Origin of the sequence: Aeromicrobium sp. WCS2018Hpa-31, from assembly GCF_031843905.1 — a bacterium.
Lineage (GTDB): Bacteria > Actinomycetota > Actinomycetes > Propionibacteriales > Nocardioidaceae > Aeromicrobium.
This window is the reverse complement of the sequence record NZ_JAVTJF010000013.1, coordinates 1-56,893: the sequence shown is the minus strand read 5'-3', so window position 1 is coordinate 56,893 and position 56,893 is coordinate 1. Positions and strand designations below refer to the sequence as shown.

53 protein-coding genes and 2 tRNA genes (1 of these 55 cut by a window edge) are annotated in these 56,893 nt (G+C 69.2%); 23 read left to right on the top strand and 32 right to left on the bottom strand.

The features are described from left to right. A protein-coding gene (locus tag RQG84_RS16370; RefSeq protein ID WP_311210890.1) for a nucleotide sugar dehydrogenase crosses the window boundary here: on the top strand, positions 1-449 show its final stretch. It extends 718 nt beyond the left edge of the window; 449 of the gene's 1,167 nt are visible here — the last part of the coding sequence; its start codon lies beyond the left edge, outside the window; the stop codon is at positions 447-449. 225 nt (positions 450-674) lie between these two features. Here RQG84_RS16370 and RQG84_RS16365 read toward each other — a convergent pair whose 3' ends face one another. The 4 genes from RQG84_RS16365 to RQG84_RS16350 form a co-directional block, all read right to left on the bottom strand. Then, on the bottom strand, positions 675-2,012 hold the full coding sequence (locus tag RQG84_RS16365; protein WP_311210889.1) for a DUF222 domain-containing protein: 1,338 nt from the start codon (positions 2,010-2,012) through the stop codon (positions 675-677). A gap of 148 nt (positions 2,013-2,160) precedes the next feature. Next, on the bottom strand, positions 2,161-2,457 hold the full coding sequence (locus tag RQG84_RS16360; protein ID WP_311210888.1) for a metalloregulator ArsR/SmtB family transcription factor: 297 nt from the start codon (positions 2,455-2,457) through the stop codon (positions 2,161-2,163). Positions 2,458-2,461: 4 nt separating this feature from the next. Beyond that, the gene (locus RQG84_RS16355; RefSeq protein ID WP_311210887.1) at positions 2,462-4,300 is read right to left on the bottom strand and encodes a phosphoenolpyruvate carboxykinase (GTP); all 1,839 of its coding nucleotides are present in this window, start codon (positions 4,298-4,300) and stop codon (positions 2,462-2,464) included. A 189-nt stretch (positions 4,301-4,489) separates the two neighbouring features. Next, the gene (locus tag RQG84_RS16350; RefSeq protein ID WP_311210886.1) at positions 4,490-4,723 is read right to left on the bottom strand and encodes a hypothetical protein; all 234 of its coding nucleotides are present in this window, start codon (positions 4,721-4,723) and stop codon (positions 4,490-4,492) included. A gap of 418 nt (positions 4,724-5,141) precedes the next feature. On the opposite strand from RQG84_RS16350, the gene RQG84_RS16345 reads away from it, so the two are divergent. Together RQG84_RS16345 and RQG84_RS16340 are read left to right on the top strand one after the other, a co-directional pair. Further along, on the top strand, positions 5,142-5,567 hold the full coding sequence (locus tag RQG84_RS16345) for an SRPBCC family protein (protein WP_311210885.1): 426 nt from the start codon (positions 5,142-5,144) through the stop codon (positions 5,565-5,567). A 58-nt stretch (positions 5,568-5,625) separates the two neighbouring features. Further along, entirely contained in the window at positions 5,626-5,946 is a 321-nt protein-coding gene (locus RQG84_RS16340; protein WP_311210884.1) for a hypothetical protein, read from the top strand. A gap of 179 nt (positions 5,947-6,125) precedes the next feature. Here the strand turns inward: RQG84_RS16340 and RQG84_RS16335 are convergent, their stop codons facing one another. Further along, entirely contained in the window at positions 6,126-6,830 is a 705-nt protein-coding gene (locus tag RQG84_RS16335; RefSeq protein ID WP_311210883.1) for a hypothetical protein, read from the bottom strand. A gap of 172 nt (positions 6,831-7,002) precedes the next feature. Between RQG84_RS16335 and RQG84_RS16330 the strand changes: the two genes are divergently transcribed. Then, entirely contained in the window at positions 7,003-8,694 is a 1,692-nt protein-coding gene (locus RQG84_RS16330) for a sigma-70 family RNA polymerase sigma factor (RefSeq protein WP_311210882.1), read from the top strand. Between the two features lie 164 nt (positions 8,695-8,858). On the opposite strand, the gene RQG84_RS16325 is transcribed toward RQG84_RS16330, so the two are convergent. Beyond that, positions 8,859-8,996: a hypothetical protein gene (locus RQG84_RS16325; protein WP_311210881.1), complete on the bottom strand. Its 138-nt coding sequence runs from the start codon at positions 8,994-8,996 to the stop codon at positions 8,859-8,861. 417 nt (positions 8,997-9,413) lie between these two features. On the opposite strand from RQG84_RS16325, the gene RQG84_RS16320 reads away from it, so the two are divergent. After that, positions 9,414-10,979 carry a sugar transferase gene (locus RQG84_RS16320; protein WP_311210880.1) on the top strand — a complete coding sequence of 522 codons (1,566 nt, stop codon included), beginning with the start codon at positions 9,414-9,416 and terminating at the stop codon, positions 10,977-10,979. Between the two features lie 200 nt (positions 10,980-11,179). Here the strand turns inward: RQG84_RS16320 and RQG84_RS16315 are convergent, their stop codons facing one another. The 7 genes from RQG84_RS16315 to rfbB form a co-directional block, all read right to left on the bottom strand. Further along, complete coding sequence (locus RQG84_RS16315; RefSeq protein WP_311210879.1) at positions 11,180-12,259, bottom strand: acyltransferase; 1,080 nt, start codon at positions 12,257-12,259, stop codon at positions 11,180-11,182. Beyond that, complete coding sequence (locus RQG84_RS16310) at positions 12,256-13,320, bottom strand: hypothetical protein (RefSeq protein WP_311210878.1); 1,065 nt, start codon at positions 13,318-13,320, stop codon at positions 12,256-12,258. Before RQG84_RS16310 ends, RQG84_RS16315 begins: the two co-directional genes overlap by 4 nt. Positions 13,321-13,571: 251 nt before the next feature. Beyond that, on the bottom strand, positions 13,572-14,834 hold the full coding sequence (locus tag RQG84_RS16305) for a hypothetical protein (RefSeq protein ID WP_311210877.1): 1,263 nt from the start codon (positions 14,832-14,834) through the stop codon (positions 13,572-13,574). A gap of 6 nt (positions 14,835-14,840) precedes the next feature. Further along, complete coding sequence (locus tag RQG84_RS16300) at positions 14,841-16,139, bottom strand: glycosyltransferase family 4 protein (RefSeq protein ID WP_311210876.1); 1,299 nt, start codon at positions 16,137-16,139, stop codon at positions 14,841-14,843. 9 nt (positions 16,140-16,148) lie between these two features. Continuing rightward, positions 16,149-17,420 carry a nucleotide sugar dehydrogenase gene (locus RQG84_RS16295; protein ID WP_311210875.1) on the bottom strand — a complete coding sequence of 424 codons (1,272 nt, stop codon included), beginning with the start codon at positions 17,418-17,420 and terminating at the stop codon, positions 16,149-16,151. 99 nt (positions 17,421-17,519) lie between these two features. Beyond that, a complete protein-coding gene (locus RQG84_RS16290; RefSeq protein ID WP_311210874.1) occupies positions 17,520-18,617 on the bottom strand; it encodes a heparinase II/III-family protein in 1,098 nt (365 codons plus the stop codon). A gap of 729 nt (positions 18,618-19,346) precedes the next feature. Next, the gene (gene rfbB, locus RQG84_RS16285; protein WP_311210873.1) at positions 19,347-20,345 is read right to left on the bottom strand and encodes a dTDP-glucose 4,6-dehydratase; all 999 of its coding nucleotides are present in this window, start codon (positions 20,343-20,345) and stop codon (positions 19,347-19,349) included. 79 nt (positions 20,346-20,424) lie between these two features. On the opposite strand from rfbB, the gene rfbA reads away from it, so the two are divergent. The 5 genes from rfbA to RQG84_RS16260 all read left to right on the top strand — a co-directional run bounded on the left by rfbA (position 20,425) and on the right by RQG84_RS16260 (position 26,325). Then, positions 20,425-21,291, top strand: a complete 867-nt coding sequence (gene rfbA, locus RQG84_RS16280) for a glucose-1-phosphate thymidylyltransferase RfbA (RefSeq protein WP_311210872.1) — start codon at positions 20,425-20,427, stop codon at positions 21,289-21,291. A gap of 117 nt (positions 21,292-21,408) precedes the next feature. Beyond that, positions 21,409-23,028: a polysaccharide biosynthesis tyrosine autokinase gene (locus RQG84_RS16275; RefSeq protein WP_311210871.1), complete on the top strand. Its 1,620-nt coding sequence runs from the start codon at positions 21,409-21,411 to the stop codon at positions 23,026-23,028. A 248-nt stretch (positions 23,029-23,276) separates the two neighbouring features. Continuing rightward, positions 23,277-23,834, top strand: a complete 558-nt coding sequence (locus RQG84_RS16270; protein WP_311210870.1) for an LPXTG cell wall anchor domain-containing protein — start codon at positions 23,277-23,279, stop codon at positions 23,832-23,834. A 130-nt stretch (positions 23,835-23,964) separates the two neighbouring features. Further along, on the top strand, positions 23,965-25,767 hold the full coding sequence (locus RQG84_RS16265; RefSeq protein WP_311210869.1) for a DUF4012 domain-containing protein: 1,803 nt from the start codon (positions 23,965-23,967) through the stop codon (positions 25,765-25,767). A 258-nt stretch (positions 25,768-26,025) separates the two neighbouring features. Continuing rightward, entirely contained in the window at positions 26,026-26,325 is a 300-nt protein-coding gene (locus tag RQG84_RS16260; protein ID WP_311210868.1) for a GIY-YIG nuclease family protein, read from the top strand. A 208-nt stretch (positions 26,326-26,533) separates the two neighbouring features. Here RQG84_RS16260 and RQG84_RS16255 read toward each other — a convergent pair whose 3' ends face one another. After that, positions 26,534-27,421: a hypothetical protein gene (locus tag RQG84_RS16255; protein ID WP_311210867.1), complete on the bottom strand. Its 888-nt coding sequence runs from the start codon at positions 27,419-27,421 to the stop codon at positions 26,534-26,536. 64 nt (positions 27,422-27,485) lie between these two features. Further along, complete coding sequence (gene tagD, locus RQG84_RS16250) at positions 27,486-27,953, bottom strand: glycerol-3-phosphate cytidylyltransferase (protein WP_311210866.1); 468 nt, start codon at positions 27,951-27,953, stop codon at positions 27,486-27,488. Positions 27,954-28,081: 128 nt separating this feature from the next. Here tagD and RQG84_RS16245 point away from each other — a divergent pair, with 128 nt between their 5' ends. Next, positions 28,082-29,494 (top strand): CDP-glycerol glycerophosphotransferase family protein, encoded by a 1,413-nt coding sequence (locus RQG84_RS16245; protein ID WP_311210865.1) that lies wholly within the window; start codon positions 28,082-28,084, stop codon positions 29,492-29,494. Here the strand turns inward: RQG84_RS16245 and RQG84_RS16240 are convergent. Beyond that, positions 29,470-29,766, bottom strand: coding sequence for a Dabb family protein (locus tag RQG84_RS16240; protein WP_311210864.1), 297 nt, complete (start codon positions 29,764-29,766; stop codon positions 29,470-29,472). The genes RQG84_RS16245 and RQG84_RS16240 overlap by 25 nt on opposite strands. Further along, entirely contained in the window at positions 29,766-30,623 is an 858-nt protein-coding gene (locus RQG84_RS16235) for an MBL fold metallo-hydrolase (RefSeq protein WP_311210863.1), read from the bottom strand. The genes RQG84_RS16240 and RQG84_RS16235 overlap by 1 nt, the downstream gene beginning before the upstream one ends. A gap of 17 nt (positions 30,624-30,640) precedes the next feature. Here RQG84_RS16235 and RQG84_RS16230 point away from each other — a divergent pair, with 17 nt between their 5' ends. Together RQG84_RS16230 and RQG84_RS16225 are read left to right on the top strand one after the other, a co-directional pair. Next, on the top strand, positions 30,641-31,075 hold the full coding sequence (locus RQG84_RS16230; protein WP_311210862.1) for a VanZ family protein: 435 nt from the start codon (positions 30,641-30,643) through the stop codon (positions 31,073-31,075). Positions 31,076-31,145: 70 nt separating this feature from the next. After that, a tRNA-Ser gene (locus RQG84_RS16225) sits at positions 31,146-31,232 on the top strand. A 476-nt stretch (positions 31,233-31,708) separates the two neighbouring features. Here RQG84_RS16225 and RQG84_RS16220 read toward each other — a convergent pair. From RQG84_RS16220 to RQG84_RS16180, 9 genes are all read right to left on the bottom strand, one after another. Further along, positions 31,709-32,383 carry a hypothetical protein gene (locus RQG84_RS16220; RefSeq protein ID WP_311210861.1) on the bottom strand — a complete coding sequence of 225 codons (675 nt, stop codon included), beginning with the start codon at positions 32,381-32,383 and terminating at the stop codon, positions 31,709-31,711. Positions 32,384-32,761: 378 nt separating this feature from the next. Then, on the bottom strand, positions 32,762-33,604 hold the full coding sequence (locus tag RQG84_RS16215) for a hypothetical protein (protein ID WP_311210860.1): 843 nt from the start codon (positions 33,602-33,604) through the stop codon (positions 32,762-32,764). Beyond that, complete coding sequence (locus RQG84_RS16210; protein WP_311210859.1) at positions 33,601-34,170, bottom strand: sigma-70 family RNA polymerase sigma factor; 570 nt, start codon at positions 34,168-34,170, stop codon at positions 33,601-33,603. The genes RQG84_RS16215 and RQG84_RS16210 overlap by 4 nt, the downstream gene beginning before the upstream one ends. Positions 34,171-34,419: 249 nt before the next feature. Next, a complete protein-coding gene (locus tag RQG84_RS16205; RefSeq protein ID WP_311210858.1) occupies positions 34,420-35,529 on the bottom strand; it encodes an acyl-CoA desaturase in 1,110 nt (369 codons plus the stop codon). 314 nt (positions 35,530-35,843) lie between these two features. Next, positions 35,844-36,248: a hypothetical protein gene (locus tag RQG84_RS16200; protein WP_311210857.1), complete on the bottom strand. Its 405-nt coding sequence runs from the start codon at positions 36,246-36,248 to the stop codon at positions 35,844-35,846. Positions 36,249-36,636: 388 nt separating this feature from the next. Further along, a tRNA-Ser gene (locus tag RQG84_RS16195) sits at positions 36,637-36,721 on the bottom strand. Between the two features lie 64 nt (positions 36,722-36,785). Beyond that, positions 36,786-37,865, bottom strand: coding sequence for a hypothetical protein (locus tag RQG84_RS16190; RefSeq protein WP_311210856.1), 1,080 nt, complete (start codon positions 37,863-37,865; stop codon positions 36,786-36,788). Beyond that, entirely contained in the window at positions 37,862-38,656 is a 795-nt protein-coding gene (locus RQG84_RS16185; RefSeq protein ID WP_311210855.1) for a carbon-nitrogen hydrolase family protein, read from the bottom strand. The genes RQG84_RS16190 and RQG84_RS16185 overlap by 4 nt, the downstream gene beginning before the upstream one ends. 76 nt (positions 38,657-38,732) lie before the next feature. After that, positions 38,733-40,205, bottom strand: a complete 1,473-nt coding sequence (locus RQG84_RS16180; RefSeq protein ID WP_311210854.1) for a cryptochrome/photolyase family protein — start codon at positions 40,203-40,205, stop codon at positions 38,733-38,735. 132 nt (positions 40,206-40,337) lie between these two features. Between RQG84_RS16180 and RQG84_RS16175 the strand changes: the two genes are divergently transcribed. Beyond that, a complete protein-coding gene (locus RQG84_RS16175; protein WP_311210853.1) occupies positions 40,338-41,309 on the top strand; it encodes an NAD(P)H-quinone oxidoreductase in 972 nt (323 codons plus the stop codon). 4 nt (positions 41,310-41,313) lie between these two features. On the opposite strand, the gene RQG84_RS16170 is transcribed toward RQG84_RS16175, so the two are convergent. Next, the gene (locus RQG84_RS16170) at positions 41,314-42,471 is read right to left on the bottom strand and encodes an acyltransferase family protein (protein ID WP_311210852.1); all 1,158 of its coding nucleotides are present in this window, start codon (positions 42,469-42,471) and stop codon (positions 41,314-41,316) included. Positions 42,472-42,550: 79 nt separating this feature from the next. Between RQG84_RS16170 and RQG84_RS16165 the strand changes: the two genes are divergently transcribed. Both RQG84_RS16165 and RQG84_RS16160 read left to right on the top strand, forming a co-directional pair. Next, a complete protein-coding gene (locus tag RQG84_RS16165) occupies positions 42,551-43,117 on the top strand; it encodes a bacterial proteasome activator family protein (RefSeq protein WP_311210851.1) in 567 nt (188 codons plus the stop codon). Positions 43,118-43,152: 35 nt separating this feature from the next. After that, on the top strand, positions 43,153-43,716 hold the full coding sequence (locus RQG84_RS16160; protein WP_311210850.1) for an HTH domain-containing protein: 564 nt from the start codon (positions 43,153-43,155) through the stop codon (positions 43,714-43,716). A 114-nt stretch (positions 43,717-43,830) separates the two neighbouring features. On the opposite strand, the gene RQG84_RS16155 is transcribed toward RQG84_RS16160, so the two are convergent. After that, positions 43,831-44,613, bottom strand: a complete 783-nt coding sequence (locus RQG84_RS16155) for an HAD family hydrolase (protein WP_055961666.1) — start codon at positions 44,611-44,613, stop codon at positions 43,831-43,833. After that, positions 44,610-45,881, bottom strand: a complete 1,272-nt coding sequence (gene serS / locus RQG84_RS16150; protein ID WP_311210849.1) for a serine--tRNA ligase — start codon at positions 45,879-45,881, stop codon at positions 44,610-44,612. The genes RQG84_RS16155 and serS overlap by 4 nt, the downstream gene beginning before the upstream one ends. Before the next feature lie 240 nt (positions 45,882-46,121). Here serS and RQG84_RS16145 point away from each other — a divergent pair, with 240 nt between their 5' ends. Beyond that, positions 46,122-47,099, top strand: coding sequence for a hypothetical protein (locus RQG84_RS16145; RefSeq protein ID WP_311210848.1), 978 nt, complete (start codon positions 46,122-46,124; stop codon positions 47,097-47,099). A gap of 33 nt (positions 47,100-47,132) precedes the next feature. On the opposite strand, the gene RQG84_RS16140 is transcribed toward RQG84_RS16145, so the two are convergent. Beyond that, on the bottom strand, positions 47,133-47,819 hold the full coding sequence (locus RQG84_RS16140; RefSeq protein WP_311210847.1) for a TetR/AcrR family transcriptional regulator: 687 nt from the start codon (positions 47,817-47,819) through the stop codon (positions 47,133-47,135). 107 nt (positions 47,820-47,926) lie between these two features. On the opposite strand from RQG84_RS16140, the gene RQG84_RS16135 reads away from it, so the two are divergent. From RQG84_RS16135 to RQG84_RS16110, 6 genes are all read left to right on the top strand, one after another. After that, the gene (locus RQG84_RS16135) at positions 47,927-48,706 is read left to right on the top strand and encodes an ABC transporter ATP-binding protein (RefSeq protein ID WP_055961676.1); all 780 of its coding nucleotides are present in this window, start codon (positions 47,927-47,929) and stop codon (positions 48,704-48,706) included. Continuing rightward, the gene (locus RQG84_RS16130) at positions 48,703-49,587 is read left to right on the top strand and encodes an ABC transporter ATP-binding protein (RefSeq protein WP_311210846.1); all 885 of its coding nucleotides are present in this window, start codon (positions 48,703-48,705) and stop codon (positions 49,585-49,587) included. Before RQG84_RS16135 ends, RQG84_RS16130 begins: the two co-directional genes overlap by 4 nt. Beyond that, positions 49,584-51,425 carry an AMP-binding protein gene (locus RQG84_RS16125; protein ID WP_311210845.1) on the top strand — a complete coding sequence of 614 codons (1,842 nt, stop codon included), beginning with the start codon at positions 49,584-49,586 and terminating at the stop codon, positions 51,423-51,425. The genes RQG84_RS16130 and RQG84_RS16125 overlap by 4 nt, the downstream gene beginning before the upstream one ends. After that, positions 51,422-52,318 (top strand): branched-chain amino acid ABC transporter permease, encoded by an 897-nt coding sequence (locus RQG84_RS16120; protein WP_311210844.1) that lies wholly within the window; start codon positions 51,422-51,424, stop codon positions 52,316-52,318. Before RQG84_RS16125 ends, RQG84_RS16120 begins: the two co-directional genes overlap by 4 nt. Next, complete coding sequence (locus RQG84_RS16115; protein WP_055961685.1) at positions 52,315-53,463, top strand: branched-chain amino acid ABC transporter permease; 1,149 nt, start codon at positions 52,315-52,317, stop codon at positions 53,461-53,463. Before RQG84_RS16120 ends, RQG84_RS16115 begins: the two co-directional genes overlap by 4 nt. 76 nt (positions 53,464-53,539) lie before the next feature. Continuing rightward, on the top strand, positions 53,540-54,826 hold the full coding sequence (locus tag RQG84_RS16110; RefSeq protein WP_311210843.1) for an ABC transporter substrate-binding protein: 1,287 nt from the start codon (positions 53,540-53,542) through the stop codon (positions 54,824-54,826). Positions 54,827-54,994: 168 nt separating this feature from the next. Here the strand turns inward: RQG84_RS16110 and RQG84_RS16105 are convergent, their stop codons facing one another. Together RQG84_RS16105 and RQG84_RS16100 are read right to left on the bottom strand one after the other, a co-directional pair. Next, positions 54,995-55,672, bottom strand: coding sequence for a hypothetical protein (locus RQG84_RS16105; protein WP_311210842.1), 678 nt, complete (start codon positions 55,670-55,672; stop codon positions 54,995-54,997). Positions 55,673-55,771: 99 nt separating this feature from the next. Beyond that, the gene (locus RQG84_RS16100; protein ID WP_055961694.1) at positions 55,772-56,716 is read right to left on the bottom strand and encodes a DUF808 domain-containing protein; all 945 of its coding nucleotides are present in this window, start codon (positions 56,714-56,716) and stop codon (positions 55,772-55,774) included. Positions 56,717-56,893 lie beyond the last annotated feature (177 nt).

Sequence of the window (56,893 nt, the reverse complement as noted above, 5' to 3'; positions counted from 1 at the left end):
GCCACTACAACAACCCGTCGTTCGGATACGGCGGCTACTGCCTGCCGAAGGACACCCGGCAGCTGCGGGCCAACTACGAGTCGGTGCCGCAGAACCTGATCGGCGCGATCGTGGACGCCAACACGACCCGCAAGGACTTCGTGGCCGAGGACATCCTGCGCCGCGGACCGCGGACGGTGGGCATCTTCCGGCTGGTCATGAAGGCCGGCTCGGACAACTTCCGCGCCTCCAGCATCCAAGGCGTGATGAAGCGCCTGAAGGCCAAGGGCACCGAGGTGATCGTCTTCGAGCCCCTGCTCCCCGACGAGCCCTTCTTCGGCTCCGAGGTCCTGCGCGACCTTGACGAGTTCAAGCGCCGCAGCGACGTGATCGTGGTGAACCGCCGTACCGACGAGCTCGCCGACGTGGCCGACAAGGTCTACACCCGCGACCTCTTCGGCAACGACTGACCCCCTTCCCGCGCCCCACTCGGTGGTCGAGTGCGGGTCACGCCCGGCGGTCCAGCACTCGGTGGTCGAGCGCGGGTCACGCCCGGCGGTCCAGCCTTCGGTGGTCGAGTGCCTCCACGAGCGCCAGCGAGGGGAGGTGTATCGAGACCACCCTGAGCGGTTCAGCGTTGGTCGGGCAGCACGACTGCCCCGACCGATGGGTCGGGGTGTCGTGGTGGTCGAGTGTCAGGGTCGCCAACGTTGGTTGCGTTGCCAGGTGTCGGAGCCGGGGAGCTTCCACTCGACGTGGCCGTCGTCGGGGTGGATCCGTCCGATCCAGCCTTGGTCGTGGGCGCGGTGGTGGTGGAACGGGCACAGGAGTGCGCCGTCGCGGATGTCGGTGGTCTTGGAGATGGCGTAGGGGTTGAGGTGGTGGGCCTCGGTCCACCTGGCGTCTCGGTCGCAGTTGTCGGGTGCGGTGCAGCCGCGGTCGCGCTTCTCCATCGCCCGGCGGGATGCCTGGTTGAAGTACCGGTTCGCACTCCCGAGGTCGAGGGGGAGCGGCTTCCCGTTCAACACCATGGGCACGATCTGCGCGGAGCAGGCGAGCCGTCGTGCTTCTCCGGCGCTGATGCGGGTGCCGTCCGACAGCCCGGCGGCCTTGATGCCGCCCATGAGGGTGTCGAGATCGAGGTTCACAGTCACGACAGCGGAGACGCCGCCGTTGGACGGGAGCTGGTCGGCGGGCAGGTGCTCGACCAGGGTGGCGAACGCGTGTCCGAGGCGCTGGGGGTAGGACTGCCCGAACCCCACCTCGTCGTGCTCGCCGGTCGCAGCGTTCACGGTCCCGACCTTCTGGTGCGGGGCCGCGAGGGCATCCAGCGCGGTCTTGAGCATCGCGCCCTGTGCTTCGGGGAGGGTGAACCGGCCGGTGACCGTGCCGTCGTTGTTGTCCCACATGGAGAACGACGTCTTCGCCCGCGCGGCCTCTTCCTTCTTCCGGAGGATCTCGTCCTCGTCGGCGTCGACATCGTCGGTCGTCTTACGGTAGGTCTCGGTGATCCGGGCGGCCCTGCGGCGAAGGTCCTTCAGAGTCAGCCGCTGCGCGTCCTTCAGCAAGGTCTCTTCGCATTGATCACGCTGTTCTGCGGTCACGTCGTCGGGAAGCTTGGCCAACGCGCGGGAGATCAGGTCGGCCTGCTTGGTGCTGATCACTCCGGCGGCGAGCGCGTTCTCGGTGAGGGTGGTCTGCTCCTCGATCCGCTGCGCCGTGTTCACCAGGGCATCGGCCCCGCCGCGGTCCCCACCGAAGTCGAACGAGATCGTCGCGCCGGTCGAGGTGCCCGCCCCGGGGCGTGGTCCGTCGCCGTTCGCCGCGGCCTTGCGGGCCTTCTCCAGCACACGCGCCGCGGCCATCTTGTGGGCCGACAGGCGTGCTTCGGCACGGCCGATCTCGGCGAGGAGTCGTCGGACCTCGGTGGGGTCGAGACCGTCCCACGCGCTGGTGGGGACCGTGTCGAGCAGGGCGTGGAGTCCGTGCACGCACGACGGCACCGGGTGGGTGTCGAGTGCGGCGACGCTCATGCTTCCTCCTGCTGATCTACTCCCATCGTAGAGGCAGAATCAGGTAGGAAGCAAGCACCTGTTCGAATACGTGACCAAGGTACCAGCCCTCCACAGACCTTCGGCCCCACTCGAGACGAGAGGGGCCGAAGGACAGGACGAGCAGGGGTCAGTCGAGCGCACCCAGCAGCGCTCGACCGGCGTGCAGCAGGTCCGCCACCCGGTCAGTCGCCAGTGCGTACTCGACGGTGCCGCCCTGCCGGGTGGAGGTCACGAGCCCGACGCGACGCAGCACTGCCAGCTGCTGCGACAGCGACGACGACTCGACGTCAATGTCGGCGAGCAGCTCGCGCACGGCCATGGGCCTGGCCTCCAGCAGCTCGAGCACCCGGATGCGGACCGGGTGCCCGAGCGTGCGGAAGAGCTCGGCCTTGCTGTGGTGCAGTGGTGCGCTGGTGTCGCCCACCAGCTCAGGCGTCGTCGGCTGCAGCGGCCTCGAGTGCGGCAGCGACGCGGCGGTGCGCCTCCCAGATCTCCTCGGGCAGGTCGCGGAACTGCTCCAGGTGCACCTGGCGGTGCCCGATCTCCTCGCGCCAGCGCGTGACGTCGATCGTGAGGATCGTGTCGAGGTCGGCGAGCGCCTGGTCGTCCAGGCCCTCGAGCAGCAGCTCGTCGCGGGTCGGGATGACGCCGACGGGCGTGCGCTGACCCTCGACCTCGCCGTTCATGTACTGCATGAGCCACACGAGGGGGCGCAGGTTCTCGCGGTAGCCCGGCCACAGGAAGCGCCCGTCGTCGCCGCGCTGGAACCAGTTGACGTGCGCGAACACGGGCTTCTTCGTGGTGCGGCTGAAGACCTCGAGCCAGTGCGCGGCGTAGTCGCCCTCGCCGTAGGACATGAACGGACGCATCGACATCGGGTCGTAGCGCAGCACGCCCTCGAGGCCGTCGGCCGCGGCCGTGGCCTCGGCACCGAGCGTCAGACCGTCGTAGACACCCTCGGCGACGTCGTCGATGGCGCGGATGAGCGGCTCACGGTCACGGGTGCGGCCACCGAAGATGACGCCGTGGATCTCGACGCCCTTCGGGTCCTCGAAGTCCGCGGCCACGTTGGGCACGTTCTCCAGCGTGGTGGTGAAGCGGCTGTTGGGGTGGGCCCAGGGGGCGTCGACCTCGTCGCCCGTGCGGTCGGCGATCACGTCGCCCTTCCAGTCCTCCCAGCCGTCGAGATCGGTGGGCTTGTCGCCCTTGCCCTCCCACCAGACCTCCTGGGTCTTGGTGTTGTAGGCGACGTTCGTGAAGATGGCGCCGGTGCCCTCGACGATGGAGTCGACGGCGCCGGGGTTGGTCTTGGAGTTGGTGTCCTTCGCGACGCCGAACACACCGTTCTCGGGGTTCATGCCGTAGAGCTTGCCGTCGTCGCCGACCCACAACCACGCGATGTCGTCGCCGTAGAACTCGACGTAGTAGCGGTCGCCGAGGGCGTCGGGCGCGAGCGTCATGGCCAGGTTCGTCTTGCCCGACGCGGACGGGAAGCCGCCACAGATGTGGTACTTCTTGCCGGTCTCCTTGTCGACGATGCCGAGCAGCATGAACTGCTCCACGAGGAAGCCGTTCTTCCAGCCGTCGTAGGAGCCCTGGCGCAGGCCGTGGGCGATCTTGCCGAGCAGCGCGTTTCCGCCGTAGGACGAGCCGAAGTGCAGGATGGTGCGCTCGTCGGCGACGGTGACGAAGTAGCGCTTGTCGTCGGGGGTGCCCTGGCCGAGGTTCTCGAGGTCGCCGGTCACGTGGACGGCGCGCACGAAGGAGTCACCGAGGTCGTTCACGTACTCCGAGCCGACCCGGGCCATGCGGATCATCTGCATGACGACGTTGCGGTTGTCGGTGAGCTCGACGCCGGCGGCGTACTCCGACAGGGGCGAGCCCTTCGGTGCCATGAGGTAGGGGATGACGTACATGGTCTTGCCCTCGGACGCGCCGGTCATGAGGCCGACCAGCTTGTCCTTCATCTCCGAGGACGGACGCCAGTTGTTGTAGATGCCCTTGTCGTTCTCGTCGCTGGTGGCGACGATGGTGCGCTCCTCGGCGCGGGCGGTGTCCTTGAAGTAGGACCGCGAGTAGTAGCGACCCTCGCCGGCGGGGAGAAGCTCCCCGGCCTCGAGCGCCTCCTCGATCAGGCGGGCGTCGTCAGCGGCCGAGACGACCTCGACCCGCGCGGCACCCGTCACCCCCGCCCAGTGCTGCACGTACTCGCGCACGTGCTCGTTGGTGAGTCCAGCCTGGTCGAGCGCTGCCGCCACGTCTGCCATCGTGTCGTTTCCTCTCGTTGCCCCGTACGGGGACACGTTCTGGCGGGTCTGCCCCGCCATGGGTTGCAGCGACCGTACCGGAGTTGAAGAACTTTTCATCTACCGGGATGTAACAAGTGGGAAATGTCACCCGCGCGCTGGCGTTGCAGGCAATTTGTGGTTCCGAACGCGAAATGTGGAACGGGTCCGTCATCCACGAGAACTCGCGATGCTGCGCAGAAGGACCGGATTGCGGAGGCTCAAAAGGCCGCTGCCCTCATGCTGCGTGAGCAACGGGTGGGACGTGCTCATGACGTAGACGTAGATTCGCAGAACCACCGCCATCCGCTTGGTCTTGCCGGCGTCCGCCTGGCTGAACGTTGCGCAGGACGATTCGAGGCAACGGAGCTGCAGCCGCGGGCCCACCTTGCGCATCGTGGGCACGCACCTGACCCACCTACGGCGTCAGACGGCTCCCGCCACGGGATGGAGAGTCACCGCACGGCGCCACTCTCCGCCCACGAGCTCGTCGACAGCGAACTCACGATCGGGGCTCTTGTCCTCGGCTCGGATCTCGAGCGCCCGCTTCGTCGCCTGCAACACCGAGCTCGATGGACCCTCGGCCTGGACGTCACCATCACACAGGATTCGGAATCTACCCATCGGTCGATCCTAGACCGGCAGTTGAACGTTCGAGCACGAAACTTCGTCGAAGCCTTCCCTCCCCAGTCTGCGGCTTCTGTCGCACTTCTTGCCGACACACTCCATCGCCTGAGCGAGCCGGTCCGAGGTCACTGTCCAGCGGACCGGCGCAGACGCGCCTCGCCATGCGAGCACAGTCGCGCGCCTCTACCGTCGAGGAATGTTGGTCGACGGCTACGAGATCGAGTCCTCGCTGGACCGCGAACGACTCTGGGCCGAGCTGGTGGCGCTGGAGACCATCTCGCAGTGGAGCGCGCTGGAGGAGTGCGCGTCGACCGACGGCCCCCTGCTCGAGCCGACGTCCTCGTACGTGTGCAAGCACAACAACGGCCTGCACGGGGTCGACGCCACGGTGGAGGTGACGGACTTCGAGGAAGCCGAGTGCCTCGCGCTGCGCACCGAGACGCCGATCGCCGACCTGGACGAGAAGCTGGTGCTCACGGACCACCTGGGCGGCAGCCTGGTGACCTACTCCGTCGACGCATCGTCGGACTCCTTCGGCCCCGCGGCCACCGTCTGGCTGCACCGACACGTCTCGTTCGTGTGCGAGAAGCTGGAGCAGTTCGCCAACCGCGAGCTGGTGTGATGCCTCACCCAGGCTCGCCATACTTGTTCAAAAAGTGTTCGCAACCTACGTTTGCGGTATGAGTCTCCTGATCAACGAGCAGCCAGAACCGTCCGGAACGGTGACGGCGCTGCTCGACCCCCGCCCCGTCTGGGTGGGCTGCCTCTGGGACCACGGGGAGGAGACGGTCAAGGAGCTCGTCCCGGCCACGGCCACCGCCACGTCCGGCGACCTGGTGCTGTGCGACTTCTGGGACCCGCGCACGGGCCGGAACCGTGCGCACTGGATGGAGAAGGAGTTCGTGCGGGACCGCCCGACCTCGATCGCCCCGTCGAAGAAGAAGCCGGTGACCGACCACCCGGCCGCGGCACCGAGCCCGACGTTCGACGTCGGCAGCTGACCGGCCACCCGCCGATCGGACCGGCAGCGGCGCGGGCCCGCTGACGCCGATCCTCCAGATCGGCACCCGAGGGCCGCGCCACCGCCGGTCCTGGTCGCCGTCCCCCCGAGGGGCAGGTCTCCCACCTGCCCACCGCGGACCCGACCCCTGTACGGGTCCGTGGACGACGACCGCTCGCCCTACATGGCGAGGTCTCTGACCAGCGCGCCGCGCGCGCTGGGATCGGTTGGCACCGGCTCGAACCAGGCGGCGACGTCCACGTCGTCGCGCCACCGCGCGAGCCAGCGTCGGGCGCGGCCCACCGAGGCGGCGAGCCCGGCGACGCCGCCGTCGTCGACCACGGCGCCCAGGCGATGGGTGCCGAGCCGCGACCACACGGCGCACGGCGCGATGCCGTCGTCGAGGACGGCCCGCACCAGCGCGAGGGTCAGCTCGGACTCGACGCCGCCCGCCGACCCCCGGGCGCTCTGCTCCGCTTGATCGAGCATCACCTCGGCCACGAGGACGCGCTGCGGGCCGTGCCCGCCGGCCGCAGCGAGCTGGTCGCGCAGCTGGTCGGCGCCGGCCAAGCCGGTGAGTGGGTCGTCGGCGCCGAGCCCCAGTCGGGCGCGTTCGGCGGCCCACGCCGCCAGCGCCGCGCAGGCGACGTGCGGGGCAGCCGGTGCCCGGCCGGCGCCGACGAGGGTGTCGTCGACGCAGGCGAGGAGGGTGTGCAGGTCGGCACCACGACGGGCCTGCAGATGTCCGAGCCGACCCGCGAGGGCGGGCTGGCACGGGCCGCCGGGCGTGCAACGAGCCAGCAGGGCCCGTGCACGGGCCACGTCGGCGTCGGTGGCGCCCGACCCGCCCGGACCACTCGAGGCGCTGATGGCACGGACGGTCACGATCTGTTCCTCGCTCTCCCTCGACGGTGCGTTGCCCTGACGACTAGGAGGAGTGCGGACCGCCCCACTGGTCACGCACGACCGCGAAGAAGTTTCTGCGCGAAGGTGCGTGACGAGCCGGGCACTGCGGTCTCCTGGAAGAAGACCCACCTTCTCCGGCTGAATGCGAACGATGACCAACCTCTTCCTCGACCCGAGCGACGCCGAGCTGCTGCAGCGCTACCGCGACGGTGACGACGACGCCGCCGGGCGGCTGTTCGAGCGCCACCACCCTTCGGCGGTGCGCCTCGCGGGTGCGCTCGCCGGCGCATCGGCGGCCGAGGACCTGGCGTCGGACGCGTTCGTGGCAGTGCTGCGCGCGGTGCGCAACGGCGCGGGCCCGCAGTTCGCCTTCCGGCCCTACTTGCTCACCTCGGTGCGCAACGGCTTCTACGCGGCGTCGAAGGCGGCGTCGCGCCAGGACCTCTACGACGACCTCGAGACCGCGCCCGATGCACCGACCGTCGCCGACGGCATCGCGCTGCGCGGTGAGTCGAGCCTGCTGGCGCAGGCGTTCGCCACGCTCCCAGAGCGCTGGCAGGCAGTGCTGTGGCACACGACCATCCACGACGAGTCACCCGAGCAGGTGGCCCAGGTGCTGGGCATCAAGCCGAACGCGGTGTCGTCGCTCGCCCTGCGGGCTCGCGAGGGTCTGCGCAACGCCTACCTCACCGCCCACCTGGGCCAGACGGACGATCCCGAGTGCCGCGAGGTGCGCGAGCTGCTGCCCGCGTACGACCGGGGCCGGCTGCGGCCGCGCGCCCGCGCGAGGGTGGAGGCGCACCTCGAGGTGTGCGACGACTGCCGCGAGGCGGCGGTCCTGGTGGGCGGCATCACCGCGGACCTCGGCCTCCTGCTCCCGCCGGCCCTGCTGGGAGCACCAGGCGTGGCCGCCTTCGGGTCAGGGCCCGTCGGGTCCGGGAACGGCCCCGACGACGCGACGACCCGCGGCCCCCGCTCCCCCCAGGACGGCGTCGCCGCGTCCATCGCCGTCGACTCCCCGAAGGTCGCCGCCGCCGCGTCCACCGCCGCCGGCTCCCGCACCCCCAAGGGTGGCGCGACCCCCGCGGCGCGCAGCGCCACCCGCACGCCCAAGGGCAGCGCGGCCGCGCTCAGCGCAATGGAGTCGGCAGCAGCGATCGCCGCCGGCGCCACGATCGTGATGGCCCTGGTCGGCGCGACGGCGGTGGGCGTCTCCCTCCTGAGCCCGCCCGACGACACGACCGTCCCCAGCGCCGCCGCAACCGCGCCCCTCGCGCCCTCCGACCCACCACCGCTCTCCGAGCCTGTCGAGGAGCCCACCCCCAAGCCCTCCGAGCCCGTCGAGGAGCCGACCTCCGCACCACTCGCCCAACCCACGCCCCCCGAGCTTGTCGAGGGGCTGAGACCGTCCAACCCACGATCGCCCTCCGAGCCCGTCGAGGAGCCCACTCTCAACCCCTCGCCCACCCCCTCGCCCTCCGAGCCTGTCGATGAGCCCACCGAACCCGTCGAGCCACCCGAGGAGGGTGAGGACCTCGCCGTCACCGTGCTCGAAGCCGTTCCCGGCAACGTCTACGAGGTGACGCTCGCGGTCACGTCGTCGACGGTGACCCCGCTCCTGCACGTCGAGCTGCCGCCGGGCATGGAGGTCTCGCTGTGGGGCGGCGACGGTTGGAGCTGCACGGAGGTCGGCACAACCCGCTCGTGCGAGGCGTCGACTCCGAACCCGCAGCCCATCCGTTTCTGGTGGGGTCCGGGCGCGACCGAAGGGTTCCTGGCGACGGTCAGCGCACCGGGCAACGTGGACCCGAACCCGGCGAACGACTCGGTGTCGCTCGGCTGAGCGCTACCGGCCGGCTCTGCGGTGGTGCAGCTCGGCGTGCGGGCACGCGGTGCCGTACTTCATGCGGCACCGCCAGCGTCTCCATGTCTTCTTCATGGCCGACCTCCCACCTCAACGGTAGGGAGGTCAGATGTCGGGCAGGTGACGCCGCCTGGTGGTCTTGCTCACGCAGCCTGGAGGGCCTGCACCACGAGCACCGCTGTGGCCACGGCAAGGAGCAGCACCGCGACGTAGCGGAACCTCTCGCCCTGGGTCGGTTCCGGTCGCTGCTCGTGCAGTCGTCGCTTGGCGTGGTCGCTCATCGATCCCCCTGGATGATGGATGGTCTCGTCGAGGTGGAGTGCCGATGCGATCGGTCATGACGCCAAGGCCACCCGCGACAAGCAAGCCGATGGCATAGGAAAGCCCCGCTGACCTCGGGGGGTGAGTCAGCGGGGCTTCATCAAGAACGTTACTCGGCCGTTCAAGCGGTTGTCACCCGATCTTCCACACCTGGAGGAAAGTCTAAGATGTGAGACGCGATCATGGCCCTTCTGCCCTGGTCTTCAGTCCTCGAACGCCGCTCCGAAGGCCTCTGCGTGCCCGAGATCACCGACGATCGCTCTGATCGTCACGCCTCGTTTACACGAATCGGTCGATCCCGCAGACCAACCCGTCTAGCCTGGCCGTGTGCGGAAATCAGGTGTCCGCTCAAGAACCAGCTCTGTGGATCGGCGCGCATGACCCTTCACGACTTCGACAAGACGAACAGTTCGGTCAGCCCGTCGTGGGTGGCCGGAACGCCGCGACCCTCAGCATCGGCGTCCCCCTCACCTCTGGAGCTACCGGCCATCAACGAGCACCCCCCGCGTCTCGCGCCGTGGCACAAGTCGTTCGCCCACCACCTGTTCTTGACCGACGTGGGTGTCCTTCTCGCTGCCGCATTGATCGGTGCCGCGCTCCGTTTCGGCGTCGAGTCCGACGTGCGCACCGCCGGCCCTTTCTCGTTCACCTACTGGACCTTCGGCGCGATCCTTGCGATCGGTTGGTCACTCGCGCTCCAGGCCTACCGGACGCGCGACGCTCGCATCCTTGGTGACGGCGTCGAGGAGTACCGCCGACTGATTCGAGCCTCGGTCACGTTTTTCGGGCTCGTGGCGATCGCCTCGCTCGTCTTGAAGTTCGATTCGTCACGCGGCTATCTCGCCATCACTTTCCCCCTCGGCCTGGCGGGACTGCTGGCAGGCCGCAAGTTCTGGCGGTCATGGCTCCATCGACGGCGCGATCGCGGTGGGTTGATCGCCAATGCCCTGGTCGTCGGAGGCATCCGGTCAGCAGAGGACATCACCCGTCACTTGCGTGGCAACGCGCGCTCTGGCGTGCGGGTGACGGGCGTGTGGGTACCTGATCGAGCGAGCTCTCTCAACGAGTGGCTTCCCATCCCGGACGCTTTCGTGCCCGTCCTCGGCACTGAGAGAGATCTGTCCCAGGCGCTCGCGGTCGCCGAAGCCACGTTGGTGATCGTTACGGACAGCGAGCACTTGGGGCATGCAGGCCTCAAGGAGCTCACGTGGGAGCTCGAGAACCGCGATGTCGACCTGCTCGTGTCTCCCAACGTCGTCGACGTGTCCGGCTCGAGGATCCAGCTCAGCGCCGTCGGCAAGCTGCCCTTTCTCAGCGTCCAGAAGCCGACCTACGGTGACGCGGCTACCTGGCCCAAGCGAGTGTTCGATCGAGTGGGTTCCTTGGGACTCATCGTTCTCCTCTCCCCAGTTCTCCTCACTGCGGCGCTAGCCGTAAAGCTGACAAGTCGCGGTCCGGTCTTCTACCGACAGGAGCGCATTGGACGCGACGGAGAGCCGTTCGGGATGATCAAGTTCAGGTCGATGCACCTCAATGCCGACCAGAGACTTGCCGATCTACTTTCCGAGCAAGGCCAGGACGTCGGACCTCTAGCGAAGCTCAAGGACGACCCGCGCATCACGTCGGTTGGTCGGTTCCTTCGCCGCTACTCCATCGACGAGCTGCCGCAGCTTTTCAACGTCCTGTTCGGAACGATGAGCCTCGTCGGCCCGCGGCCCCAGCGTCAGTTCGAGGTGGACCTTTACGACCACGTCGCCCATCGCCGCCTGCGCGTCCTGCCTGGCATGACCGGACTGTGGCAGGTGTCGGGCCGGTCAGACTTGACATGGGAAGACGCGATCCGCCTGGACACCTACTACGTCGAGAACTGGTCCATGACTGGGGACCTGATCATTCTGTGGCGAACCGTACGAGCAGTAATCGGTTCCGACGGCGCCTACTAGGGACTACCCCCCCACCGGAAAGGACCACACACCAGTTGAAGTTCGCGCCACCTCTCGGACCGGTCAACCTGGGCTAAATCGGGCGTCGGGACCAACTGGAGAACGGTCCGAGGGCGATTGTTCCCAACCCCCGACAATGCGACTCCATCACGCCGGGATCGACGACGTCCCCTCAGCACGTTTGGGGGTAGGCGATCCGACTAGGAGACCGGGTGGCCGCCGAAACGTCGCCTTAGTTGGCTCAATCTCCTCGTCGTCATTCGATACGCGATGTCGGAGACGATCACAGTGAGTCCCAGCGACACGGATACGGCAAGAATTCGAGAGTCCACGAAGTACACCACTATGGCTAGAAGCGGAAGGTGCCAGAGGTAGATCTCGTAGCTGATCCGGCCCAGGTGAACTACAGGTCTCGTTTCGAGACACCGTCGCAGCCAGCCGTAGTTGGCTGCAAACAGAACGCCCGAAAGAAATACTCCGATCGCGAAACTTTGCACCGTGTACTTGAGCGCAACCTCGTAGAGCGTAGACCAGTGGACCATCGTCGCGATCATGAACAGCCCACCACCGAAGACAAGTGCATGACCCTGCCACGCAGGCCTGTGCTCGATGGATAGTCTCCTAGCCTCCAGGAGCAGAGTGAGCAAGACGCCCCACGCCATCGAATCGATCCGGGTAAGCGTGAAGTGGTAGTTGATCTCGTCTGCTGTCTCGATCGGCCAGATCTGGAATACGACCAATCTCAAGATCAGGGCAGCCACGATGATCACGATCATCAAGTTGATTCTCGAGCGTGCAGTTCGGAGGAGGAGCAGCGCGGCCGGGACGAGGAGGTAGAAATGCTCCTCGACCGCGAGACTCCACAGCGGCTCGAAGGCGGGAAGCCCGATCGGCCAACCGAACAGGTCCCCCCCGAACTTCACTAGGTTCCCGAGGTAGAGGAACGACAGGACAATCTGCAGCCCCGAGAACTCCTCCGGATAAAGGAGCCACAAGACCGGTACCGCCACAACGCCCATCAAGATCAGCGGCGGCAACAACCTGATAAATCGTCTGACGTAGAAGGGGCGAAGACCGATCTGTCCTCGCCGCTTCTCCTCCGCAAGCAACAGTCGACTGATGAGAAATCCGCTGATGAAGAAGAACACGGACACACCAAAGCCGCCGGGGAGCACCTCGACGATCTCGAAGTGGCGTACCACGACGATCCCCACGGCGAAGAGCCTTAGTCCATCGAGTCCACTGATGTAACCAAATTCCGCGGCCTGTTCGTTCTTCACGGTCTTCCTTTCTCGGACTTCCGTGGCGTCCCGCTTTGGCGAAACCGCGGACTCATGGCGATGCCCAGCATCACCCAGAAGAGTGGCCAAGCGGCCGGGAAACTCTGCGCCCAGGCAATCACCATCAGCGAGCCTGCGAGGGTCGCGAGGGGCATCGCGGAGCGGAAGGGAATAGTGAAGACGAGGATTAGGAAAAGCAGCCCGGCGAGTCCGTACTCGAGCAAGATGACGGCGATGAAAGAGACGGGTGATTGCACCAGCGTGGCCGGGACGTTCTGGGCGTAGTAACCCGCAAGTCCGAGCAAGCCTCCCACGTCGTGGCGGAGATAAACTTGGTATCCCTCGACGAGGAACGACCCCGCTCCATACCCGAGGAAGTTGGAGTCGAAGAAGCCGAACAAGCCCACGAGGTTGTGGGCAATGCGGTAGGACGCAGTCGAGTTCAGCAGTTCTCCGGGCGACGTCACCGCGACTGCGAGCAGGTCCACGCCTCTGATGCCGGTCTCGGCCACAGTGCTGAGCACGAAGAGTGCGGCGAACCCGACGACAACCAGGAGGATGAACCGTCCTAGTCGACCGCCGCGACCGCTGCGTGACCTCGCCGTCGCCAAAGCTATACCTGCCACCAGGGCAAGCCCGAAGATTCCCGTTCCAGACAAGGACGCGACCGCACAGAGGACGGCCAGGGCCAGCGGCCATCTCGGGAGACTGACCCCTTCCCGAGCCATCCTCGCCCTCACCACCATGGCGATTGCGAGCAGGAAGACCATCGTGAAGCCGAAGTCCGTTGCCTCTGGCGCGAGGCTCGAGCTGCCGCGTTCGTTCGAGACCACCACAGTCGGCACGAAGGGGGTCACGAGGGAGAAGTACACGGAAGGGGCGGCATAGCGCAGCAGGGCGAAGCCGAACCATAGGGGAAGCGCCGTGCAGAGGGCCCTCCAGACCGTCCGCGGCTGCGCGTACTGGCAAGCGAGCATGATCCCGACACTCAGCAGGAACGCGGCGGACCGCCGAAAGTACACGGAGAGGTCGAAGCCCTCGCCTTGGTAGACGTAGAGCATGAACCACACGCTGAAGCCGATGACGAACCACTGGGGTGCGTTGATCGATAATCCGTGGCGTGCAAGGCGGGCGAATACCCAAAGCCAGGCCGCGATGGAGGCCCACGGCTGGACCTGCGAGGGTGCCGCGATCGGACCAAACGCCAGATACGGCAGGAAGCACAGAACGAGGACAGCGAAGAGGGATCTCTGGCCCCACGCTTCAGTTCCCGAGCCTGATCTGGACACAGGACGAACGGTCGATCGTGCGGTCACAACCTCACCTTCCTCGGCCGCCCGACGCCCGCCAACGGCCCGAGCCACACCCCGACCTTCCACCGCACCAGCAGAAGGACGGCGAGGGACGTGATGCCGTAGTAGCCGACCTGCGCGACCGCCAGACCGTTCATGCCAGCTGCGCTTCCCGCGAGCACCAAAGCCGCGAGCTGGAGAGGAAGCATCACGCAGTAGGCCCCCAGGATTGCCGACTCGAAGCCCAACATCTTCAGCACCTCGTCGGCCGGGCCCACCAGGGCCTCAGCCAGCACGCCCACAAGGAGAATCGAGAGCAGGGTGGGCAGAGCGCTGAGGCCGGGACCGAACATCCAGGACAGTACGCCTTCGCCAAGCGCGATGTTGGCAACCAGAGCGCCTGCTGCCAGCACGGATGCGACACCGGAGAGCCGGGCGCATAGTCGACGGATCTCTTCCAGGTTTCCATCGCTCCCCGCTCTAGCGAACGCCGGCCGGACCATGAACCTGAACGCCGCCGTGATCGCCGAAACAGCAACCGCGATCCGCCCTGCAGTGCCGACTTCCCCGGCCTCGGCTGCCGAGAGAACCGCTCCAGCTACGAGAGTCGGCATCCACAGCCCCAGGGAGTACGCGGCTCGCGCACCCGCGAGTCGTAGCCCCAGTGGCCCCCGGGAGACGAGCTGGCGCAGGTCCGGCCTGCCGACGCCGCAGGCCAGCAAGGCTGCGATGACGGCGACCGTGCCACCCAGCGCCGCGGCCGCCCCCGCGGCCGTGGCGACCTGCGTGAACGTCGGCTGGGACGCCACGATGACGACGGGCAGCGCAGAGGCCGCGATGGCGATGTTCAGGGCGGGGTAGAAGAAGAAGGCGCCGAGTCGTCCGGATCCGGAGCCCAGCAGCAGCTGAGCCCCGTTGAACATCAGTCCGGCGGAGATCACCATGACTCCAGCGAAAACCAGCGCCGCCGTCCTGAGCTCTGTCATCGCCACCAGGGCAGCGACGACCACCGCTGTGGCGAGGCCCGAGAAGAAGACGGCGGTGAGCACCGCGCCCGCAAGACCTGGGAGGGTGGCGTCCCGCTCCGACGACCTCAGCTGCGGCACGTCCCGTACGAACCACTCCGAGGAGCCCAGACCGACCAGGAAGTACGTCGGCAGGACGACCCCGAGGACGAGGACGTATGTCCCGTAGCTCTCAGGCGGCAGTCGCTGCGCGAGCACCGCCAGAACGACGAACTGGAGCAACAGTCCGGCGTACCGCAAGGAGACCGCGATCAGCATGCGCCGCTAGCCCGGGGTGCTCGGGTGATCGGCGCCGAGCTCGTCGACGAACGCCTCCTCGAGCAGGCGAAAGTGACTCTCCCACGTCCAGTGCGTCCTGACGTGGTCGCTGGCTCGCTGACCCAGGGCACTCGCGGCTACGGGGTCACGGAGCAGGACGACCACCTCCCGGGCGAACTCGCGGGGGTCGTCTGCGACGCGCAGCGTGGAGTCGGGGGCTCTGATCCCCTCGTTCGCGACGTTGGAGGCTACGACCGCCTTGGCCGACGCCATGTACTCGAGCAGCTTGTTCTGCATCCCTCCGGCCGCGAGCATCGGATTGACACACACCGCCGCCGAGCGGATGATCTCGCCGACGTCGGGCACCGTCCCGGTGACGACGATGCCGTCCCTGCCGTCGAGCGCGCGCACCTCGTCCACCGGGTCCCGACCCTGAATGAAGAACGAGGCCTCCGGGACCTCGGACCGCACGAGCGGCCAGACCCGGTCGACGAACCACAGGGCCGCCTGCACGTTGGGCGGGTACAACATGGAGCCCGAGAAGACCACGCGGTTCTCCACGATCTCCTCGTCGGTGGCAGCGAGGTACTTCGTCGTGTCGGTCCCGTGGGCGCCATAGAGCCAGTTGTCGATCGTGGGCTGGCCGTGCTCACGGCACTGCTGCTCGATCGCCTGCACGTCGGCGGGTCCGATCAGCATCGTCCGGTCGAACCTCTGCCACACACGCGACTCGTACCGCCCCATCAGGCGGGCCTCGACGTTGTAGACGAGTCGCCAGAACCATCGCGACTCGTGCTGGGCCATCCGTCGCGTGTTCAACGTCTGCGACAGCTGCAGCGCGAGGAACGTCTTGGGGGTTCCCCCGGACCCGACGGCGTGCTCCACCGCCGGAGCGGTCCGCGGGTAGTAGTTGTAGACGATGTCGTACTGGGCCTGTCCCAGCGACCTGCGAAGCTCGTGCGCCATGGCGCGGTTCCAGAAGATGGCGACCTGGAGGGGGAGGAGCCGCATCGAGCCTCGGACCAGCCCCCACACCTTGCTCGCGCGGGAGTGGCGGAAGACGCGTACGGTCCTGCAGGCCTCCTGGAGCCACGCGTGCTGGACCTCGGAGACCTCGCCGTCGAGATCGAGCGTGTAGAGGTCCACGGTGTGTCCGCGCTTGGCGAGGTACGCCAGGAGGTGGGCGACGGTCATCTGGTCGCCGCGCATCATCGGGAAGGGGAGGCGGCTGTAGACGACTGCGATCCGCAGCCGTTGCTCTGCCTGCTCACATTCCATCGCCTTCGGGAGGACGTCTGCACTCACCCGGATCCCCTAGGCCAGTCGGTTGACGTCGGCGACAAGGGCGAGGTCGAGGTCCAGGTCCGCGGCGATGGAGCGGGAGTCGATCACTCGGTCCCACGTCCTCGACTCGGCCGTCTCCTTCGAGACGAGCAGATCCCTGACGAAGGGGGATCCCGAGAGGACGCCAAGGTTCTGCCCCATGAGGTTCTCCGGCGAGACGTACGGATCGTAGATCGCCAAACGATACCCGGCATCGATGATCGAGCGGGCGAGATCGATGTTGGGGCTCTCCCGCAGGTCGTCCGTCTTGTCCTTGAACGCCAGTCCGAGTAGCAACACCTCGGCACCGTCATCGAGACCCGCGGTCGCCATCTCGAAGATGAAGGTCTTGTGCGCCTCGTTCGACTCGATTAGGGCGTTGATCGCCGGAGTGGCCGCACCGGCCGACTTAGCGATGTGCTGCAGCGCTCGCACGTCCTTCGGGAGGCAGGACCCACCGAAGGGACCCCCTGGCCGCAGGTAGTAGGGGGAAACGTTGAGCTTGGTGTCGGACACGAAGATCTCGTGCACCGCGGCAGCGCTGATCCCGAGCTCACCGCAGACACGGCCGATCTCATTGGCGAACGTGGTCTTGAGGGCGTGGAACGTGTTGTCGACGAACTTGGTCACCTCACTCTCGCGGTAGCCCACGGTGAAGACCTGCGCGTCCAGGTTCATGTGGATACGGTCCATGACGGGATCCGGGAGACCGTCGCTCGTCCCCACCACGATCTTGGGCGGGTTGAAGTAGTCGCTGATCGCTGTCGACTCGCGGAGGAACTCCGGGTTGTAGACGATCCGGGCGCGAGAGGACTCAGCCCCCAGCGCCGCGTCGAAGATGGGTGCGATCAGCTCCTCGATCGAACCCGGTCGGATCGTTGAGCGGTAAGCCACGGTCATCCGCGCCGTCGGGTGCTGGGAGAGGAGGTGCGCGAGCTGCCTCGAGACCTCGGCGATGAACCCCATGTTGTGGGATCCGTCGGCGGCGCTCGGCGTGCCGACGCACACGATCGCCAGCTCGCATTCAGCGACCAGCTGGTCCAGCTCCGACTGCGCACGGAGCCGGCCGTCCTTGACGGCCGCGGACACGAGGTCCTCTAGACCTGGTTCCTGGATCGGCGACCTGCCGTCGTTGACGATGTCGAGCTTCGAGCGGTTGGGATCCACGCCGACGACGTCATGACCTTCACTTGCCAAGCACGCCGCAGCGGTCATGCCGACATATCCGAGCCCCAGCACAGCGATCTTCAACGGTTCCTCCACCTCGGATCCAACCCTGTGCGCACCTGCGCGGGTCCGAACATTCAGCGGCAGCCTATATGCGCCTGGTTGCCACAGGTTCCGTTCGACATGCGAGGTGTGTTACATCGGCGTGACCTCTGAACCACGCCGGATCAAGAAGGCCAGCTCTCGCGGCGAGGAGGCGTCGTCGGGCGCGAGACGGATCCGGGTCGCGGCCTCTCGAAACCCGAAGACCGATGACCAGGTGTCCTGCTGCGAGCCGACAACCTGTCCCGCTTCGAGAACGATCTCGGCCACGACGTCCTCCTGTTCGCAGAGGATCGTCCCCGAGCCGAACGTGAGCGTCCACGTACCGGGGATCAGGATGCTCGTCTCACCCGGCGCCGTACCGTCCCAACGGTCGACCACCCGGGCACCGTGATCCGAGACCTCCAGTGATCGATGGACCGTGCCCGCTGGCGTCGCGAGCTCGGCAGCGACCGACTGGCCTGCCAGGTCGAGGTGGGACACCGCCGGCTCCGGCGGGATCTCGACGACTCGGAAGCTACCGGTGAAGGTCGCCGTCGAGGCATCGATGAACCGGGGAGCGTTGTGCGTCTCCGCAGCGCGCTCCGCCTGGCGCTGGGCGCCAGCGTCATAGGTGGACGTCCCCGGGTCGACCAGGAGCCTGCGCCCTCGAACATCGACCTCCAGCGACAGTGCATCCTCGTGACCGTGCCCGGGATTCCACGACGGACCGATCGCCCCAAGGTCCATGAGCGTCGTGACGTCGGCGCCGGCGAACTTGAGGTAGCCGCCCGACGGCAGCCAGCCGCGCGGAGCGGGAGGGACACCGGTGGCCTCCGAGCACCGTGGCGTCTCGCCCCACCAGCTGTCGTTGAACAGGGCGATGTCCTGGTCCGAGTGGGTGAGGACGGCCCAGGCCTCCGTGGCCTTCGCGGCCAGGGCACGGGCGGTCGACCTGGTCCGTGGCGAAAGCGCCTCTGCCTGGGCGAAGATCTCCAGGGACATGACTGACAACCCCTGGTACATCGCAGAACGCTCCACCTGCGTCCCGTCGTCGAGGATCGTCGCGCCCATGACGCGCTGGACGAGTGAGTCGATCCGGGCGGGCGCGTGTACGCCGCAGGCGCAGTAGTAGAGCGTCAGAGCCGCGAGGTTCCGTTCGGTGTGATTGTTCATCAGTTCGAGCTCGAGGTTCCGGCTCAGCACCGCCACGTCCATACGGACGAAGTCGCGGATCGTCTCGAGGTGCTCGGGGCGGAGGGGTGCCGCCTGATCACGCACCCCCAACGCTGACAGGACCGCGAGCAGGCGGTGCGAGATCTCGTACGGCGCCCAGCAGGTGGCGAAGGCCGACGACTCGGTGAACGTCGCCCCGGCGGAGAAGTGCTCCATGACAGCGACTGCTGCCGCATCATGCTCCTGGCGACCCGACGCGAGGAGCGTGTGCAGGAACGGCAGCTGGTTGAGCTTCATCCGCCACATGTGGTGGGTCGTCTCCGAGGGTCTCCGGTGCTGCCAGTCGACGGCCTCCAGCCCGCCGAAGTCGACCGGGTCCCCCATGAAGCTGAATGAACCCTTCGCGGCATCCTCGACCTTCGCCACGTCCTCCTCGTAGAAGCGGGCCACGAGCTGCGCGGCAGCGTTGGCCTCTGCGCCCAGGCCGACCAGGGGCAGCCGGTTCGCCGACCTCCGGCAACTCGCTGCGTAGTGCCCGGCGATGTGAGGGACCAGCCTGTTCCGCACGATGCGCTTGAGCCTGTAGAGGATCATCTCGAGGCTGGAGCGGCGCAGGGCCACGAGCGTTGCGCGCAAGGGGGCACTCCCCGGATCCGTCAGAGCTGCAGGACTTGTCTCGTTGGAGTGATCCACCAGGACGACAGCACTGTAGCGTCCGGGCCCCGCGCTGGAGGTGACCGTGCGAGACCCGAACGGATGCCGCGGCTACTGCCCGGATCTCGCGTACATCGACTCGACCGCCGCCTTCCGCGCCTCCCACCACGAGGTGTTCGCCCTGTACCACTCGACCGTCGCCGCCAGTCCGGCGTCGAGATCGCTGTAGCGAGGCTCCCAGCCCAGCTCGGACTGCAGTCGCGTCGAGTCGATCGCGTAGCGCAGGTCATGGCCGGGGCGGTCCGCCACGCGGTCGAAGGCGTCCTCGGGCTGGTCCATCAGGCCCAGCAGGATGCGCAGCACCGAGAGGTTGTCGCTCTCGCCGTCGGCGCCGATCAGGTACGTCCGGCCGTTCTCACCCTTCTCGATGATGGTGAGCACGGCATCGTTGTGGTCGTCCACGTGGATCCAGTCGCGCACGTTCTGACCGGAGCCGTAGAGCTTCGGCCGACGCCCGGTGAGGATGTTGGTGATCTGGCGAGGGATGAACTTCTCCACGTGCTGGCGCGGGCCGTAGTTGTTGGAGCAGTTGCTGATGGTGGCGCGGAGGCCGAACGAGCGCACCCACGCACGCACCATCAGGTCCGAGCCGGCCTTCGTCGAGGAGTACGGGCTCGACGGGTTGTAGGGCGTGCTTTCGGTGAAGCGCTGCGGGTCGTCGAGCTCGAGGTCGCCGTACACCTCGTCGGTCGAGACGTGGTGCAGGTGCACGTCGTGCTTGCGGCACGCCTCGAGCAACGTGTAGGTGCCCACCAGGTTGGTGTCCACGAAAGGGCGGGGGTCACGCAGCGAGTTGTCGTTGTGACTCTCGGCCGCGAAGTGCACCACCACGTCATGGCCCGGCAGCAATGTGTCGACCAGCGCGGCATCAGCCACGTCGCCCTGCACGAACCGCAGTCGGTTCTCGGGCAAGCCGTCGAGCGAGGCGCGGTTGCCGGCGTACGTCAGCTTGTCGAGCACCGTCACGGTCGCGCCGGTGGTCTCCAGCACGCGATGCACGAAGTTGGAGCCGATGAAGCCGGCGCCCCCGGTCACCAAGAACGAACGCATGGCCGGAGCGTATCGGCCCGCGACCGTGACCACGCCCAGATGCGATCGTTGGTCCGAACATGTGGCGAGGGAGCGAGTCGTGAAGGGCATCATCCTGGCCGGCGGCACCGGCACGCGCCTGCATCCGATCACCGAGGGCATCAGCAAGCAGCTGATGCCGGTGTACGACAAGCCGATGATCTACTACCCGCTGTCCACGCTCATGCTGGCCGGCATCCGCGACATCCTCATCATCACCACCCCGCACGAGGCCGACGGCTTCGAGCGGCTGCTGGGCGACGGCAGCCAGTTCGGCATCCGGCTCACGTACGCCCAGCAGCCCAGCCCCGACGGGCTGGCGCAGGCGTTCCTCATCGGCGAGGAGCACATCGGCGGTGACCACAGCGCCCTCGTGCTCGGCGACAACATCTTCTACGGCACCGGCCTCGGCACCACCCTGGGACGGTTCGTCGACCAGGACGGCGCGACCATCTTCGGCTACCGGGTGGCCGACCCCCGCGACTACGGCGTCGTGGAGTTCGCCGACGACGGGCGGGTCATCTCCATCGAGGAGAAGCCCACCGAGCCGAAGAGTCCCTTCGCCATCCCCGGCCTGTACTTCTTCGACAACGACGTGGTCGAGTTCGCCCGGGACCTCAAGCCGTCCGACCGGGGCGAGCTGGAGATCACCGGGCTGCAGGAGCGCTACCTCGAGGAGGGGCGCCTGCACGTCGAGATCCTCGAACGTGGCACCGCCTGGCTCGACACCGGCACCTTCGACTCGCTCAACGACGCCTCCAACTTCGTGCGCTCCGTGGAGAGCCGACAGGGCCTCAAGGTCGGGGCTCCGGAGGAGGTCGCCTGGCGCATGGGCTACATCGACGACGACCAGCTGCGCTCCCGCGGCGAGCGACTGAACAAGAGCGGCTACGGCCGCTACCTGCTCGAGCTGCTCGACACCGTGTGAGCAACCTGGCCGAATTCTGCACCCCCAAGTGCTGACCCGCCGCCCGCCCACTCGCCTAGAGTGATCCCCAGCCCTGGGCGACCCGGGGCTTCACCACCGATTCTCGGGAGCACGCGCGTGGACCTGCGGGACTACCTGAACATCCTCCGGCACCGCTGGCTGCTCATCGCCTCCGTCACCCTGGGCGTCGTGGCCCTCGCGGCGCTGGCCACGTGGCGCACCACCCCGCAGTACGCGTCGTCGACCGACCTGTTCATCTCCACCTCCCAGGCCTCCGACGACAACCAGGCGTTCCAGGGCAGCCAGTTCTCCCTGCAGCGCGTGAAGAGCTACGCCGAGATGGTCAACCAGAACGAGATCACCCGTCGCGTCATCCAGCGGCTCGACCTCGACGAGACCCCGGCCGAGCTGAGCGAGCAGATCACCGCCACCAGCCAGCTCGACACCGTGATCCTCACGATCACCGTCACCGACCCGTCGCCGGAGCGGGCCCAGCGCATCGCCGAGACCACCGCCGACGTGTTCGTCGGCTACGTCGGCGAGCTGGAGACGCCCCCCGGCCAGGACCAGGCCACCATCAAGGCCACCGTCACCAACCAGGCCACCGAGCCCAAGAGCCCCGTCTCGCCCCAGCCCCTGCGCAACCTCGGCCTCGGACTCGTGCTCGGCCTGCTGCTCGGCGCCGGCCTGGCCGTGCTTCGCGAGACGCTCGACACCTCGGTGAAGACTCACCGCCAGCTCGAGGAGCTCGCCGAGGCTCCCGTCATCGGCGCCATCCCCTTCGACGGCGGCGCCGACGGCGCCCCGCTGATCTCCGAGATCGACACCTACGCGCCACGCGCCGAGGCGTTCCGCGTGCTGCGCACCAACCTGCAGTTCATCGACCCCGACGCCAACAAGAAGGTGTTCGTCCTCTCCAGCGCCCTGCCCGGCGAGGGCAAGAGCACCACCGCCTGCAACCTGGCCCTCGCGCTCGCCGAGGGCGGCCAGAAGGTCGCCCTCGTCGAAGGTGACCTGCGCCGCCCCCGTGTGGCGCAGTACCTCGGTCTCGTCGACGCCGTGGGCCTCACCACCGTGCTCGTGGGCCGCATCGACCTGCCCGACGCCATGCAGGAGACCCAGTTCCCCGGGCTGTCGGTCCTGTCCAGCGGCAAGACGCCCCCCAACCCGGCCGAGCTGCTCCAGTCGCGCGCCATGAACAGCCTCATCGGCCAGCTGCGCGAGGAGTACGACGTCGTCCTCATCGACGCCCCACCGCTGCTTCCCGTCACCGACGCCGCCCTCATCGCCAGCGTGGTCGACGGCGCCGTGCTCGTGGTCCGACACGGCAAGACCAGCGCCGACCAGGTGCGGGGCGCCGTGGAACGGCTCGAGGGCGTGGGCGCCAAGCCCGTGGCCGCCGTGTTCAACATGACGCCCACCAAGACCGGTCGATACGGATACGGCTACGGGTATGGGTACGGCTACGCGCCGCAGGAGGGCTCGGCCCTCGAGGAGTTCAGCCGTCCCCAGCCCATGAAGGCGCGCAAGGCCTTCCACGGTGGCGAGCCGCCGGTGGCTGAGCAGCCCACGGCCGAGGCGCCGCGTCGGCGTGCCGACTCCTCCCAGGACATCGACGCGTTGGAAGACGCCGTGGGCAGCGAGGAAGAGCTGCGGACCCGTCGGCTCGACGCCAGTCGAGGCCTCCCGCTGGACCTCGACAGCCCCACCGACGGACGCGGCAGGCCCGGCCGCTGACGCGATCCGTCGCACGAGGTGTCCACATGGTGGACGCTCGACCCGGTCTTGAATCCGCACACTGGCTCACTGAGACCCGCCTGAGAATGCTCCGACACGCGTAAGAACCCCGAACGGGTGCTTGTCGCATGTTGCGGGCAGGTGAATAATTTGGACGGATTGCGCCATCTGGGGCACTTGACCCCTAGAGTTGTCCCATACCGCAGTAGGCGGTCGGACATCTACACCTTTCGGAGCACCACATGCGCATGACCCGCCTGGCTGTCGCCACGACCGTGGCCGGCCTCATCACTCTCTTCTCCGCCACCGGCGCGCAGGCCTACGGCGACGAGCCGGTCCTCACTCCCGACAGCGGCTCCACCACCATCGAGGCCGAGCCCGGTGGACCCTTCAGCCTCACCGGCGACTTCGGTGGCGCCGAGGTCGAGTCCTACGTGGCCGACCTGCTCGGCGAGACCGTCGGCAGCGGCGCCAACACCACCACGTGGGAGGTCAACGGCACCGCTCCCGAGGAGGACGGCGAGTACGACATCGTCTTCACCATCGAGACCGCTGACGAGATCGAGGAGTCCGCGAGCGGCCTGTCCTCCGGCTTCACGCCCGTCTCCGCCACCTACACCAAGGTGATCACCCTCGTCGTCGGCGACGGCGAGGCCGGTTCCGGCGGCGCCGGCTCGGGCGACTCGGGCAACCAGTCGGGCGAGCTGCCCGACACCGGCGGCTCCAACCTCCTGCTGATCGCCGGCGGCGCTGCACTGGTCCTGGGTGGCGCAGGCCTCCTCGTGGCCCGTCGCCGCAGCAGCTGAACCCTGTCGCACCGGTTGTAGACATCCGACCCTGACGACCGCCACCTCCACCAGCCTTCGGGCCGGGGAGGTGGCGGTCGCATGTCACGGCGGCACCGGCACCTTGGCCCCACGACCCTAGGATCAGCGCATGCCCTCGTCCTCGCGCACGTCGCGTTCGCGCCGCAGGAGGAGCACGCCCGGCCGCAGCCGCAAGCCCCTCTGGATCGGTCTCGGCGTCGTGGCGGTCGTCCTCGTCGGCGCCCTCGGCTGGCTCGGCTACGAGGCGTCGCAGGCGCAGAAGGCCATCGCGTCGGCCACCGACGAGGCCAAGGACCTGCAGTCGCAGATCACCAGCGGCGACACCGACCTCGCCCGCAACACCCTGCGTGCCCTGCAGGAGAGCACCACCACCGCCCGCACCCGCACCGACGGCCCGCTCTGGGGCGCCGTCGCGAAGGTTCCGTTCGTCGGGTCCAGCATCAGCGCCGTGCAGACCGCCGCCGGCAGCCTCGACGACATCGCCCAGCGCGGCCTGCCACCCGTCGTCGAGACCTCTACCTCGCTGGACTCCAACCTCTTCCGGCCCGACGACGGCCAGTTCCCGCTCGAGGAGTTCGCCGGGCTGGCCAAGCCCGTCAGCACCGCCGCGAACGTGCTCACCGAGAACCGCGAGCGCATCGACGCCATCGACGGGGGCTCCCTCATCGGCCCCGTCAAGGGTCCCGTCGACGAGCTCAAGGAGAAGGTCGGCACCGCTCAGCGCGCCGCTGCCGCCGCCGCGAAGGGGCTCCGCCTCGCACCGCCCATGCTCGGCATCGAGGGCAAGCGCACCTACCTGCTGATGTTCCAGAACAACGCCGAGTCCCGGTCCCTCGGCGGCATCCCCGGCGCCCTCGCGCTCGTGACCGCCGAGAACGGCGAGCTCGAGTTCGACCAACAGTTCACCATCGGCGACCTCGAGGACTTCGACGACCCGGTCGTCAAGGTCACCGACAACGAGCAGCGCACGTACGGCACCACCATCGCCGAGGACATCCGCGACACCACCCTCACTCCGGACTTCCCGCGCGTGGCCAAGATCGCCCGCGCCATGGTCGAGGAGTCCTTCGACGTGAAGGTCGAGGGCGTGCTCTCCATCGACCCGGTGGCCCTGTCGTACGTGCTCGACGGCACCGGCCCCATCGAGGTCGGCGACGACACCACCCTCACCACCGACAACGCCGTCGAGATCCTGCTCAACACCGTGTACGCCCGCTACGAGGACCCGCAGGTGCAGGACGCGTTCTTCGCCGACGCAGCGCAGAAGATCTTCAAGGCCGCCCTCAGCGGCCGTGGCGACTCCCGCAAGACCCTCGAGGGGCTCACCAAGGCCGTCGACGAACGTCGCATCATGCTGTGGAGCGCGCAGAAGGACGAAGAGGCCGACCTCGCCGGCACCCGTCTCGCCGGCGGGCTCCCCGCCGAGAGCAGCACACCCCACGTCGGGGTGTACGTCAACGACACCACCAGCTCGAAGATGCAGTACTACCTGGACTGGTCCACGACCGTCGAGTCCACCCGGTGCACCGATGGCGGCGCCCAGACCCTGGTGGCCACCACCACGGTGGAGTCCACCGCCCCCGCCGACGCCTCGGGCCTGCCCGACTACATCACCGGCAACGGCTCCCGCGCGCCCGAGGGCGACCAGCAGTTCACGGTGCGCGTCTTCGCCCCCTGGGGCGGCACCATCGAGTCCGTCGACGCCGACGACGCGCAGTCGCTCGACACGTCGGGCCGCTCGGGCGAACGCCCCGTCGCCCTCACCGCCTTCACGCTCGAGCCCGGCCAGAAGGTGCAGATCCGCACCACGATGACGTCGGGCGAGGGCCAGCGCGCCGGCGCCGTCGTCACCACCACCCCCGGCGTCCGCTCCCTCGACCAGGACCGCCGCTTCGGCTCCTCCTGCGCCTGACCCCCTCTCTCCAGCCCGGTTCCGCGAGCCTGTCGCGGGGCCCACCTCGACAAGCTCGGCGACCAGACCCACCCGACCTGCTCCCCGAGCCTGACGAGGGGCCACCCGCCCGCTCCCCGAGCCTGTCGAGGGGCCCACCTCGACAAGCTCAGCGACCAGACCCACCCGACCCGCTCCCCGAGCCTGTCGAGGGGCCGAGGGACAAGGTCCTGTGGACGGAGACCGGACACACCGCACCGTTCGCCGAGACGATGCAGCATGGCTCACGTCTACCTCCTCCTCTGCAACGACGGCACGTTCTACGTGGGCAGCACCAGCAACCTCGAGGCCCGGCTCTGGATGCACCAGCAAGGGCGCGGGGCCGAGTACACGAAGGATCGACTCCCCGTCACGCTCGTCTGGGCCCAGGAGTTCGAGCGGGTCGTCGACGCATTCGCGGTCGAGCGGAAGCTCCACGGGTGGAGCCATGCGAAGAAGCAGGCCGTCGTCGATGGGAACTGGCACCTGCTGCCGTCGTTGGCGCGCAGCTCGAAGCGGAAGCGGGAGGAAGGGACCTGAACGGCCCCTCGACAAGCTCGGGGAACAAGTGGGGCGCCCCTCGACAAGCTCGGGGAACAAGTGCGGCGCCCCTCGACAAGCTCGGGGAACGAGTGGGGCACCCCTCGACAAGCTCGGGGAACGGGTGGGGCGCCCCTCGACAAGCTCGGGGACCACCGCGACCGCCGAGCCTGTCGAGGTGACCCACTCACGGGCTCGGGGAACGGCGTCAGGGCTGGCTGAAGTCCTGGCCGCCGTCGGTGCTCACGTAGGGCTGAGGGTCCTCGCCGACCACGGCCACCACGGCCGTGTCGTTGGCGGCGATCGCGCGGGCGGGGTCGCCGACGATGCAGCTCCCCGGCGCCCACGTGCGGCCGGAGTCCTTCGTGGTGAACACCTGCGCTGCGCAGCCCTCGAAGCGGGCCAGGGCGTAGCCGGCGTTGAACGTGGTGAACGTGGCCGTGCGCGTGTTGTCGAGCCGGCCCAGAAGCACCCACTCCTGACCGCCGTCGCCACTGCCGCGCACGTCGCCGTCGATGCACGTCACTCGCGCGAAGTCCTCACCCACCTGCGACAACGACGAGAACGTGCACCCCGGCTCCGACTCGCCCTCCGCCGGCGACACCACCACCGTGGGGTCGTCCGGCGCGATGTACCAACGCGTGATCTGCGGGTCCTGGACCCACGTCGCGCCGCCGTCGCTCGACGACACCTGCTGCGGCTCGCAGCCCTCCCCCGCGCCGACCACGACCAGCTCCCCGCCCGAACCCGCCTGCACGGCGGTGACGACCTTCAGGCCGGGGTCGCGGTCCGTGGGTGACGCGCCGCTCTTCGTCGACGTCCACACCTGCGCCGACGCGTCGCCCTCGCACGCGCCGCGCGTGGCGAAGATCCACGTGCCGTCGTTGGCCACGTCCATCGACGCGGCCGTCGCGGGCTTGAAGTCGAACGCCCGCTGGTTCGTCTCACGTGATGGCGTGGGCGAGGCCTCCGCCGACGTGGCCCCGACGTCGCTGGACGGCGGCTCCTGGTTGACGTGCTGGTAGACGAGTGCGACCAGTGCGACGTCGACCGCCAGGAAGGCGCCCAGAGCGATCAGGGGCAGGGGCTTCGGCACGGGCACGAGTCTAGAGGCAGAAGCCTGCCGGGCGGCTCACGTCGGACCAGACGTCACCCGACCGTCAGGTGAGGTCCTCGTAGTGGCTCAGCAGACGGCTCATCGTGGAGAGCGCCTCCTGCATCTCCGCGATGTGGGCCGGGTCGAGTGCGCGCAGCATCTCCTTGATGCCGGTGCTCGACACCCCGGCCGTGCGCGGCAGGTACTGCACCTCGCAGTAGTCCTTCAGGTGGTCGAACTTGCCGGTCCAGTCGTCACCCATCACGAACAGGTCCACGTCGTGCTCCTGCACGTCGAGCACCTTCTGCTCCCACGACTGCTCGGGCAGCACCAGGTCGACGCCCTTGATGCTGCCGACGATGCGCGCACGGTCCTCGTAGGAAACCACGGACGACTTGCCCTTGCCGGCGTTGAACTCGTCGGTCGAGACCCCGATGATCAGTCGGTCGCCAAGTGCCGCCAGGCGTTCGATCAGGTTGAGGTGACCGATGTGGAAGAGGTCGAACGTCCCGTACGTGAGCACCGTGGTCATGGCCGCCAGGGTAGCCGTCTCGGAGGCTTCATCGGAATCTGCCGAGGGGTCGGCCCGCACTGACTCGTCGGGACGGGGCGACCGTGCCGAGCGGCCGCCCGGCGTGAGCCGACCTCTACTCTGGAGCCATGCTGACGGTGCTCGCGTGGATCGTGGTGGCGGCCGGGCTCGCGACCGGGCTCGCGGCGGTGCGCGACGTCCGCCAGAGGCCGGCACCGACCGCCCACGGCTTCCCCGGGCAGCCCGACCACCCGGGATCCCGCCCGTTCCGACTGCGGGTCTGGGTCGTCGCGGCCGGCGTGCTCGTGGCCGGCACCGCCGTGGCCACGATCGTCGCCCTGGTCACCTCGCAGGACCTCGTCGCGCTGCTGGTGGCCGTGGTGCTCGCCCTCGGTCCCGCCGCCGTGGCGTGGCGCCTGCACGCCTGGGCCACCGCGTCGCGCGGTGTGCGGCAGGCCATCGTCGCCCACGCACCCCGGGTCGCCGTCCCCTATGCCGGCAAGGTCGGCGTGCACGTCGGCATGTGGTCGCCCTGGATCGAGCAGGCCGGCGTGCCGTGGTGCATCGTGGCGGCCGACCGCACCATCTACGCCGAGCTGGTGCGCCTGCACCCGCACGACCCCGTGATCCTCACGCACCTGCCCGCCACCGTGCGCGGCGCGCTCTACCCGCACGGGGCCAAGAAGAACGCGGTGTTCCTGGCCCACGACGAGGTCACGCACGTGTTCCTGGGCCACGGCGACAGCGACAAGCCGCTCAGCGCGTCCGAGCGGGTCCTCTCCTACGACTTCGTCGCCGTCGCCGGGCAGGCCGCCATCGACCGCTTCGCCCAGGCCGGCCTGCGGGTGCCGGCGGCGAAGCTGCGGGTCGTCGGCCGACCGCAGACCGAGGGCATCGAGCGGGCGGCCGGTCCGCTCCCCGCCTCACCGACCGTGCTCTACGCCCCCACGTGGCGCCACGCCGACGACGCCCTGAACGTCTCCTCCCTGGCCGTCGCCGAGGACGTGGTGGCCGCGCTCCTGGCCCGCGGCTGCACCGTGGTGTTCCGACGTCACTTCGCCGGGCGCAACCACCTCGAGGCTGAGGCGATGATCGTCCACGTCGACCGGATGCTCGCCGACGACGCGAAGGCCTCCGGGCGGGCCCACGTGCTCAGCGAGACCGCCATGGACGTCCCGCTCGTCGAGGCCTTCAACGGGTGCGACGCGATGGTCTCCGACATCTCCGGCATCGTCGTCGACTTCATGGCCAGCGAGAAGCCGTTCGCCATGTACGCCGCGCAGTTCGGCGGACCGGACGCCGCCGAGGCGTTCCGTGCCGCGCACCCCACCGCTGTCTCGGCGTACGTGATCGACCGCGATCTCGTGCAGCTCGACGCCGCTCTCGACGCGATGCTCGGGCCCGACCCGCTCGCCGCGGTCCGACCCGAGCGCGCCGACCACTACCTGGGCGGGCCCGAGCGCTCCGACCCGGCGGGCCGGTTCGTCGCCCTGGTGCGCGAGCTCGCCGACGGACGTCAGGTGTCCGCCGGCTCCTCGTAGTCGCCGATCCACCAGTCGGCCAGATCCCGCATCACGGTGCTGACCTGCACGTGCTGCGGGTGGACGCGGAACGCCTCGAACGCCTCCTGGCTCTCGAACAGGCCGTTCTCGACGAGGATGCGTCCCTTGCGACGGTCGTCGGACAGCCGCACCGTCCACTCCAGCACCCCGGGCAGCGTCGCGAGCGACGCCAGCTGCACGAGAGCGTCGTCCACGTCGGCGTCGGCAACCGCGTCGTACACGCGGAACAGCACCAGGTGGCGCAGAGCCATCAGTCCACCAGCTCGTCGGTGATGCGCGGGTCGTGCGCCGGGACCACCAGGACGTCGGGGAGCGAGGCCAGACGTCGCAGCTCGCGGTGGTTGGCACGGATGCGGGAGCGGTCGCGGCCCACGACCATCTCGAAGCCGCGGGCGGCGCGCACCGGGGTGAGCCGTCGGCCCGAGGGCGTCGCGTCGGCCACGTGGCTCCCGTCGAAGACCGCGTCGCCGGCGTGCAGCACCACGCCGTCGGCGGTCTCGACGGCCACCGCGGCGTGGCCACGCGAGTGACCGGGCATGGGCACGAGCACGATGCCGGGCAGCACCTCGTGGCCGGTGAGCCCGTAGCGCCACTCGTCGCCGGGACCGGCGTGCAGGGCGAAGTCGGGCCCGTGCGCGAACTGCGCCGGCCGGTAGCGCCGCTTGTCGAGTGCGTCGGGGTCGGTGATCGCGGCCGCGTGCTCGTCGGCCGTGGTGTGCACGGTGGCGTGCGGGAAGTCCGACAGCCCGCCGGCGTGGTCGAGGTCGAGGTGGGTGAGCACCACGTGCGTCACGTCGGTGGCGTCGTGGCCACGCTCCTGCAGCTGACGCAGCACCGTGTGGCGGTCGTCGAGGTCGGGGCGCAGCAGGCCGCGGACCGGTCCGATGCGGCGGCCGGGGTCGGTCACGTCGGCCGTGCCGAATCCGGTGTCGACGAGCACGAGGCCGTCGTCGGTGTGGCAGAGAAACACGTGCGCCGGCATGCCGGGCATGGTCAGGGGGTTCATGACGGCGGCCCGCAGGTGCTCGATGCGCATGCGCCACATCGTGGCACGGGTGCCCGCGGTGCTGGTGGCGTTCGTCACCGACGACCGCACGGGTGCGGCCACCTGCCTACGCTCGACGGATGCGCCGATCCCCCACCCACGTCGCGCTGGCGGTCGCCTACCTGACGGCCCTGGCGTTCATCGCGTTCTGGCCGTCCCCGGTCGACCAGGGCATCGACGTGCTCAACTCGTGGCCCGTGCGGCTGCTCGAGTCCACGGCCGGGCTCTCCCGCCCCCAGGGCTACGACGTCGTCCAGTTCGCGGCCAACGTCGTGCTGTTCGTGCCGCTGGGCTGGCTCGCGGTGGCACTCACGCGGGCCCGCTGGTGGCAGGTGGCACTGCTCGGCTTCCTGCTCTCGTCGGGCATCGAGGTGGGGCAGGCACTGCTGCGTCCCGACCGCTTCGCCACCGTCTCCGACGTCGTGGCGAACACGCTGGGCACCGCGCTGGGAGCGTTGACGGCGTCGCTGCTGCTGCACCGCCACGAGCGCGTGCCCGTCGACTCCGGCGCCTGAGCGGACGCCGATTGGTCGCGCGGCCACCCGGCTGGCTATCCTGTACCGGTTGCCGCTTCGGCGGCGGCATGGAGGTGTCGCATAGTGGCCTAGTGCGCCCGCCTGCTAAGCGGGTTGAGGTTCAAACCTCTCGCGAGTTCAAATCTCGCCACCTCCGCAGGACGCGACAGACCCCCAGCGCTCTTTGCTGGGGGTCTGTCTCGTCTATCGACGCTGTCGAGATTTGGGAGGAGCGAGCGCCAGCGAGCGACGGCTCTCGCCACCTCCGCCGAATGTTCCAGGTTGAAACCCCAGGTCGCGCGAGCACGCGGCGGGCGCCTGTCGTTGTCCCGTTCTGCGGCGGTTCCCGGGGCCGTCTGGGCCTCGGGAACGAGGACTGCGGTTGAGGCCCGCCGTGGGGGGGTGCTGAAGCCACGACGGGCCCCGAATGACTAGTCGCACGGCGCGTCGAGGCAGAAGGCCAGGATTGAGAAACTCGGTAACTTGCTCGAGTCGGTCAAAGAGACTTGCTCCGGATCGCGAAGGGGCTCATGGTCGACGCGGGTTCTCTGACTATCGAGCTTCCGCCAGCGAATGCGTGAACTATGCACCGGCGAGCGCCCTCAATCCAGACAGTTCAATTCCGAGCCTGAGTCACGCGGAGGGTAGGGCCTCCACCTCAATCTGCCCACCGATCGCCACGCCTCGTTGGAATCTCCAAGCGCCACGGACCTCTGTGACGTCACCAGCCCTGACGTCGACGAGGACCTCTTCGCTTCTCACCCAGTCCATGCTCGCCGTCACAGCGTGATGCCCCGGCTCCAGGGCGATCACGACCTGGTCATTCCACTCAACTGATGCCAGCGGTTCGCCGTCCACAAGGACCTTCATCTTGCGATACCGCGCATCGTCGGCATGCCGCAGAAAGATGACGCCGGTGGTGCCCGCAGTCATCGCCCGAACCCCATCGACGCTCCCAGCACTCGAGCCTGATCTCTCATCAACCAGTGCTCCAACCGGGGCGGGCTCTGTGTGACGCCACTGCGGCCCCCACCAGGCGGGGACGCGACCGGTAGCAACGACGGCGACAGACGTGGAGAAGATGATGATCGCCGCGAGCATCTGGAGCCACGACTCCGCATCGGACTGCGGCGCCAGGAAAGCCACGACCGAACTCAGCAGAAGGAGGACGGTCAGGCCCGGCAGAGCGACCAGGATCGACTCTTCCAGCATCCACTTCCCGACCCAAGCCCGAGCCATCGACGACCGACCTCGCCACGTCCAGGCCACGAGTACGCACAATCCCAGTCCAGCGGCGAACGGGATCATCAACACACCCCTCATCCCACCATCCGGCTCTTCGTCGTGTCATCAGTTTGTCGCTGGCTACCGGTCACCCTCATCGTCGAGGCTCTCCTCGACGAGCGCCAAGAGTTGTCGAAGGTCCTCGACGGTGGCCGAGGCTCCGTAGATCGCTTCAGCGACGTCGCCCGCAATAGCTCTCGAAAGAGCCGAAACCGCACGGGCCGTTCCGAATGCTCGGATGTAGTCGTTGGGTTCGGCATCGCTAGAGTCAACTCCCTCCGCAGGTCCAGGCCGTTTGGTCCAATCTCGATAGCCTCCCCGATTGCTGGCTCGAGCCGTCCGGGTTGTAGGCAAGGACTCCACGGTGGCGCGTCCGGCGGCGTCGTAGGACCGCTAACGTCGCTAGTTCGCGATTGTGTCCTGCTGAAGCGCGACGTCGCGACTCGTTCCATCGGACAACGTCAAGGTATACGTCCACGCTCCGCCCACTCCTGGGTTATCGCCGCGAGCTTCGCCTGCTGGCCACCAAGCGCTGAAGCGGCCGCCGCTGACACTTGCCTCGACATCCGGGCCGGTAGGCGGATGCACTGTCACGCCGCTCACATCGCTGCCTGCGTATCCGTTGACCCAACTGAACCATCCGTCGACCGTGCCGAGTGACAGTCGACCTGGCAGGGAGACGGATCCAGCCATGCTTCCGGTCTCGGCGATCGCGTCACGAGCTGGAGTGGGCGGAGTCGGGGGATCTGGATCGTACGTTCCGAAGAATCCGTCGGTCCGAGACGAGCTGCCGTTCACGAAATCCTCTGGCATCAGGCATGAACCCTCCCCGCCCGACCCCTCGATGAGTACGAAGGTCCATCCGCCCCGCCTCTCGCTCATCACCGTCCTGGCATCTCGGTCGTCGAAGCCAAGCGCCGACTGGCAGGTGTCCGCGGCCGCTGCAGCGGCGGCGGGCGCGAGCGGCTCTGGGGTGGCGGTCCATGAGGCGAAGGCGGAGCCTCCACTGAGGATGGTCGGAACCGCGATGGCCGCCACTGCGGCGAATCCCGCTGCAACGAGCGCACGCCCACGAGGCCGGCGTCGCTGGGGAGAAGCAACATCTGAACGATCGAGATGCGGCGTCGCGAGGATCATCTCGAGGGCACCGGTGGCGCGGTGACGTTCTTCCTCGGTCACCACCGCCCCAGCCGGGTCGAGCTCGCGCAGAACGGCGTCAAGGTCTACACCAGTGTGTCGACTCATGGTGTGCTCCTGATCTGAATGGATCGCTCGGGACGAGGCTCGGTTCCAGCGCTTAAGGCCATGCGGCGCCGAAGTGACCGCCGAGCCCTCGAGAGGCGCAGTCTGAAGGCCGTCGGCGAAATTCCCAGAACGGCACCGGCTTCCGGCGCATTGAGTCCATCGAGGACAGCAAGCGTGAGGGCCTCTTGATGAGCTGCGCTCAATCGACGCCATGCCGTGGCCACATCGATTCGGGTCGCGACGACGTCTGCCGACTCGTCCGTACTCAGTGACTCGTGAGTCGCATCGGCCAAGCGAGTCGGGAGCGCTTCATGCTTTCGTTCCCGGCGGCTGGAATTCGAGAGGGTCTTGCGGGCCACCCCGAACAACCATGCTCGCGCGTCTGACGTGTCGGTCGGCACATCGTCGAGGCGCCGCCAAGCCACCAGCATCACGTCATTGACGATGTCGTCTGCAGAGCCGGTCTGGACCCGGCGACGTACAAATCGCAGCAGATCGTCGTACGCCGCGTCGTAAAGCGTGCGAAAGCGGCGCTCTCTCTCCTGCGCGGCACCAGTGACGTCCATACTTCCTCTTGTCGACAGCGGGCCAGGTGTGTCGTTACTGCGACGAATTTCCGAGCACGTGCTGAACTGGGAGGTTCCCAACGTCAGATGTCGCGACGGGCATGAAGCAAAGATCCGACGGCTTGAGCTCACCCCTGGCTGAAACCTAGTCGGTCGCCATCAGCAGTGCCGACCACTGAGAGGCCTGATTGGACCCGCCCTCGATTCCGCGGGCTACCTACCTCTCGCGGCCCCGTCGGCGACCGACGCTCAGCCGCGCAGCTGCGCGGCGAGGGGGCAGTCGAACGGGTCGCGGGCGCGCAGGCCGACGTTGTTCAGGTAGCCGATGACGAGGGCGTAGGAGTGCAGGAGGCCGACCTCCATGTAGTCGACGCCGACCTTCTCGCAGTGAGCACGCACCAGGGGGCGCGCCTTCTTGAGGTTGCCGCGCGGCATGTGCGGGAAGAGGTGGTGCTCGATCTGGTAGTTCAGGCCGCCCATGAAGAAGTCCACGAACCAGTTGCCGCGGATGTTGCGCGAGACCATCACCTGACGTCGCAGGAAGTCGAGCTTCATCTCCGGCGGCACGATCGGCATGCCCTTGTGGGCGGGCGCGAACGCAGCACCCAGGCACACGCCGAACACGGCGAGCTGGACCGCCAGGAATGCCACGGCCATCGGCCACGGCAGGAAGACGAAGACCACCGCGACGAACGCAGCGAGCCGCACGGACACGAGCCCCAGCTCCAGGCGCCGCCACGGCGTCGTGGTCGAACGGTCGAGGCCGACCAGCACGCTCTGCACGTGCAGGTTGATCCCCTCGAGCGTCAGCAGCGGGAAGAAGAACCAGCCCTGGTGCCGGGCGAACCAGCCCTTGAAGCCGGACCGCTCCGCCACGATCCCCGGCGTGAACGCGATCGCCCCCGGTCCGATGTCGGGGTCGATGCCCTCCTGGTTGGGCGCCAGGTGGTGCTTGTTGTGCTTGCCGCGCCACCACGTGTAGCTCAGGCCCGCGAACGCGCCGGCCAGGATGCGTGACGTCCACGCGTTCCAGGTCCTCGAGGAGAACATCTGGCGGTGCGCCGCGTCGTGGCCGAGGAAGCCGAACTGCGCCACCAGCACCCCGAGCGCCGCGGCCAGCAGCAGCTGCCACCACGAGTCGCCCAGCAGGAAGAACCCCACCCAGATCCCGACGAACGAGCCCACCGCGACCGTGATCTGCGTCCAGTAGTAGAGGTGTCGCCGCTCCAACAGTCCCGATTCGCGCATCGCCGCCGCCAGCTCGGTGTACTGGCTCACGTAGCGCTGCTGCACGTCAGGGTCGACGACCCGCGGCTCCCTCGTCTCGGCCGGGCCCCCGCCGATGCTCACGGACGTCACGGACGTCGCACCTGGGGTGAAGTCATCTCGTGGCCACCTCGCTTTGCTGCCACCCACGGTTCCTCGGCGTCGCGTTCCACCGTCCGGCCCCCGCGGACCTGCAGTCCTTCGTCCACGATAGCCGTGTTCGTCGCCCGGACCTCCCGACGCGGGCCGACGTCTCATGCCCGTCCGACTCCGTCCGCCCCCGTCCGAGGTAGGAGAGACACCGAACTCGGCCCGGGTGAGGTGCGAGACCTACCTCCGACCGCCGCGTTGGGTGCGACACCTACCTCTGACTGCCACCGGGCGCAGGGGCGGCGACGGTGCTCAGTTCAGCCGAAGCGGCGGTAGCCGTGCGCCGTGTTCAGCCGGTCGTGGACCTCGCGCACCAGCTCGGGGGCGCGCGCGCCGAACGTGGCGAGCGACAGGCGCAGCACGCGCTGGTCGTCTCCGGCCTCGTCGAGGGCCAGCAGCAGCAGGCCCTCGCGGACCGTCACGTCCTCCACGTCGACCCAGCGCTCGCGCGCCCGACGCGTCCGGATGCCGTGCTCGTCCAGACGCGCCACCACCGGCGGGCGCAGCACCACGAGCGCCGCGACCAGCACCGCGAGCACGGTCACGACGCCTGCGATCCACGACGACGCTACGAAGGCGATGAAGCCCGTGAACGCGGCCACGACGAACGCGACCCCAGCGATGGCCAGGGCAGGGGCACGGTCCAGGCGGTACGTGGTCATGGGTCCTTCGGGGGTCGGTACGGGCGAGGCCAATCTACTGGGGCGGACCCGGCGGGCGACGGAGTGCCGACGATGAGCAGAGGGGGCGGGACTCGCGGCGCCGCATCACCGCCGGTCGAGTCGTCGGAGCGGTGAGCGCCGGTGAGCTCGTCCCAGCATCGAGACCGCCCGCCGGCAGAGGGGGCGGGACTCGCGACCGACCGGCAGAGGGGGCGGGACTCCGTCGCCGCTCGTTCCTCGCGGCTCCTCCCCGAATCCGGAGCCCTCTGCAGATGAGCGCTTCGCGCGAATGGCAGAGGGGGCGGGACTCCGTCGCCGCTCGTCCCTCGCGGCGCCTCCCCGAATCCGCGAGCCCTCTGCAGAGGGAGGGCGCTCCGCGCCCGACCGGCAGAGGGGGCGGGATTCGAACCCGCGGTAGCTCTCGCTACGACCGCTTTCAAGGCGGTTCCGATCGGCCACTCCGGCACCCCTCCTCGGCGTCACCGCGGCCGAAGCCACGCCGACGCCACCGCCGATTCTCGCACTACTCGGGCGGTGCTACTTGAGAGGGGCGAGCCGTCCAGGCTCCGAGCGGGACGTCGGCTCCAGCGACCGCGACGCCCGCGAACCGCGCTGCCGCATCGCCACGTAGCGCGCCACCAGACCCACCACGACGCCCAGCACCACCGAGTACACCGTCGACAGGGCGATGTACGAAGGGTAGGCGCCCGGCGAGACCAACGACGTCGTCAGCACGCCCGTGCCCAGCACCGCGAACACCAGCACCCACCAGCCGTCACGACGCTTCGAGCGCAGCGACACCCCCACGATGAGCGCCGGGAACCCGATGAAGACCTCCACCGGACGCGGCACCCCACCGACCGTCTCGCGCATCCAGATGACGAAGTTCGTGATGCCCTCCACCACCGTCTCCGAGCCGTGCGTGCGCACGAAGCTGGAGTACGCCAGCAGAACCAGCAGCACCGCCGCCACGGCCGCGATGATCGCGATGTTCTGCTTGCCCAGCCCGTGCAGACCCGCCCCGAGGTTCCACACGAAGGCGATGGCCAGGGTCAGGGCCGCGGCGAGCACCACCAGGTTGAAGCGCTGGTAGGCCACGGGCGCGTTCCAGGCCGCGACGGCGAGCGTGCCGCTGAGCGCCACCGCCAGGGCGAGGACGAACTCCTTCAACGCCCCGATGGCGCTGCGAGCCGGCCGGGTGATCACCACAGCCCACACGCTGGCGAGGATCGCCGAGACCGCGGCGGCGCCCGCCACCAGCAGGTTCAGCTCCGTCACCACCGCCGACAGCGCCAGCACGCCCGACGCGACCGTCCAGATGCGCATGTGGCCACCGCCGCGGTGCGTCAGGCCGATACTGAACACCACGAGCAGCAGGGCCGCCCCCCACCGCTCGATCCAGGCCGGGTGCGGCACCGCCACCACGGCGGTGCCCGCGACCGCCACGCCCGCCACCCACGCCAGGAACGTGGCGGCGAAGGCGTAGCGCGCCGTGGTCGGCGACTCGAGCCGCGGCTGGCGGGTCGGGACGTCGTAGTCGGCCGGGACCGACGTGTCGAGCCGACGTCGTCCCGGCTGTGCCGACCCGCGCTGGGCGGCCTGCCGTGTGGGGGTCACGCGGGACCCATCCTGCGGTTGGCCAGCGAGGGGTTCACCTCACGTGCGCGGGCGACGTCGGCGAGGTCGAGGTCAGCCGTCACCAGATCGTCCTTTCCTGCATCCCCCTCGGCGAGGGTAGTGCCCCAGGCGTCGAGCACGAGGGAGTGCCCCGTGTAGCGCTCGCCACCCTGGGCCGCCGCCACCACGCCGACCACGTCCTCGACCGCGCGGGCCGCCAGGAGCGTGCGCCAGTGGTGCAGCTTGTGGTCGCCGGCCACCCAGGCCGCGGGCACCACGAACGCCTCGGCTCCGGCGTCGACGAGGGCCCGTCCCAGCTCGGGGAAGCGCAGGTCGTAGCAGGTCATGAGGCCGACCCGGGCCGACGAGCCGTCGGCCGTGGGGACGTCGACCGTCACGGGCTCCACGGCGCCGCCGCGCAGCCGGTCGGACTCGGCGTAGCCGAACGAGTCGTAGAGGTGGATCTTGCGGTACGTGGCCGTCAGGTCGCCGTCGGGGCCCAGCACGACGAGCGTGTTGTAGGGCAGGTCGTCGGTGCGCTCGAACAGGCCCGCCACCACGGTGGCGCCCAGCCGTCGGGCGTGGTCCGCGACCAGGTCGACGAACGGACCGTCGAGCGGCTCGGCCACGGCAGCCAGGTCGTGGTCGGGCGAACCGAAGTCGTGCATCGTCGCCTCGGGCAGCACCACCAGGTCGACCGCGGGCTCGAGAGCGGTCAGGCGTGCGTCGACGAGGCTCCGATTCTCGGCGGAGTCGATCGTCGACGCCAGCTGCACCGCGGCCACACGCATGCAACCCAGTGTGTCAGGACCGGTCTGAGAGGCCCATGAGACCGGCCGAGCCCCGCCGTTCCAGCCCTCTGCCCGCTCAGTCCTGGAGCCAGGGCGCGGCCGCGCGCGTGTGGCCCGCCTTCGTCGCCGGGTCCATCGCCTCGTAGGAGCGGGCCATCATGCGCGAGCGCGGGTTCGTGGCGAAGACGTCGAGGTGGTCGCGCACGAACGTCCAGTACAGGCCGTCCCACGCCTCGCACCAGTCACCCTTCGGCACGTCGGACATCCTCCGCAGGTAGGCCGAGCCCGACACGTACGGCTTGGTCGTGATCGCCGGCCCCGCCGCGAACTGGCTCATCGCGTAGACGTTGGGCACCATCACCCAGTCGTAGGCGTCGACGAACAGGGCCATGAACCACTCATAGGCCTCGTCGGGGTCGATGCGCAGCAGCGACATGGCGTTGCCGACCACCATGAGCCGCTCGATGTGGTGGGCCCAGCCGTCGTCGAGCACCCGCTGCACCACCAGGTCGACGGGGTCGAGCCCGGTCGTCGCGTCCCACCAGCCGCTCGGCAGCGACCTCGTGTGGGCCAGGTGGTTGGCGGTGCGCATGCGTCGGCCGTGGGTCACGTAGACGCCGCGCATGTACTCGCGCCAGCCGATGAGCTGGCGCACGAAGCCCTCCAGCGACGCCAGCGGCACGTCGTGCTCGTCGGCGTGGTCGAGCACCCGGCCCAGCACCTGCGCGGGCGACAGCAGGCCGACGTTGAGCGCCGGGGTCAGCACCGAGTGGAACACCGTGGCCGAGCGGGTCGTGATCGCGTCCTCGTACGGGCCGAACGTGTCGAGCCGCTCGGCCACGAACTCCTCGAGCATCGCCTCGGCCTCGGCGTGGTCGGTGGGCCAGGCGAAGCTCTCGAGCCGACCCGGCGCGTCGGGGAAGGCGCTCCGCACCCACGCGATCGCGTCGTCGACCTCCGCCACGCGCTCGGGCCGGGTCACGTCGGGCACGTCGACCGTCCTCGGCAGCTTCTTGCGGTTCTCCTCGTCGAAGGACCACTGCCCGCCGACCGGCTGGTCGCCGTCGACCAGGACGTCGAGGCGCGTGCGCTGCCAGGCGTAGAAGTGCTGCATGCGCGGCCGCTTCCCGCCCAGCTGTTCGCGCACCTGCTCGCGCGTGGTGAGGAAGTTCGGCGACTCCAGCCACTCCAGCTCCAGACCGACGTCGGCGGCGGTCGCGTCCAGGTCCTGCTCGAGCCAGTCGTCGACCACGTCGAACACGCTGACCGCGGCGGCACCCTCGAGCACGCGCACCAGGGCGGCGCGACTGGTGGTGCGGCCGTCGGTGCGGACCCAGGCGACGTCGTGCCCGGCGGACTCCAGCCGCTGCGCGAACCGCTCCATCGACGCCCGGTGCAGCACGAGCTTCTGCGCGTGGAACGCGTACTGGCGGAACAGCAGGTCGTGCTCCACCAGCACGAACGACGTGCCCGAAGGAGCGTCGAGGTGCTCGACGAACAGCTGGTGCGGCAGCACGAGGCGGACCGCGGACCCGGGGCGCTCGTTCACGGCCTCAACGCTAGAGCGGCACCGGCAGGGTCGCTCGCCCAACGCGTGGCCCGAGTCCTCGCCGGCAAGGCAACGGAGGGGGCCCGGGCGAGCGGCTCCCCGATCGTGTCGGGGGGCCGATAGCCTCGCTGCATGCGTGCTGTCGTCGTGCCCGAACCCGGTGGAGTCGAGGCCTTGCAGGTCGTCGACGTCGAGGCTCCCGAACCGGGGCCTGGCGAGGTGCTCGTGCGGGTCACCGCCGCGGGCGTCAACCGTGCCGACCTCATGCAGCGCCAGGGGTTCTACGACCCGCCGGAGGGCGCCACCCCGGTCCTGGGCCTCGAGTGCTCCGGCGACGTCGTGGCCCTCGGCGAGGGTGTCACCGAGTTCAGCAAGGGTGAGCACGTGGTGGCGCTGCTCTCCGGCGGCGGCTACGCCGAGTACGTGGCCGTGCCGGCCGGCCAGGTGGCCGTCGCACCGCGCGGGGTCGACCTGGTCGACGCCGCCGGACTCATGGAGGTCGCGGCCACCGTGTGGTCGAACGTGTTCATGATGGCCAAGCTCCAGCACGGCGAGACGCTCCTCGTGCACGGCGGCGCCAGCGGCATCGGCACCATGGCCATCCAGCTGGCCAAGGCCTTCGGGGCACGTGTCGTCGTCACCGTCGGCAGCGACGAGAAGGCCGCGTTCTGCCGCGAGCTGGGGGCCGACCTCGCCATCAACTACCGCGAGACCGACTTCGTCGACGCGCTCGACGAGGCCGGGCTCAAGGCCGACGTCATCCTCGACATCGTCGGCGCCAAGTACCTCGACCAGAACGTGCGCGCCCTCAACACCGCCGGCCGGCTGGTCGTCATCGGCCTGCAGGGCGGCGTGAAGGGCGAGCTGAACCTCAACCGGCTGCTCATGAAGCGTGCCGCGGTCATGGCCACGTCGCTGCGCGCCCGTCCCACCCAGGAGAAGGCGGCGATCGTGTCGGCGATGGTGGCCCAGGTCTGGCCGCTGGTGGCCGACGGCACCGTGCGCCCGATCGTGCACGCCCGGATGCCCCTCGACCAGGTGCGCGACGCCCACCAGGTGCTCGAGGACTCCAGCCACACCGGCAAGGTGCTGCTGACCGTCTGAGCCGTCAGAGGATCAGCTGCTGCGGGCCCGAGGGCTGGCGGTGCGGGTGGTGGCGCAGGTCGGCGTCGTCGGCCGGACCCTGCAGCGCCGTCGCGCGGGACGCCCCGGCCGACGCCCGCACCGTCGAGACGATGACGTCGGCCATGCGCTCGCCCACCCGACGCAGACCGGTGTCGAACGCCGGGTGCGCGAGCAGCGCGAGCGACGCGACCGTCATGAGCACCGCGATCGCCGACGCCGGCCACGCGTCGATGCCGCGGCCCTCGAACCACCACTGCGCCGCGAACACGAACGGCACGTGCAGCGCGTAGATCGCGAGGCTGCGGCGTCCGAGCACCTCGGCCACCCGCTGACGCCGCGGGACGAGCGCGAGCAGGGCGAGGGAGCACACGACCGCGGCCGCGAAGCAGACGACACGCACGGCGAGGGCGACGGCCGGCGAGTCGTGCATGGAGCCGGCCGTGTCGGCCCCGCGGTACCAGCGAGGGTCGACGCCCCAGACCAGCACGGCGCTCGTGACTCCGCCGAGCACCAGCACGGCGGGTCCGACGAGCGCGCTGCCCACGTCGGCGGTCCGGCGGAGCAGCGCCGGGCCGTAGAGGTGGCCCGCGACGAAGAAGGGCAGGTAGCAGGCCGCGCGCGCCCAGGCCACGACGTCGGTGTCGGCCACGGGTGCCGTGACGGCCACCAGGGAGACGAGCGTGGCGACCGGCAGCGCCGCGCGCCCGAGACGCTTCACGAGCGGCAGGGCGGCCAGCCACCACGCCATCGCCAGCAGGAACCACATGCCGTACACCGGGTGCACGAGCGTCTCGGGGGTGGCGTCCGCGCCCCGCAGGGTCAGGAGCGCGACCTGGAGCACGAGGTACAGCCCCACCATCTGGGCGATGCGGTGGGCGCGACGTCGGGTGCTGGCGGTGACGCCCGCCAGCAGCACGAACAACGGCATGTGGACGACGTAGAGGGCGGTGAGGACGGCGCGCTGCGGCTCGCTCGACCAGCCCGAGTACAGGCCGTCGGGTGCCTGTCCGCCGGACGTCTCGAGGAAGTGGCCCAGGACGACCCCGCAGATGAGCACGCCCTTGAGCACGTCGAGCCGCGGGTCGCGGCGTCGCGCGGGGGTCGACGTCGACCCGTTCCTGACCTCGCTCGTGGTGCTCATCCGCACGACTGAACCAGCCCCGCGAGCCGGTTTCAAACCGTGGCGGGCCGGTGTGGGCGGTCTCTCATAGGCTGGACGCATGAGTGAACCCGAGTCCGAGCCCCACCGGTCGACGCAGCTGTCGACGCCGTCGCCGCAGGTCATCGGCCCCGACGGCACCCCCGTCGAGGCCCCCGGCGCCGCGACCCCGGAGACGGCCCAGCGTGGGACCCCGCTGGGTGATCTCGTGGAGCAGCCGGCCAAGGTCATGCGTATCGGCGGCATGATCCGCCAGCTCCTCGACGAGGTGAAGGCCGCACCGCTCGACGACGCCAGCCGCACCCGGCTGCGCGAGATCCACCGCCAGTCCGTCAAGGAGCTCGAGGACGGTCTCGCCCCCGAGCTGGTGGCCGAGCTGCAGCGCCTGAGCCTGCCGTTCGAGGACGAGTCGCCGTCCGACGCCGAGCTGCGCATCGCCCAGGCCCAGCTCGTGGGCTGGCTCGAGGGACTGTTCCACGGCATCCAGGCCGCGCTGTACGCCCAGCAGGTGCAGGCACAGGCGCAGTTCCAGAACATGAGGCTCGCCCTGCCGCCGTCAAACGGTCCAGAAAGTGACCAAAGTACTGAGTCGGCACAAAACGGCCCTGCGGGCGGGATGTACCTCTAGTGTGACGCGAAAGGATGCGACCGGGAGAGGGACCCATGACCATCGTGACCGACACCGCGGCACCCCCGTGCACGCGTGAGCCGGTGTTCCGCGACGAACGCCTGTACGCAGGAGCCCACGAGCTCGACGCCGCATCGCGCGTCGGCCTGGGGGAGATCCTGGCGCAGGCCCACCGCCGGTGCGCGGGATGCCCCATGCTCGTCGACTGCCTGTACCGGGCGGTCGTCGAGGTCGACGTGTCGGGCTTCGTCGCCTGCACGACCGAGGCCGACCGCGCAAGCATCCGCGACAGCCTCGGCATCGTCGTCGACGCCAACCAGTCAGGCTCGTACGGCCCGGCCCGGCTCGGCGCCGGTCCCGTGAGCCACGAGGCCGTCCTGGCGGCGCGCAGCGCGCACCCGAAGGACACGTGCCAGCAGCTCGCCGAGCGGCTCGGCTGCTCCACGTCGACCATCAAGAGACACCTGCGGCGTGCCCGGGCCGAGGCCGAGCAGCAGGCGTCGGCGCTGGCCGCCGTGGCCGACCTGCCCCGACGCATCCCGTCGGTCGACGAGGTCCTCGACGCCTTCGACTCCCTGGAGTCCAGCCAGCTCGCCTGACCCGCCTCTCCTCGGCAGAGGTAGGTGACGCACCTGATCGGGCCGTCAGAGGTTGGTGACGCACCGAATCCGACGCCGGTGAGGTGCGAGACCTACCGCCCGCCGGACCGCGGGTCAGAGCCAGCGACGCAGCTCGTCGGCGAGACCGTCGTCGACCACGCTGCCCGTGACGTCGTCGGCGACGGCCTTCAGCTCGTCCGAGCCCTGGCCCATGGCCACGCCGCGACCCGCCCAGCGGAGCATGTCGTAGTCGTTCATGCCGTCGCCCACGGCCAGCACGTCGGCCTGGTCGACCCCCAGCCGCGCGCACACGACCTCCAGGCCGGAGGCCTTCGAGACGCCCTCGGGGGCGATGTCGAGCCAGGCCGTGTAGCCGATGTTGTAGTTGACCTCGTTGAGGCCCAGCCCGTGCACGAGCGCGCCGAACTCCTCGACGTCGTGCTCCGGTGCGCGGATGATGACACGCGTGACCGGCTCGGCCACCAGCTCGTCGACGTCCTGGATCTTCACGTCGCCACTGATCTCCCACTCCGGGAACGGCGCGCTGATCCGGTATCCGGTGCCGACCTCCTCGACCGCCACGAGCGCGTCGGGCACGTGCTCGAGCACCCGGCGGACGGCCTCGCTGGCATCGAACGTGACCGTGTGGATCACGTCGACCGGGCTGTAGGTGTGCACCACGGCGCCGTTGCTGGCCACGGCGATGCCGTCGTCGAGCCGCAGGTTCTCGGCGGCGTCGATCACCCCGGGGATGGCACGACCGGTGGAGATGACCACGTGCACGCCGGTGTCCTTCAGGGCGTGCACGGCGTCGCGGACCACGTCGGTCATCCGGTTCTCCCAGTCGACCAGGGTGCCGTCGACGTCGAGCGCGACGAGCTTCGGCCGCCAGGTCATGCGCCCGCCTTCGCGACCGGCTCCAGGACCTCGCCGAGGAACGGGTGCAGGGCCGCGGGCAGGCGGACCGACCCGTCGGCCTGCTGGCCGTTCTCGAGCAGGGCGACGATGATGCGCGGCATGGCGCACAGCGTGCCGTTCAGCGTGGCGGTGGGTTCGGTGCCGCCGTCGTCGAGCCGATTGCGGATGTCGAGGCGGCGGGCCTGGAACTGGGTGCAGTTCGACGCGGAGCTGACCTCGCGGTACTTGCCCTGGGTGGGGATCCACGCCTCGCAGTCGAACTTGCGCACCGCGGAGAGGCCGAGGTCGCCCGCGGCGACGTCGATGACCCGGTACGGAAGCTCGAGCAGGTCGAGCCACTCCTTCTCGAAGGCGAGGATCTGCTCGTGCTGGGCATAGGACTCCTCCAGCGACGTGCAGACGAACATCTCGACCTTGTCGAACCAGTGCACGCGCACGATGCCGCGGGTGTCCTTGCCGTGCGAGCCGGCCTCGCGGCGGAAGCACGGGCTGAACGCGACGTACTTCTTCGGGCCGTCGAGGATCTCGTCGGAGTGGTACGCCGCGAGCGGCACCTCCGACGTGCCCACGAGGTACAGGTCGTCCTTCTCGAGGTGGTAGACGTCGGCCGCGGCCTGTCCGAGGAAGCCCGTGCCCTCCATGGCGCGCGGCTTGACGAGCGCCGGCGGGATCATCGGCGTGAAGCCCCACGCGGCGGCCTTCTGCATGGCCAGCTGGGTGAGCGCCAGCTCCAGCTGCGCGCCGACGCCGGTGAGGAAGTAGAAGCGTGAGCCGCTGACCTTCGCGCCGCGCTCGACGTCGATGGCGCCGAGCAGCTGGCCGAGCTCGAGGTGGTCCTTCGGCTCGAAGCCCTCGGCCGCGAAGTCGCGGGGCGTGCCGACCTCCTCGAGGAGCACGAAGTCGTCCTCGCCTCCGGGTGGGGCGTCGGGCGCGGGGTTGGGCAGGGCCTTGAGCAGTGCGGTGAAGGCCTCGCCGGCCGCGGTCTGCTCGGCGTCGGCGGCCTTGACCTGGGCGCTCAGCTCCTTGGTGCGCGTGAGCAGCTGCTGCTTCTCGTCGCCCTGGGCCTGCGCGACCTGCTTGCCCATCGACTTCTGCTCGCTGCGCAGCGCCTCGAACGCGGCGATCGTGGAGCGTCGGCGCTCGTCGGCCTCGACCAGCGCGTCGACGATCGACGGGTCCTCCCCACGGCGTCGCTGCGCCTCTCGGATGGCCTCGGGGTCGTCTCGCAACAGCCTGGCGTCGATCACCCCGCCAGCCTATCCGGGCCCCTCCCGCCCCCTCCCCCCGGCGATGACTGGTCAGAGGTAGGTGACGCACCTGACGACGCCGCCGGAGGTAGGCCTCGCACCTGATGGGCTCACTGAGAGGTTCGAGACCTACCTCCAGCGCGTGCGTCTTCCCCACCCGCTCTCGCCCGACTCCGGTACTCGTCCACAGGGTTCCGGCGAGACATTCCCTGTCCGCCGGTCTAGCGCTGGGATGGCGACATGCCCCCGCGCGCACAGATCCCCGCCCCGCTCGCACAAGAGCCGTTCCACGTCCGCGAAGCGCTCGCGCTCGGCGTCTCGCACCGACGCCTCGCGGGCAAGGCCTACCGTCGACTCCTTCCGTCGATCTGGGCACCTGCCGACCTCGAGATGACCGAGGAACGCTGGTGGGTGGCGGCCCGCAAGTACGCGCCCGCCGACGCGCGCTTCACCGGCGCCACCCGGCTGCAGCAGCTGGGACTCGACCTCGGCCCGCACCGACCGCTGCAGATGGTCGTGGGTCGCGACCTGCATCGCGACTGCCCCGAGGTGTTCCTGCACCGCAGCGACGTCATGCCTGCGCACGACGACGTCGCCGTCAGTCCCGAAGCCGTGTTCGTCGAGGTGTGCCGTTGGTTCACGGTCCTCGATGCGGTGGCCGCCGGGGACTGGCTGATCAAGCAAGGCCTCCTGAGCCCCGAGGTCCTCGCGCGCCTCTGCCACGACGAGCCCTGGCGCGACGGAGCGGAGCAGGCGCGGTGGGTCGCACGACTCCTCGACGGCCGCTCCCGATCGGTCCCTGAGAGCCATGTCCGGCTCTACTTCCAGGCGGCCGGGCTGCCGCGGCCTGAGGTGAACGTGCCGGTCGATGTCGCCGGCACCCTGCTCACTCCGGACTGGTGGTGGCGGTTGTTCCGCGTCGCCTCCGAGTACGAGGGAAGTCAGCACCAGACCCACCGCGGTCAGTACGTCGCCGACATCGACCGGTACCAGCTGTACCGCTCGGCGGACATCGAGTACCGCCAGATCACACGCGAGCTGAAGGCGACGCCCCGCACGGTGGTACGTCGGGTGCATGAGGCCCTCGTCGCGGGCGGGTACTCGGGACCGTCGCCCAGGTTCGGCGTCGCGTTCCAGGCGTTGAACCGCACGCCTCGCGAGGCGATGGCCGCCGCGCCCGACTTCACCGTGTGGACGCCGGTCGCTCCGCGGCGGTAGGTCTCGCACCTTTCAGCGGACCCATCAGGTGCGTCACCTACCTCTGACCAGTCGGACAGGTGCGCCACCTACCTCTGACGAGTCGGGGCGGGTGGGGTCAGGGGGAGGAGAGGAGGAGAGGAGGGCGCGGACGGTGTGGAGCATGGCGGCGTGGGCGGCGGCGACGGAGCGGTCGAGGTCGTCGCGCAGGAGGGACCAGGCGTTCCACGACGTCGCCGCGACGAGGGCGTCGAGCAGGGCCGCAGGGTCGGAGCAGACGTCGAGCTCACCGGCGAAGGCCTGCTCGATGTCGTGCACCACCCGTTCCACGTGACCGAGCCGGCTCGAGCGCAACGTCGGCGAGAACGGCTCCTTCAGCTGCGCTGCGCGGGCTGCGGGCGAGATGTTCTCGAGCCGACGTGCCCGCTCGGCGCAGAAGCGCTCGATGCGCTCGGGCAGCGGGGCCGACGGGTCGACCTCGCCGCGCAGGGCCGAGTCCTGCTCGAACCAGTAGCCGGTCGTGGCCTGGAGCAGCCCCTCCATGTCGCCGAAGGAACCCCACAGCGTGCGCACCGAGACACCGGCGCGCTCCGCCACCTGGGCCGCGGTGGGCAGCAGGTCGCCTCCGCGGATCAGCTCCGCGTGCGCCTCGACGATGGCCCGACGGGTCCGGTTGCCGCGCGCCACCCGTCCGTCCCGCTGCTCCCGCTCCGGGAGCGGCGACGCCTCTGGTCGACTCACGCAACCATCATGCACCCCGAGTGAACATTCACACCAGGTGCATATTGCTTGTGACCCACGTCATGGCCTAGGTTCGCCGCAACCCCGCAGCCGACGAGAGGGAACCTGTGCTGGCGGTCAAGAACCTGGAAGTCGTCTACAACGACGTCGTCCTCGTGCTGCGTGGCGTGAGCCTGCAGGTGCCCCGCGGCAGCATCGTCGCCCTGCTCGGAGCCAACGGCGCCGGCAAGACGACGCTCCTGCGCGCACTCTCCGGGCTGCTCGACGTGCACGACGGCGCCATCACGAAGGGCCAGGTCACGCTCGACGACGTCCCCCTGCACACGCTCACCGCGCCGAAGATCGTGGCGGCGGGCCTCGGGCAGGTCCTCGAAGGACGCCGGGTCTTCTCGGAGTTCAGCGTCGAGGAGAACCTCAAGGTCGGCGGTCACACCCGCAAGGGCAGCCTGAACGACGCCGTCGAGGAGGTCTACGAGCTGTTCCCGGTGCTGCGCGAACGCCGACGCAACATCGCCGGCTACCTGTCCGGCGGCGAGCAGCAGATGCTGGCCATGGGCCGTGCTCTCGTGGCCAAGCCCGACTACCTGCTCCTCGACGAGCCGAGCCTGGGCCTCGCCCCGCGCATCGTGCAGCAGATCAAGGACATCGTGGTCGAGATCAACCGACGCGGCACGACCGTGCTGCTCGTGGAGCAGAACGCCACCATGGCGCTGTCGATCGCGAGCCACGGGTACGTGCTCGAGCACGGCAAGGTCGTCATGGACAAGCCGGCCGCCGAGCTGCTCGCCGACGACGACATCCGCGACTTCTACCTGGGGCGCGGAGAGCTCGCGACCTCCTACCGCGAGGTCAAGCACTACAAGCGACGCAAGAGGTGGCTCTCGTGACCCACTCGCTCACCGAACCCACGCCCCGCCCCGACGCCGGCGCCACGGCCGAGCCGGTCGTCAGCCTGCGCGGCGTCGAGCTGGCGTTCGCCGGGGTCAAGGCGCTGCAGGGCGTCGACCTCGACGTGCACCACGGCGAGCTGTTCGCCGTGATCGGCCCCAACGGCGCCGGCAAGACGTCGATCTTCAACGTGCTCTCGGGCGTGTACCGACCCCAGAAGGGGTCGGTCACGTTCCTCGGGCAGGAGATCCTCGGCTCCAAGCCGCACGCGATCGCCGCGATGGGCATGGCGCGCACGTTCCAGAACATCGAGCTGTTCGCCAACCTCGACGTCGTCGACAACCTCATGCTCGGGCGCCACCACGCGCTCGGCTACGGCTGGCCGTCGGCGCTCGCCTGGCTCGGCCGCGCCCGCAAGGCCGAGGTGCGCAACCGCCGCGAGGTCGAGGAGATCATCGACTTCCTCGAGATCGAGGCCTACCGCCAGCTGCCCGTCGGGATGCTGCCGTACGGCGTACAGAAGCGCATCGAGCTCGGCCGCGCCCTGGCCATGGACCCCAAGCTCCTGCTGCTGGACGAGCCGGTCGCCGGCATGAACGGCGAGGAGACCGAGGACATGGCCCGGTTCATCCTCGACGTCGCGAGCGAGCTCGGCATCGCCATGATCCTCGTCGAGCACGACATGGGCCTGGTCATGGACCTGGCCGACCGGGTGATGGCCATGGACTTCGGCAAGCCGATCACCACGGGCACGCCCGCCGAGGTGCAGGACCACCCGGGCGTGATCGCCGCCTACCTGGGCGTCGGCGACGACACCCCCCTGTCCGACGACGCCCCGTCCGAGGCCAGCACCGACTTGAGCACAGGAGAGCAGCGATGAGCCGCCCGACGCTGGCGCAGGCCGTGCGCGAACGCTCCGTCACCGGCCCCGACGCCGTCGCGATGCGTGAGAAGAACCTCGGTCTCTGGGAGGAGATCACCTGGGCCGACTACTGGGAGCAGTCGGTGCTCGTGGGACACGCCCTCCTCGCCGCCGGCGTGCAGGTCGGCGACCGCGTGGCCGTGCACAGCGAGAACCGGCCCGAGTGGTTGTTCTGCGACGTCGGCATCACCGCGGTCCGCGCGGCCACGGTGGGCCTGTACACGACGAACCCGGCGCCCGAGGTGCTGCACGTGCTGCGCGACTCCGGCTCGTCGCTGCTCATCGCCGAGGACCAGGAGCAGCTCGACAAGGCGCTCGGGGTGATCGAGGACCTGCCCGAGCTGCGGACGATCGTGTACCTCGACCCGCGCGGCATCCGGGGCCGCTACGACGACCGACGACTCGTCTCGTGGGACGACTTCATGGCCGCGGGCCGTGCGCACGCGCAGGAGCACCCGGGCGCGGTCGAGTCGCTCGTCGACGCCGCACAGCCCGACGACCTCGCCACCCTCGTCTACACGTCGGGCACCACGGGTCCGCCGAAGGGCGCCATGCTCTCGACCGGCAACATCGCCTGGGTCGTGGAGCGGCTGCGCACCGACGCGCTCATCGACCCCGCCGCGAACGAGAAGGACCTCGCGGTCTCGTACCTGCCCCTGTGCCACGTGGCGGAGCGCCTGTTCACGGTGTGGACGAGCGCTGCGTCGGGCGTGCAGATGAACTTCGCCGAGTCGATCGACACGGTGCAGGTGGCGCTGCGCGAGATCCAGCCGACGCTGCTGTTCGGCGTCCCCCGCATCTGGGAGAAGCTGGTGGCCGGCGTGCAGATCCGGATGTCGGGCGCCTCGCGGCTCAAGCGCGCCAACTTCGCGCTCTGGATGAGGGTCTCGCGCTGGATCGGCCGCACCCTCGTGGCCAACCGCGGCCGGCACACCCTGGCCACCCGCGTGGCCTACTCCGTCGGCTGGGTCTTCCTCTACCGTGCGCTGCGCGAGCGGCTCGGGCTGTCGAAGGTGCGGTACGCCGCGTCCGGCGCCGCGCCCATCGCCCCCGAGGTGCTGGAGTTCTTCATGGGCCTGGGCCTGCCGATGCACGAGGTGTACGGCATGACCGAGAACAGTGCGATCGCCACCGCCAACCGCCGCGGCCGGGTCCTGCTCGGCACCGTCGGCGAGCCGCAGGACGGCATCGAGCTGCGCATCGACGACGAGACCGGCGAGATCCTCACCCGGCACGAGGGCACCTTCGCCGGGTACTGGAACAACCCCGAGGCCACGGCCTCCACGGTCGACGCCGACGGCTGGCTGCACACGGGTGACGTCGGCGAGTGGGTCGACGGCACGTACGTGCGCATCACCGACCGGCTGAAGGACATCATCATCACCGCGGGCGGCAAGAACATCGCCCCGAGCGAGATCGAGAACAGCCTCAAGGCGTCGCCGTACGTCAAGGAGGCCATCGTCATCGGCGACCGGCGCAAGTACCTGACCGCCCTCATCGGCATCGAGCTCGACACCGTGGGCGACTGGGCGCAGCGCCAGAAGATGCCGTTCACCACGTACCGCGACCTCAGCCAGAAGCCGGAGGTCCGCGCCCTCGTGCAGAAGGTCGTCGACGAGACCAACACCAAGTTCGCCAGCGTCGAGACGATCAAGGCCTTCGCGCTGCTGCCGAAGGAGCTCGACCACGACGACGGCGAGCTGACGGCCACGCAGAAGGTGCGCCGCTCGGCCGTGACGGCCCAGTTCGAGGACCTCATCGACCAGCTGTACGCAACTGACCGGAGCCGCGCATGACCGAGTTCCTGCAGGCCGTGCTGAACGGTGTGGGCCAGGGTGCGATCTACGCCCTCCTGGCGCTGGGCTACGTCATGATCTACAAGGCCACGAAGGTCATCAGCTTCGCCCAGCCGGCGCTCATGATCATCGGTGGTCTGTTCACCTACCACTTCACGGTCGAGTTCGGCCTGCCGTTCTGGATCGGCATGCTCCTCGGCATCGCCTGCGGCGCGCTCGTCGGCATGCTGGTCGAGCGCGTGGCCCTGCGCCCCATGGTGGGCAAGCCGGTCTTCACGCTGGCGATCATCACGATCGGCATCGACATCGTGCTGCGCATCGTGGCCAACCGCTACATCGGCGCCCAGCCCAAGATCGTCACCTACCCCAGCGGCAGCGAACGGCTGGAGCTGTTCGGGCTGTCGATCTCCTACCAGCGGATCGGGCTGATCGCGGTCACGGCGCTGTGCGTCGTGGGCCTCGTCGTCTTCTTCCGCGCCACCCGCACCGGCCTGGCCATGCGGGCCACGGCGATCGACCAGGAGACGGCCCTCGCCCAGGGCATCCGCGTGGGCACGATCTTCGCGATCGCCTGGGGCATCGCCGGTGGCCTCGCCGCCATCGCCGGGACCTTCGTGGCCGCCGGCGCGGCGGGCATCGAGCAGACCAGCTGGACGATCGCGCTCAAGGCGCTGCCGGCGATCATCATCGGCGGCCTCGACAGCGTGCAGGGTGCCGTGATCGGTGGGCTCGCGGTCGGGATCGTCGAGGCGATCACCGCCACCTACCAGCCGGAGTACGCACCGTGGCTGGGCACCAACTTCGCCCTCGTCGTCCCCTACGCCCTCATGTTCGTGGTGCTGCTGGTCAGACCGTACGGGCTCTACGGCACCAAGGAGGTGGAGCGGGTATGAGCATCACGTCCCCGTTCCGACGCGGCGGCCTGCGCAGCCGTCCGCTCGCGCGCACCGACTACGCGCAGGACATCGCGCTCGTCAACACGCCCGGCAAGCGACGCTCGCTCGTCGTCATCCTGGTGCTCTCGTTCCTGCTGCCGTTCCTGGTCGCCGACGACCTGCTGCAGGTGCTGGCGCTCGGCATGATCTCCGCGGTCGGCGCCATCGGGCTGAACCTCGTGACCGGGTATGCCGGACAGGTCTCGCTCGGGCACGCGTTCTTCATCGGCCTGGGTGCCTACACGGGCGCCGTGCTGGGAGGGAACCCCGACGGACCGGTGCTCGGCTACGGGCTGCCGATGTGGATCTGGCTGCCGGCCGCCGGCGTCGTCGCCGCCGTGGCCGGGCTGGTCGTCGGGCCCATCGCGGTGCGGCTGCGCGGCCTCTACCTGGCCATCGTGACGCTCGGGATCGTCTTCATCGGCGACCACGTGTTCCGCAACGCCCGCGACATCACCGGCGGCGCCGGCGTGGGCCGACGTGGCGCCGAGCTGGAGCTGTTCGGCATCGACTTCGCCCAGGCCGGGCCGCTGCTCGGCATGGAGATGTCGCGCGAGCAGAAGCAGTTCTTCCTCGGGCTCGTGTTCCTCATCGTGTTCGCGATCATCGGCCGCAACATCGCCCGCTCGGGCGTGGGTCGCGCGTTCGGTGCCATCCGCGACCGCGACGTCGCTGCGGCCGTCATCGGGGTGGCACTCACGAAGTACAAGGTCATGGCGTTCGCGATGAGCTCGTTCTTCGCCGGCGTCACGGGCGCCCTCTACTTCGCCGTGGTCGGCGTCTTCGAGCCCGGGGCCTTCAGCCTGCTGCTGAGCATCCAGTACCTCGCGATGATCCTCATCGGCGGCGTGGCGACGATCAGCGGCTCGATCATGGGCGCGATGTTCATCGCGCTGCTGCCGCGGATCTCCACTGAGATCGCCCACTACGTGCCGCTGATCAGCACGAGCGCCGTCGGCGGCGGCCTGCTGACGGTCTTCCAGCTCGAGGCGATCATCTACGGCGCCCTCATCGTCTTCTTCCTCGTGTTCGAGCCCCGCGGCCTCTTCGGCATCTGGATGCGGGTGCGGAACTACTGGAAGGGGTGGCCCTTCTCCTACTGATGTCGGTCCCCCGCACCTGCGGGAATCCCCCGAACGAGGTCGCACGACGCGCCTCGCCACCCTCGAAAGGAACGTCATGAGAATCTCTCGACACCTGCTGCGCGCCGGCGTCGGTGCCGCGGTGGCGGCACTCGTGCTCACCGGTTGCCGCAGCTCCGGCGGCAGCGACTCGGCCGCCGACGGCATCACCGACGAGGCCTGCCCGCAGGCCGTGAACGACGACAACGGCTGCATCTACCTGGGCGTGATCTCCGACCTCACCAAGGGCCCGTTCGCCCCGCTCGCCGTGCCCATCACGGACGCGCAGAAGGCGTTCTGGCAGAAGGTCAACGAGGACGGCGGCGTCGGCGGCTACGACGTGGACGTGACCAAGTACGTCCAGGACGCCGAGTACAACCCCGAGATCCACAACCGCAAGTACCAGGAGATCCGCAAGGACATCCTGGCGCTGGGCCAGACGCTCGGCTCGTCGCAGACCCTCGCGATCCTGGAGGACATGAAGGCCGACGACGTGATCGGCGTGCCGGCCTCGTGGAACTCGGCCTGGGAGTTCGAGGACCAGATCCTGGAGAGCGGCGCCAACTACTGCTTCGAGGCCATGAACGGCGTCGACTGGGCCGTCGAGAACCGCGACGTCGCGGGCAAGATCGCCGCCGTCGGCTACGACAACGACTACGGCGGAGACGCCGCAGCCGGCGTCAAGGCCGCGGCCGAGGCCAACGACCTCGAGTACGTCGAGATCAAGGCACCGCCCGGCCAGGACCAGCAGGCCGAGACGGTCGCGTCGGTGCTCCGTGAGGATCCCGACCTCCTGGTGATCTCGACCGGTCCGGCCGAGATGGCTGCGATCGTCGGCGGTGCTGCGGCCGAGGGCTTCGACGGGACCGTCGTCGGCTCCAGCCCCACCTGGAACCCGGCGCTGCTGCAGTCCGCGGCCGCTCCGGCCATCGAGGCGCTGTACTTCCAGGCGGGCCCGTGGGGTCCGTTCGGCACCGACACCCCGGGCCACGAGGCCATGCGCGAGGCCCTGGGCGACGTGACGCCGAGCGACGGCTACACGGCCGGCTGGGCCTGGAGCTACCCGCTCCTCGCAGCCCTGAAGCAGGCCGACGAGGACGGTGGCATCACCCGCGAGAGCCTCGTCGAGGCCGCGAAGTCGCTCGAGGAGGTCGACTACGAGGGCATGCTGCCCAACGAGGCCGGCAAGAACACGGGCGAGCCCGCGGAGTCGGCGTTCCGATCGAGCGTCATCAGCAAGGTCGACAAGGACGCCCCCACGGGCGTGTCGCTCGAGCAGGACCTCACCACGGGTCCCACGGCGGAGGGCTACGACTTCTCCAAGCCGTGCTTCAGCCTGCAGTGACCTGACGCGAAGGGGCCCGGACCATGGCGGTCCGGGCCCCTTCGTCGTTCCCATCGGCCTCGCGATTCCCATCACCTGATGGGAATCGCGAGCTCACCACGGTTCTCTGCCACTCACCCTCGGATGCCCTCCGAGGTGAGCGGGGGATTCCCATGGTGGGTGGAGGGATCAGGAGATGGTGCCCTTGCCCTCACCCTCGACGCGGTCGTCGTGCAGGAGCTCGCCCTCGGCGTCGACCGGCGTGTAGCGCACCTCGATCTCGAGCTCGGTGCCCTTCTCGTAGCGGAAGTTCTCGCCGTAGGCGAAGGTCTCGCCCTTGCCGAGCGTGTACACGGCGGGGTCGGCGATCTCGGACACGCCCAGCGTCTGCACGTCCTGCTCCTCGTAGAGCGCGCTGTCGGTGATGCCGTCCATGCCCTGCAGGTACGGCCAGTCGACGTAGCGCGACTCGACGTCGACCAGCGAGGAGCCCAGGTCGATCGGATCGCCGTTGTTGGTCACCACGTAGTTGACGAAGACGATCTCGTCGCCCTCGTCGATGATCGGCTCGTTCTTCTCGGGGTCGACGAAGTTGCCGGTCTTGGTGGCCTTGGCGGTGCCCACCTGGTAGACGTCGACGGTCACGTCGCCCGCCTCGACGGTGGCGATCTTCTCGCCCGGGGTGGTGAACGGCTTGGCCCAGGCCGGTGAGCCCTCGGTGGCCGCCGGGGCGTCCTCCGTGGCCTCCTCGCTCGGTTCGGAGGCGGCCGACGTCGGCTCGCTCTCGGGCTCGTCGGAGCCGCAGGCGCTCAGGCCCAGCAGCGCGATGGTGGCGACGGCGGCGATGCCCGCGCGACGGATGGTCATGGTGTCTCCCGATTGTTGAGTGTTCTTCCCACTCAGGACCCTAGCGGTCGGGAACGCCGCACGTGACCACGGCCGTCGGGCCGAGGCATGACCCTCGTGTCAGTGGGCGGCCGCGCCGCGCCGGCGCGGTACGAGGTGCAGCACCGCCACCACCACGGCACCGACGACGAGGCCGATGACCGCGGAGAAGAAGGTGTTGGTGAGCCACGCCAGCACGGAACCGAGGCCGCCGGAGACGGCGTCGTGCACGGCCTCCTCGGCGTGGTGCACGAGGTCGTAGAGGGCGTGCCAGCCGAGGTCGTCGGTGCCGACGAGCAGGATGTGCCCGCCGACCCAGAGCATGGCGACGACGCCCACCGTGGCGAGCGTGGCGAGGACCTTGGGCATGGCCTTGACCAGACCGCGGCCGACCTTCTGCGCCACGCTCGAGGTGCGCTCGGTGAGGGCGAGGCCGACGTCGTCCATCTTCACGATGAGCGCGACCACGCCGTAGACGAGCGCCGTGATGCCGATGGCCACCACGACCAGGATGACCGCACGGGAGACGAACGCCTCCTCGGCGACCTCGTTGAGCGCGATCACCATGATCTCGGCCGACAGGATGAAGTCGGTGCGCACGGCGTTGGAGACCACCGTGGCCTCCTGGTCCTCGCCCTGGGACGACGACGGCTCCTCGGGCGGGTGGTGACCGGAGACCTTCTCCCAGAGCTTCTCGGCGCCCTCGAAGCACAGGTACGTGCCGCCCAGCATGAGGATCGGCGTGAGCAGCCACGGCGCGAACTGGCTGAGCAGCAGCGCCGCGGGGAGGATGACGAGCAGCTTGTTGCGCAGCGACCCCTTCGCGATCCGGCCGATGACCGCCAGCTCGCGCTTCGGGTCGAGCCCGTGCACGTAGCGCGGGGTGACGGCGGTGTCGTCGACGACCACACCGGCGGCCTTCGCGCTGGCGCGCCCCGCCGCGGCACCGACGTCGTCGATGGACGCGGCAGCCAGCCGCGCCAGGGCGGCGACGTCGTCGAGGAGCGCGACGAGTCCGCCGGCCATCAGAGAGCTCTCACTGCAGTCATGGGAAAAGGGTAGGTGGTCGGCGGGGGTACGGCCTGTGCTGCTGTGGTTCCGCGTCTGGGTGGGGGTCCGCTGCTGCGGGGGTGGGGGCGCCGGTGTGGCTCCTCGGTGGGGTGGGGCTGCGTCGGCGTGGCTCCTCGGTGGGGTGGGGCTGCG

Excerpts from the sequence above, each read along its gene's own strand:
- RQG84_RS16270 (WP_311210870.1), top strand. The coding sequence starts at position 23,277 with ATGACCCGCCTGGCTGTCGCCACGACCGTGGCCGGCCTCATCACTCTC.
- RQG84_RS16325 (WP_311210881.1), bottom strand. The coding sequence starts at position 8,996 with ATGAGCGACCACGCCAAGCGACGACTGCACGAGCAGCGACCGGAACCG.
- RQG84_RS16145 (WP_311210848.1), top strand. The coding sequence starts at position 46,122 with ATGCCCCCGCGCGCACAGATCCCCGCCCCGCTCGCACAAGAGCCGTTC.
- RQG84_RS16215 (WP_311210860.1), bottom strand. The coding sequence starts at position 33,604 with ATGAGTCGACACACTGGTGTAGACCTTGACGCCGTTCTGCGCGAGCTC.
- RQG84_RS16320 (WP_311210880.1), top strand. The coding sequence starts at position 9,414 with ATGACCCTTCACGACTTCGACAAGACGAACAGTTCGGTCAGCCCGTCG.
- RQG84_RS16110 (WP_311210843.1), top strand. The coding sequence starts at position 53,540 with ATGAGAATCTCTCGACACCTGCTGCGCGCCGGCGTCGGTGCCGCGGTG.
- RQG84_RS16330 (WP_311210882.1), top strand. The coding sequence starts at position 7,003 with ATGACCAACCTCTTCCTCGACCCGAGCGACGCCGAGCTGCTGCAGCGC.
- RQG84_RS16340 (WP_311210884.1), top strand. The coding sequence starts at position 5,626 with ATGAGTCTCCTGATCAACGAGCAGCCAGAACCGTCCGGAACGGTGACG.
- RQG84_RS16220 (WP_311210861.1), bottom strand. The coding sequence starts at position 32,383 with ATGATCCCGTTCGCCGCTGGACTGGGATTGTGCGTACTCGTGGCCTGG.
- RQG84_RS16160 (WP_311210850.1), top strand. The coding sequence starts at position 43,153 with ATGACCATCGTGACCGACACCGCGGCACCCCCGTGCACGCGTGAGCCG.
- tagD (WP_311210866.1), bottom strand. The coding sequence starts at position 27,953 with ATGACCACGGTGCTCACGTACGGGACGTTCGACCTCTTCCACATCGGT.
- RQG84_RS16155 (WP_055961666.1), bottom strand. The coding sequence starts at position 44,613 with ATGACCTGGCGGCCGAAGCTCGTCGCGCTCGACGTCGACGGCACCCTG.
- RQG84_RS16345 (WP_311210885.1), top strand. The coding sequence starts at position 5,142 with ATGTTGGTCGACGGCTACGAGATCGAGTCCTCGCTGGACCGCGAACGA.
- RQG84_RS16230 (WP_311210862.1), top strand. The coding sequence starts at position 30,641 with ATGCGCCGATCCCCCACCCACGTCGCGCTGGCGGTCGCCTACCTGACG.
- RQG84_RS16175 (WP_311210853.1), top strand. The coding sequence starts at position 40,338 with ATGCGTGCTGTCGTCGTGCCCGAACCCGGTGGAGTCGAGGCCTTGCAG.
- RQG84_RS16245 (WP_311210865.1), top strand. The coding sequence starts at position 28,082 with ATGCTGACGGTGCTCGCGTGGATCGTGGTGGCGGCCGGGCTCGCGACC.
- RQG84_RS16170 (WP_311210852.1), bottom strand. The coding sequence starts at position 42,471 with ATGAGCACCACGAGCGAGGTCAGGAACGGGTCGACGTCGACCCCCGCG.
- RQG84_RS16105 (WP_311210842.1), bottom strand. The coding sequence starts at position 55,672 with ATGACCATCCGTCGCGCGGGCATCGCCGCCGTCGCCACCATCGCGCTG.
- RQG84_RS16310 (WP_311210878.1), bottom strand. The coding sequence starts at position 13,320 with ATGCTCTACGTCTACCAAGGCGAGGGCTTCGACCTCTCCGTGTACTTT.
- RQG84_RS16210 (WP_311210859.1), bottom strand. The coding sequence starts at position 34,170 with ATGGACGTCACTGGTGCCGCGCAGGAGAGAGAGCGCCGCTTTCGCACG.
- RQG84_RS16365 (WP_311210889.1), bottom strand. The coding sequence starts at position 2,012 with ATGAGCGTCGCCGCACTCGACACCCACCCGGTGCCGTCGTGCGTGCAC.
- RQG84_RS16305 (WP_311210877.1), bottom strand. The coding sequence starts at position 14,834 with ATGCTGATCGCGGTCTCCTTGCGGTACGCCGGACTGTTGCTCCAGTTC.
- RQG84_RS16165 (WP_311210851.1), top strand. The coding sequence starts at position 42,551 with ATGAGTGAACCCGAGTCCGAGCCCCACCGGTCGACGCAGCTGTCGACG.
- RQG84_RS16200 (WP_311210857.1), bottom strand. The coding sequence starts at position 36,248 with ATGACCACGTACCGCCTGGACCGTGCCCCTGCCCTGGCCATCGCTGGG.
- RQG84_RS16100 (WP_055961694.1), bottom strand. The coding sequence starts at position 56,716 with ATGGCCGGCGGACTCGTCGCGCTCCTCGACGACGTCGCCGCCCTGGCG.
- RQG84_RS16115 (WP_055961685.1), top strand. The coding sequence starts at position 52,315 with ATGAGCATCACGTCCCCGTTCCGACGCGGCGGCCTGCGCAGCCGTCCG.
- RQG84_RS16260 (WP_311210868.1), top strand. The coding sequence starts at position 26,026 with ATGGCTCACGTCTACCTCCTCCTCTGCAACGACGGCACGTTCTACGTG.
- RQG84_RS16120 (WP_311210844.1), top strand. The coding sequence starts at position 51,422 with ATGACCGAGTTCCTGCAGGCCGTGCTGAACGGTGTGGGCCAGGGTGCG.
- RQG84_RS16240 (WP_311210864.1), bottom strand. The coding sequence starts at position 29,766 with ATGGCTCTGCGCCACCTGGTGCTGTTCCGCGTGTACGACGCGGTTGCC.
- RQG84_RS16355 (WP_311210887.1), bottom strand. The coding sequence starts at position 4,300 with ATGGCAGACGTGGCGGCAGCGCTCGACCAGGCTGGACTCACCAACGAG.
- RQG84_RS16185 (WP_311210855.1), bottom strand. The coding sequence starts at position 38,656 with ATGCGTGTGGCCGCGGTGCAGCTGGCGTCGACGATCGACTCCGCCGAG.
- RQG84_RS16125 (WP_311210845.1), top strand. The coding sequence starts at position 49,584 with ATGAGCCGCCCGACGCTGGCGCAGGCCGTGCGCGAACGCTCCGTCACC.
- rfbB (WP_311210873.1), bottom strand. The coding sequence starts at position 20,345 with ATGCGTTCGTTCTTGGTGACCGGGGGCGCCGGCTTCATCGGCTCCAAC.
- RQG84_RS16265 (WP_311210869.1), top strand. The coding sequence starts at position 23,965 with ATGCCCTCGTCCTCGCGCACGTCGCGTTCGCGCCGCAGGAGGAGCACG.